General features: G+C 60.2%; 47 protein-coding genes, 1 other RNA gene and 1 riboswitch (2 of these 49 cut by a window edge). Of the genes, 33 read left to right on the top strand and 15 right to left on the bottom strand.

Translation table 11 applies throughout. The annotated features are described in order from the left end of the window. The 3 genes from KVG85_RS24535 to KVG85_RS24545 form a co-directional block, all read right to left on the bottom strand. Positions 1 to 121, bottom strand: the start of a protein-coding gene (locus tag KVG85_RS24535) for a TMEM165/GDT1 family protein (protein ID WP_041479980.1). 464 nt of this gene lie to the left of the window's left edge; the window shows 121 of its 585 coding nt (coding positions 1-121); the start codon lies at positions 119 to 121; its stop codon lies off the left edge, out of view. A gap of 88 nt (positions 122 to 209) precedes the next feature. Next, a riboswitch (yybP-ykoY riboswitch) is annotated at positions 210 to 334 on the bottom strand. 39 nt (positions 335 to 373) lie between these two features. Beyond that, positions 374 to 1,372 carry a methyltransferase gene (locus tag KVG85_RS24540; RefSeq protein WP_217865257.1) on the bottom strand — a complete coding sequence of 333 codons (999 nt, stop codon included), beginning with the start codon at positions 1,370 to 1,372 and terminating at the stop codon, positions 374 to 376. 32 nt (positions 1,373 to 1,404) lie between these two features. Beyond that, positions 1,405 to 2,370 (bottom strand): 2-hydroxyacid dehydrogenase, encoded by a 966-nt coding sequence (locus KVG85_RS24545; RefSeq protein WP_217865258.1) that lies wholly within the window; start codon positions 2,368 to 2,370, stop codon positions 1,405 to 1,407. A 240-nt stretch (positions 2,371 to 2,610) separates the two neighbouring features. Here KVG85_RS24545 and KVG85_RS24550 point away from each other — a divergent pair, with 240 nt between their 5' ends. From KVG85_RS24550 to KVG85_RS24570, 5 genes are all read left to right on the top strand, one after another. Continuing rightward, positions 2,611 to 3,240, top strand: coding sequence for a LysE family translocator (locus KVG85_RS24550; protein ID WP_016773245.1), 630 nt, complete (start codon positions 2,611 to 2,613; stop codon positions 3,238 to 3,240). Between the two features lie 269 nt (positions 3,241 to 3,509). Further along, positions 3,510 to 5,192 carry a fatty acid--CoA ligase gene (locus KVG85_RS24555; RefSeq protein WP_217865259.1) on the top strand — a complete coding sequence of 561 codons (1,683 nt, stop codon included), beginning with the start codon at positions 3,510 to 3,512 and terminating at the stop codon, positions 5,190 to 5,192. Positions 5,193 to 5,529: 337 nt separating this feature from the next. Then, positions 5,530 to 7,419 (top strand): DUF1302 domain-containing protein, encoded by a 1,890-nt coding sequence (locus KVG85_RS24560; RefSeq protein ID WP_217865260.1) that lies wholly within the window; start codon positions 5,530 to 5,532, stop codon positions 7,417 to 7,419. Positions 7,420 to 7,446: 27 nt separating this feature from the next. Continuing rightward, the gene (locus KVG85_RS24565) at positions 7,447 to 8,811 is read left to right on the top strand and encodes a DUF1329 domain-containing protein (protein WP_024014265.1); all 1,365 of its coding nucleotides are present in this window, start codon (positions 7,447 to 7,449) and stop codon (positions 8,809 to 8,811) included. Between the two features lie 344 nt (positions 8,812 to 9,155). Next, positions 9,156 to 11,888, top strand: coding sequence for a winged helix-turn-helix domain-containing protein (locus KVG85_RS24570; RefSeq protein ID WP_217865261.1), 2,733 nt, complete (start codon positions 9,156 to 9,158; stop codon positions 11,886 to 11,888). Positions 11,889 to 11,982: 94 nt separating this feature from the next. On the opposite strand, the gene KVG85_RS24575 is transcribed toward KVG85_RS24570, so the two are convergent. Continuing rightward, positions 11,983 to 18,138: a M10 family metallopeptidase C-terminal domain-containing protein gene (locus tag KVG85_RS24575; protein WP_217865262.1), complete on the bottom strand. Its 6,156-nt coding sequence runs from the start codon at positions 18,136 to 18,138 to the stop codon at positions 11,983 to 11,985. Between the two features lie 566 nt (positions 18,139 to 18,704). Here KVG85_RS24575 and KVG85_RS24580 point away from each other — a divergent pair. Beyond that, positions 18,705 to 19,325, top strand: a complete 621-nt coding sequence (locus tag KVG85_RS24580) for an MBL fold metallo-hydrolase (protein ID WP_217865370.1) — start codon at positions 18,705 to 18,707, stop codon at positions 19,323 to 19,325. Between the two features lie 120 nt (positions 19,326 to 19,445). Further along, entirely contained in the window at positions 19,446 to 20,180 is a 735-nt protein-coding gene (locus KVG85_RS24585; protein WP_076564082.1) for a YiaD family glycine zipper/OmpA-like lipoprotein, read from the top strand. A 227-nt stretch (positions 20,181 to 20,407) separates the two neighbouring features. Here KVG85_RS24585 and KVG85_RS24590 read toward each other — a convergent pair whose 3' ends face one another. Beyond that, positions 20,408 to 20,842, bottom strand: coding sequence for a Z-ring associated ZapG family protein (locus KVG85_RS24590; protein ID WP_016773251.1), 435 nt, complete (start codon positions 20,840 to 20,842; stop codon positions 20,408 to 20,410). A 144-nt stretch (positions 20,843 to 20,986) separates the two neighbouring features. On the opposite strand from KVG85_RS24590, the gene KVG85_RS24595 reads away from it, so the two are divergent. The 3 genes from KVG85_RS24595 (at position 20,987) to zapE (ending at position 24,181) form a co-directional block, all read left to right on the top strand. Further along, entirely contained in the window at positions 20,987 to 21,616 is a 630-nt protein-coding gene (locus KVG85_RS24595; RefSeq protein ID WP_217865371.1) for an alpha/beta hydrolase, read from the top strand. Positions 21,617 to 21,640: 24 nt separating this feature from the next. Next, entirely contained in the window at positions 21,641 to 22,996 is a 1,356-nt protein-coding gene (locus KVG85_RS24600; protein WP_217865263.1) for a tryptophan--tRNA ligase, read from the top strand. Positions 22,997 to 23,086: 90 nt separating this feature from the next. Beyond that, positions 23,087 to 24,181, top strand: coding sequence for a cell division protein ZapE (gene zapE, locus KVG85_RS24605; RefSeq protein WP_016773254.1), 1,095 nt, complete (start codon positions 23,087 to 23,089; stop codon positions 24,179 to 24,181). A gap of 45 nt (positions 24,182 to 24,226) precedes the next feature. Here the strand turns inward: zapE and KVG85_RS24610 are convergent, their stop codons facing one another. The 5 genes from KVG85_RS24610 to KVG85_RS24630 form a co-directional block, all read right to left on the bottom strand. Further along, a complete protein-coding gene (locus tag KVG85_RS24610) occupies positions 24,227 to 25,213 on the bottom strand; it encodes an asparaginase (RefSeq protein WP_217865264.1) in 987 nt (328 codons plus the stop codon). Between the two features lie 66 nt (positions 25,214 to 25,279). Next, the gene (locus KVG85_RS24615; protein WP_225926897.1) at positions 25,280 to 26,437 is read right to left on the bottom strand and encodes a hypothetical protein; all 1,158 of its coding nucleotides are present in this window, start codon (positions 26,435 to 26,437) and stop codon (positions 25,280 to 25,282) included. Between the two features lie 62 nt (positions 26,438 to 26,499). Next, a complete protein-coding gene (locus KVG85_RS24620; protein ID WP_110603053.1) occupies positions 26,500 to 27,387 on the bottom strand; it encodes a nitrilase family protein in 888 nt (295 codons plus the stop codon). 177 nt (positions 27,388 to 27,564) lie between these two features. Then, a complete protein-coding gene (locus tag KVG85_RS24625; protein WP_217865266.1) occupies positions 27,565 to 29,514 on the bottom strand; it encodes a flavin monoamine oxidase family protein in 1,950 nt (649 codons plus the stop codon). A gap of 183 nt (positions 29,515 to 29,697) precedes the next feature. Then, positions 29,698 to 30,594: a GlxA family transcriptional regulator gene (locus KVG85_RS24630; RefSeq protein ID WP_163012735.1), complete on the bottom strand. Its 897-nt coding sequence runs from the start codon at positions 30,592 to 30,594 to the stop codon at positions 29,698 to 29,700. 255 nt (positions 30,595 to 30,849) lie between these two features. Here KVG85_RS24630 and KVG85_RS24635 point away from each other — a divergent pair, with 255 nt between their 5' ends. Further along, positions 30,850 to 31,986, top strand: a complete 1,137-nt coding sequence (locus tag KVG85_RS24635) for an acyl-CoA dehydrogenase family protein (RefSeq protein WP_217865267.1) — start codon at positions 30,850 to 30,852, stop codon at positions 31,984 to 31,986. 156 nt (positions 31,987 to 32,142) lie between these two features. Here the strand turns inward: KVG85_RS24635 and KVG85_RS24640 are convergent, their stop codons facing one another. Then, positions 32,143 to 33,183, bottom strand: coding sequence for an NADP(H)-dependent aldo-keto reductase (locus KVG85_RS24640; protein ID WP_016773260.1), 1,041 nt, complete (start codon positions 33,181 to 33,183; stop codon positions 32,143 to 32,145). Positions 33,184 to 33,427: 244 nt separating this feature from the next. Here KVG85_RS24640 and rplM point away from each other — a divergent pair, with 244 nt between their 5' ends. The 7 genes from rplM to KVG85_RS24675 all read left to right on the top strand — a co-directional run bounded on the left by rplM (position 33,428) and on the right by KVG85_RS24675 (position 38,316). Next, complete coding sequence (rplM, locus tag KVG85_RS24645) at positions 33,428 to 33,856, top strand: 50S ribosomal protein L13 (protein WP_003228062.1); 429 nt, start codon at positions 33,428 to 33,430, stop codon at positions 33,854 to 33,856. A 14-nt stretch (positions 33,857 to 33,870) separates the two neighbouring features. After that, positions 33,871 to 34,263, top strand: coding sequence for a 30S ribosomal protein S9 (gene rpsI / locus KVG85_RS24650; RefSeq protein ID WP_003228056.1), 393 nt, complete (start codon positions 33,871 to 33,873; stop codon positions 34,261 to 34,263). Positions 34,264 to 34,535: 272 nt separating this feature from the next. Beyond that, on the top strand, positions 34,536 to 35,129 hold the full coding sequence (gene petA, locus KVG85_RS24655) for a ubiquinol-cytochrome c reductase iron-sulfur subunit (RefSeq protein WP_007917031.1): 594 nt from the start codon (positions 34,536 to 34,538) through the stop codon (positions 35,127 to 35,129). Next, complete coding sequence (locus KVG85_RS24660) at positions 35,129 to 36,340, top strand: cytochrome b (RefSeq protein WP_016773261.1); 1,212 nt, start codon at positions 35,129 to 35,131, stop codon at positions 36,338 to 36,340. Before petA ends, KVG85_RS24660 begins: the two co-directional genes overlap by 1 nt. Continuing rightward, the gene (locus tag KVG85_RS24665) at positions 36,340 to 37,122 is read left to right on the top strand and encodes a cytochrome c1 (protein WP_016773262.1); all 783 of its coding nucleotides are present in this window, start codon (positions 36,340 to 36,342) and stop codon (positions 37,120 to 37,122) included. Before KVG85_RS24660 ends, KVG85_RS24665 begins: the two co-directional genes overlap by 1 nt. Before the next feature lie 146 nt (positions 37,123 to 37,268). After that, positions 37,269 to 37,886, top strand: a complete 618-nt coding sequence (locus tag KVG85_RS24670) for a glutathione S-transferase N-terminal domain-containing protein (protein WP_007961620.1) — start codon at positions 37,269 to 37,271, stop codon at positions 37,884 to 37,886. Between the two features lie 16 nt (positions 37,887 to 37,902). After that, a complete protein-coding gene (locus KVG85_RS24675; RefSeq protein ID WP_016773263.1) occupies positions 37,903 to 38,316 on the top strand; it encodes a ClpXP protease specificity-enhancing factor in 414 nt (137 codons plus the stop codon). Positions 38,317 to 38,476: 160 nt separating this feature from the next. Here KVG85_RS24675 and KVG85_RS24680 read toward each other — a convergent pair whose 3' ends face one another. The 4 genes from KVG85_RS24680 to KVG85_RS24695 form a co-directional block, all read right to left on the bottom strand. Further along, positions 38,477 to 39,055: a BON domain-containing protein gene (locus KVG85_RS24680; RefSeq protein WP_024014250.1), complete on the bottom strand. Its 579-nt coding sequence runs from the start codon at positions 39,053 to 39,055 to the stop codon at positions 38,477 to 38,479. After that, the gene (locus tag KVG85_RS24685) at positions 39,052 to 39,645 is read right to left on the bottom strand and encodes a phosphoheptose isomerase (RefSeq protein ID WP_008082788.1); all 594 of its coding nucleotides are present in this window, start codon (positions 39,643 to 39,645) and stop codon (positions 39,052 to 39,054) included. Before KVG85_RS24685 ends, KVG85_RS24680 begins: the two co-directional genes overlap by 4 nt. 101 nt (positions 39,646 to 39,746) lie before the next feature. Next, the gene (locus KVG85_RS24690) at positions 39,747 to 40,109 is read right to left on the bottom strand and encodes a YraN family protein (protein WP_122603711.1); all 363 of its coding nucleotides are present in this window, start codon (positions 40,107 to 40,109) and stop codon (positions 39,747 to 39,749) included. Next, the gene (locus KVG85_RS24695) at positions 40,109 to 41,920 is read right to left on the bottom strand and encodes a penicillin-binding protein activator (protein WP_016773266.1); all 1,812 of its coding nucleotides are present in this window, start codon (positions 41,918 to 41,920) and stop codon (positions 40,109 to 40,111) included. The genes KVG85_RS24690 and KVG85_RS24695 overlap by 1 nt, the downstream gene beginning before the upstream one ends. Before the next feature lie 177 nt (positions 41,921 to 42,097). Here KVG85_RS24695 and rsmI point away from each other — a divergent pair, with 177 nt between their 5' ends. From rsmI to KVG85_RS24770, 15 genes are all read left to right on the top strand, one after another. After that, entirely contained in the window at positions 42,098 to 43,003 is a 906-nt protein-coding gene (rsmI, locus tag KVG85_RS24700) for a 16S rRNA (cytidine(1402)-2'-O)-methyltransferase (protein WP_016773267.1), read from the top strand. 73 nt (positions 43,004 to 43,076) lie between these two features. Further along, positions 43,077 to 43,430, top strand: an RNA gene (gene rnpB / locus KVG85_RS24705) — RNase P RNA component class A. A gap of 402 nt (positions 43,431 to 43,832) precedes the next feature. Beyond that, complete coding sequence (gene mraZ, locus KVG85_RS24710; protein ID WP_007917012.1) at positions 43,833 to 44,288, top strand: division/cell wall cluster transcriptional repressor MraZ; 456 nt, start codon at positions 43,833 to 43,835, stop codon at positions 44,286 to 44,288. After that, entirely contained in the window at positions 44,285 to 45,232 is a 948-nt protein-coding gene (gene rsmH, locus KVG85_RS24715; protein ID WP_024014247.1) for a 16S rRNA (cytosine(1402)-N(4))-methyltransferase RsmH, read from the top strand. The genes mraZ and rsmH overlap by 4 nt, the downstream gene beginning before the upstream one ends. Then, positions 45,229 to 45,522: a cell division protein FtsL gene (gene ftsL, locus KVG85_RS24720; protein ID WP_016773269.1), complete on the top strand. Its 294-nt coding sequence runs from the start codon at positions 45,229 to 45,231 to the stop codon at positions 45,520 to 45,522. The genes rsmH and ftsL overlap by 4 nt, the downstream gene beginning before the upstream one ends. Next, on the top strand, positions 45,522 to 47,261 hold the full coding sequence (locus KVG85_RS24725; protein ID WP_174823877.1) for a peptidoglycan D,D-transpeptidase FtsI family protein: 1,740 nt from the start codon (positions 45,522 to 45,524) through the stop codon (positions 47,259 to 47,261). The genes ftsL and KVG85_RS24725 overlap by 1 nt, the downstream gene beginning before the upstream one ends. Continuing rightward, the gene (locus tag KVG85_RS24730) at positions 47,261 to 48,724 is read left to right on the top strand and encodes a UDP-N-acetylmuramoyl-L-alanyl-D-glutamate--2,6-diaminopimelate ligase (protein ID WP_217865268.1); all 1,464 of its coding nucleotides are present in this window, start codon (positions 47,261 to 47,263) and stop codon (positions 48,722 to 48,724) included. The genes KVG85_RS24725 and KVG85_RS24730 overlap by 1 nt, the downstream gene beginning before the upstream one ends. Further along, a complete protein-coding gene (locus KVG85_RS24735) occupies positions 48,717 to 50,084 on the top strand; it encodes a UDP-N-acetylmuramoyl-tripeptide--D-alanyl-D-alanine ligase (protein ID WP_024014246.1) in 1,368 nt (455 codons plus the stop codon). The genes KVG85_RS24730 and KVG85_RS24735 overlap by 8 nt, the downstream gene beginning before the upstream one ends. After that, positions 50,084 to 51,166, top strand: a complete 1,083-nt coding sequence (gene mraY / locus KVG85_RS24740; RefSeq protein ID WP_016773275.1) for a phospho-N-acetylmuramoyl-pentapeptide-transferase — start codon at positions 50,084 to 50,086, stop codon at positions 51,164 to 51,166. The genes KVG85_RS24735 and mraY overlap by 1 nt, the downstream gene beginning before the upstream one ends. A gap of 5 nt (positions 51,167 to 51,171) precedes the next feature. Then, the gene (murD, locus tag KVG85_RS24745; RefSeq protein WP_217865269.1) at positions 51,172 to 52,518 is read left to right on the top strand and encodes a UDP-N-acetylmuramoyl-L-alanine--D-glutamate ligase; all 1,347 of its coding nucleotides are present in this window, start codon (positions 51,172 to 51,174) and stop codon (positions 52,516 to 52,518) included. After that, positions 52,515 to 53,732: a putative lipid II flippase FtsW gene (gene ftsW, locus KVG85_RS24750; RefSeq protein ID WP_016773276.1), complete on the top strand. Its 1,218-nt coding sequence runs from the start codon at positions 52,515 to 52,517 to the stop codon at positions 53,730 to 53,732. The genes murD and ftsW overlap by 4 nt, the downstream gene beginning before the upstream one ends. Beyond that, positions 53,722 to 54,792, top strand: a complete 1,071-nt coding sequence (murG, locus tag KVG85_RS24755) for an undecaprenyldiphospho-muramoylpentapeptide beta-N-acetylglucosaminyltransferase (RefSeq protein WP_151551037.1) — start codon at positions 53,722 to 53,724, stop codon at positions 54,790 to 54,792. The genes ftsW and murG overlap by 11 nt, the downstream gene beginning before the upstream one ends. Further along, entirely contained in the window at positions 54,785 to 56,245 is a 1,461-nt protein-coding gene (gene murC / locus KVG85_RS24760; RefSeq protein WP_039761387.1) for a UDP-N-acetylmuramate--L-alanine ligase, read from the top strand. The genes murG and murC overlap by 8 nt, the downstream gene beginning before the upstream one ends. Continuing rightward, positions 56,242 to 57,216 (top strand): D-alanine--D-alanine ligase, encoded by a 975-nt coding sequence (locus KVG85_RS24765; protein ID WP_016773280.1) that lies wholly within the window; start codon positions 56,242 to 56,244, stop codon positions 57,214 to 57,216. Before murC ends, KVG85_RS24765 begins: the two co-directional genes overlap by 4 nt. 4 nt (positions 57,217 to 57,220) lie before the next feature. Further along, positions 57,221 to 57,671, top strand: the 5' portion of a protein-coding gene (locus tag KVG85_RS24770; protein ID WP_217865270.1) for a cell division protein FtsQ/DivIB. Its footprint extends 416 nt past the window's final position; only the first 451 of its 867 coding nucleotides appear in the window; its start codon is at positions 57,221 to 57,223; the stop codon falls past the right edge of the window.

Below are 57,671 nucleotides of genomic sequence, written 5' to 3' on the forward strand. Positions count from 1 at the left end.
CGGCGATGATCGGCCAGGGTTTGCGAAAGCGAGCGGCGAGAATCAGCGCGAGCAGTTGCGTCTTGTCGCCGATTTCGGCCAAGGCAACGATTGCGGTGGGAACGAGTAACGAGTCCAGCATCAGGGATTTCCTAAGGGGCGGGTCGACACGGCTATGACACGTACAGCCTTCCCGCCCCGGGTAAGGTGTGCGTGTCATAGGTCTTGTCAAACCCTGCGATCCGTCTGGTGCGGACGCTTGGGTCGCATACGCCATGATCTGAGGATCAAGTATGTTGACGTATGCCGGACGAGCATGGCGCTCGTGGGAGACTACTCCCCTAGGACGGAGCGGATTCTGCCTAGGCAAATCCGATTGGGCAAGAACAAATTTTCAGCCGCGCTTGGCCCGGTAGATCCGGAAACCATTGCCTTCAGCCTTGATTGCACACACGCCCAGGTGCTCCTCGATCAACGGCTGATACTTGAGGAAGCTGTTCGCCACAAGGCGCAGTTCGCCACCGTTTTTCAGATGTTTCGCCGCTTTTCGTAGCAGATTCTCCGTAGCGAAATAATCGGTGTGCACGCCGACATGGAACGGCGGATTGCTCAGAATCGCGCTCAAACCCATCGGCGCGGCATCGATGCCATCGCCGGTCAGCACTTCGGCTTCCAGGCCATTGGCAGCCAGGGTCAGACGGCTGCTGGCGGCGGCGAACGCGTCGACATCCAGCAACGTCACCTGATTGTGCGGATAGCGACGTTTCACCGCAGCCCCGAGCACGCCGGCGCCGCAACCGAAGTCGAGCAGATGGCCGCTCGGCAGTTTGTCCAGATGCTCCAGCAGCAGGGCGCTGCCGCGATCCAGTCGACCGTGGCTGAACACGCCCGGCAGGCTGATGACTTTCAACGACCCTTCGGCCAGCGGCAGTTCGTAGGTCTGTGCCAGGCTTTCCAGCGGTTTCGCTTCAGGCGCATTGGCCACGGTGACTTGCCAGAGCTGGCAGTGGCGGGCGCTGTCGAGTTTGCGCGGCTTGCCGAACGGGTTGAGCTGCTTGGATGCGCCTTCGATGCCGCTGCGTTTTTCCCCGACCAGAAACACCTCACGCCCGGCCAGACGCGACGCCACGGCGTTGAGGATGTAATCGGTCAGGTCCTTGGACTTGGGCAGGAACACCACAGCGCTGTCGAACTCGCGCTCCGGGACATTCACGCCGAACTGGCCGCGGCCCTCGAAACGCGCGTCCAGTGCGGCTTGGTCGCCAGCGTGCCAGCACCAGCCGAACGCATTCGGCAGACGCCCGAGCAGATCGTCGGCGGGCAGGCCGGCCAACAGCAGCGAACCCTGGAATAACTCGGCCTGACGAAGCAGTACTTCACTGCGCGGATCCATAACTGCTCCTTGAAAAAAAGTGCCGCAGTTTATCAACTGACGACCCGCAGCGCCTCACCGCTGAAGAACGCCTGGGCGTTTTCGCTCAGTTGGCCGACGATACGCTGGCGCGCCTCGCGACTGCCCCAAGCGTTATGCGGGGTGACGATCAGGCGCGGGATATCGGCGGCGAGCAGCGGATTGCCCTGGGTCGGTGGCTCGACACTCAACACATCGGTCGCCGCACCGCCGAGGTGGCCGCTACGCAAAGCGTCGGCCAGCGCTTGCTCGTCGATCAAGCCGCCACGAGCGGTATTGACCACAAATGCGCCGGGCTTCATCGCGGCCAGTTCGCCGGCGCCGATGAAGTTCCGGGTGTGCTCGTTGAGCGGGCAGTGCAGGGTCAGGGCGTCGATCTGCGGCAGCAGTTCTTCCAGTGGCAGGCGATCCGGCCGGGCCGGGCGCCCCGGAATCTGCCCGAGCAACACACGCATGCCGAACGCTTCGGCCAGTCGCGCCACGGCGCCACCGAGTTCGCCATGGCCGAGCAGGCCGAGGGTTTTGCCTTGCAGTTCGACGATCGGGTAGTCGAGCAGACAGAACTGTTTCGCCTGTTGCCAGCGGCCTTCGCCCACAGCCTTTTGATAGTCAGCCAGGCGCGTGGCGAGGTTGAGCAACAGCATGATCGTGTGTTGCGCCACCGACGGCGTGCCGTAAGCCTGGCAATTGCACACGGTGATGCCGTGAGCGCGGGCGGCAGTGAGGTCGACGTTGTTGGTGCCGGTGGCGCTGATCAGGATCAGTTTCAGTTGCGGGTTGGCAGCCATCGCGGCCGCGTCGATCACGACTTTGTTGGTGATCGCCACACTGGCGCCGTGCAGGCGTTCGCTGACCTGTTCCGGCAGAGTCTGGGCGAACAGCTGCAAGTCGCTGAAACACTCGCGCAACGGACCGAGGTCCAGATCGCCGAGGTCCAGCGAAGGGTGATCAAGGAATACCGCGCGGCGCGTGTTCGTCATCAACTGTACCTTTTGTGCTGTGAGCGGAGGGCGTACTCTGCCGAGCCTACCAGATGAAACAATTGGTTACTCGACACCGAGATGCCTTTAACACCTGTGGGAGCGAGCCTGCTCGCGAAAGCTCTGGCCCATTCAACATCTCTGTTGGCTGACCCACCGCTTTCGCGAGCAGGCTCGCTCCCACAGGGAAGGCATTCGGCAATGAGCCCAGTGTGAACATTCGAATCCTGAGGAGTCCCCATGTACTGGACCGAGTTCTTGACCGTTGCCCTGATCCATCTGCTCGCCGTGGCCAGCCCCGGACCGGACTTTGCCGTGGTCGTGCGCGAGAGCGTGACCCACGGGCGCCGCGCCGGCACCTGGACCGCGCTGGGCGTGGGCTCGGCGATTTTCCTGCATGTCGGCTATTCGTTGCTCGGCATCGGTCTGATCGTGTCGCAGTCGATCGTGCTGTTCAACGCGCTGAAGTGGGCGGCGGCGGCTTACCTGCTGTACATCGGCTTCAAGGCCTTGCGCGCACAACCGGCGAAAACCGTCACCGATGACTTGCACCGGGAAACCGGCGTACGCACCGCGCGGGGCGCGTTTACCTCGGGCTTCGTCACCAACGGCCTGAACCCGAAAGCCACGCTGTTTTTCCTCTCGCTGTTCACCGTGGTGATCAACCCGCACACACCGCTGGCGGTGCAGGCCGGTTACGGCGTTTACCTGGCGGTGGCGACGGCGATCTGGTTCTGCCTGGTGGCGATGCTGTTCAGCCAGCAACGCGTGCGCGCCGGCTTCGCCCGCATGGGCCACTGGTTCGACCGCACCATGGGCGCGGTGCTGATTGCTCTCGGCGTGAAAATCGCGTTCACCGAGATGCACTGACCGGGCCGCGTTGTTCTCTTGTAGGAGCTGACGAGTGCAACGAGGCTGCGATCTTTTGATCTTGTCTTTTCATACGCAAAACCAAAAGATCGCAGCCTTCGGCAGCTCCTACAGGCGCCATATCCAATTTCCCGATACCTGGGGTGCTGGCGCAAAGCTAGCATTTGTACGGCTCTGCAAATCATTCCTTTGGCTGATTTGACTGTCATGCAGGCGCACTAGAGTACGAATCTCTCCGCCAACACCGTGCAGTCAGAAAAGGGATTCTTATGTTGCAGACTCGGGTCATTCCGCCGGCCGATGGGGCCTACCAGTATCCATTGCTGATCAAACGGCTGCTGATGTCCGGCGCCCGTTACGAGAAAACCCGCGAAATCATCTACCGCGACCAGTTGCGCTACAGCTATCCAACCCTGATCGAGCGGGTTGCGAGGCTGGCCAACGTGCTCACGGCTGCTGGCGTGAAGGCCGGTGACACCGTTGCGGTGATGGACTGGGACAGCCACCGTTATCTGGAATGCATGTTCGCCATTCCGATGATCGGCGCGGTGATCCACACCATCAATGTGCGTCTGTCGCCGGAGCAGATCCTCTACACCATGAACCACGCCGAGGACCGCTTCGTGCTGGTCAACAGCGAGTTCGTCGGGCTGTATCAGGCGATTGCGCCGCAACTGACCACGGTCGAGAAAACCCTGCTGCTGAGCGATCTGCCGGAGAAAACCGCAGAGCTGCCCAACCTCGTCGGCGAATATGAGCAACTGCTGGCCGCTGCGAGTGCGCAGTATGATTTTCAGGATTTCGACGAAAATTCGGTGGCCACCACGTTCTACACCACCGGCACCACGGGCAATCCGAAAGGCGTGTATTTCACCCACCGGCAACTGGTGCTGCACACCATCGGCGTGGCGACGATCATGGGTTCGATCGACAGCGTACGGCTGCTCGGTACCAACGATGTGTACATGCCGATCACGCCGATGTTCCACGTCCACGCCTGGGGTTTGCCGTACGTGGCGACCATGCTCGGGCTCAAGCAGGTCTACCCGGGGCGTTACGATCCGGAGTATCTGGTGGAGTTGTGGCGCAAGGAGAAGGTCACCTTTTCCCATTGCGTGCCGACCATCCTGCAGATGCTGCTCAACGCCAAAGCCGCGCAAGGTGCGGATTTTGGCGGCTGGAAAATCGTCATCGGCGGCAGCGCGCTCAATCGCAGCCTTTATGAAAACGCCAAGGCCCGTGGCATTCAGCTGACGGCCGCGTACGGCATGTCGGAAACCGGGCCGCTGGTGTCCTGCGCGCACCTCAACGACGAATTGATGGCCGGCAGCGAAGACGAGCGCACTACTTACCGGATCAAGGCCGGCGTGCCGGGGCCGTTGGTCGATGCGGCGATTGTCGACGGTGAGGGCAACTTTCTTCCGGCCGACGGTGAAACCCAGGGCGAACTGGTGCTGCGCGCGCCGTGGCTGACCGAAGGTTATTTCAACGAACCGCAGAAGGGCGCCGAGCTCTGGGCCGGTGGCTGGTTGCACACCGGTGACGTCGCCACGCTCGACAGTATGGGCGTGATCGATATTCGTGACCGCATCAAGGACGTGATCAAGACCGGCGGCGAGTGGATCTCCTCCCTCGACCTCGAAGACCTTATCAGTCGGCATGCGGCGGTACGCGAAGTAGCAGTGGTGGGCATCGCCGATCCGCAGTGGGGCGAGCGTCCGTTTGCCTTGCTGGTGGTCCGCGAAGGGCAGGTGATCGGTGCACGGGAACTGAAGGAACACCTCAAGCCGTTCGTCGAGCTGGGGCACCTGAGCAAGTGGGCGATTCCCAGTCAGATCGCCCTTGTTACCGAAATTCCCAAGACCAGCGTCGGCAAGCTCGACAAGAAGCGCATCCGCCTCGACATCACCGAATGGCAGGCCAACAACAGCACCTTTCTTTCGACACTTTAAGTGCCTGCTGGCGCGCCGAAACCGGCGCGCCAGACCCACCAAGCAAGCGCTTGGCTTGTGAAATCGAAAAAATCAGCCATCCTTGCCGTGCCGACGTGTGTCGGACTGGCGAAAGGACTGTTCCAGAGTGGTTGGCGGCTGCAAATCACACTTTAGAGGGATCAAGCACTACCACCCGCTGGCTATAGTCCGCTCAAGGACTTTTTGAAAACGGAGCACACGCACTGATCGGGGCGAGCAACTCTGGAACGATTTCGGGCAGCCCTGGCTCCCGGTCCTCCACAGCGTTTTTAAAAGTACTCACTGCCATAACAATAATGCACATGGAGTAGCGTCGATGACCTCAGCAAACCAGTTCTGGCGCCGGGCGAAACTGCCTCTGGCGGTCAGTCTTGCCTCCTCGCTCGCCGGGCCTGCATTCGGCGTCAGTTTCAACGTCGGTGAAATCGAAGGCCAGTTCGACTCGTCCCTGTCGATCGGTGCCAGTTGGTCTACTCAGAGCCCGAACAAGAACCTCATCGGCGTCAACAACGGCGGCCATGGCCTGTCGCAGACTTCCGATGACGGTCACGCCAACTTCAAGAGCGGCGAAACCTTCTCGAAGATCTTCAAGGGCATCCATGACCTTGAACTGAAATACGGCGACACCGGCGTGTTCGTCCGTGGCAAGTACTGGTACGACTTCGAACTGAAGGACGAGAGCCGCGAATTCAAGGACATCAGCGACAGCAACCGCAAAGAGGGCGCCAAGTCCTCCGGCGGGCAAATCCTCGACGCCTTCGTCTACCACAACTACGCGATTGCCGATCAGCCGGGTTCCGTGCGTCTGGGCAAGCAGGTAGTGAGCTGGGGTGAAAGTACCTTCATCGGCGGCGGCATCAACTCGATCAACCCGATCGACGTCTCCGCGTTCCGTCGTCCGGGCGCCGAGATCAAGGAAGGCCTGATTCCGGTCAACATGTTCTATGTGTCGCAGAGCCTCACCGATAACCTCTCGGCCGAAGCGTTCTACCAACTGGAATGGGACCAGACTGTCGTCGATAACTGCGGCACCTTCTTCTCCCAGCCGGACATCGTTGCCGACGGTTGCGACAGCAATCTGCGCGTACTGAACAAGCGTTCGCAGATTCCGGCCGTTGCTTTGGGGCCATTGGCCAACGCTGGCGTTGATGTGAACCAGGAAGGCGTGCTGGTACGCCGTGGGCCGGACCGTGACGCGCGCGACAGCGGTCAGTGGGGCGCGTCCCTCAAATACATGTTCGAGCCACTCGACACCGAGTTCGGCGCCTACTTCATGAACTACCACAGCCGTGCGCCGATCTTCAGTGCCACCGGTGCGCCGCAGTCGGTGTACAACACCGCCGCCGCGCTGCCGGGGCCGTTCGCCGCGCTCGCACCGCTGCTGGTTGCGGGCAACTCGAACTACTTCATCGAATACCCGGAAGACATTCGTCTCTACGGTCTGAGCTTCTCCACCACCCTGCCTACCGGTACGGCGTGGAGTGGTGAAATCAGCTACCGTCCGAACGCACCGGTACAACTGAACTCCACCGACATTCTGTTTGCCGGAGTACGCCCATTGGGCGGCGCGCTGACCAACGCTTCGTTGCTCACGGGCGTACCAGGCCAGGATCTGCACGGTTACGAGCGCAAGGAAATCACCCAGATCCAGACGACCTTCACGCACTTCTTCGATCAGGTCATGGGCGCCAGCCGTCTGACCCTCGTCGGTGAAGTCGGCGCGACCTACGTTGGCGGCCTGGAAAGTCGTTCCGACATGCGTTATGGCCGCGATCCGGTTTACGGTCCGGGCGAACTGCCAGCCACCGGCACCACCAACACCTGCGCCAACATCCTCAACGCCAGCACCATCAACGGTGCCGGACCAGGTTCGCCACAGAACAACCGCAGCCGCAATTGCGATAACGACGGTTTCACCACCTCGATGTCCTGGGGCTACCGTGGTCGCGCAATCTGGGAATACAACGACGTGTTTGCCGGTGTGAACCTGAAGCCGAACGTGGCCTGGTCCCACGACGTCAGCGGTTACTCACCAGGCCCTGGCGGCAACTTCGAGGAAGGTCGCAAAGCGGTCAGCCTGGGCGTCGATGCCGAGTACCAGAACACCTACACCGCGAGCCTGGCTTACACCAATTTCTTCGACGGCAAGTACACCACCGTGGATGACCGCGACTTCGTGGCGCTCAGCTTCGGCGTGAACTTCTAAGCACTGCATTTCAGGACGAACGAATTTATGAAAATAACAAAGAGTCTGTTCCACGCCGGTGTTCTGGGCCTGTCGCTGCTGGCGACCAGTGTCATGGCGGCGGTGCCTGCTGCCGAAGCGGATAAACTGGGCAAGAGCCTGACGCCGATGGGCGCGGAAATGGCCGGTAATGCCGACGGTTCGATCCCGGCCTGGAAACCACTGCCGAAGAATGCCGGCAGCGTCGACAGCAAAGGCTTCCTGTCCAACCCTTACGCCAGTGAGCAGCCGCTGTTCACCATCACCGCCAAGGACGTAGACAAGTACAAGGACAAGCTTGCCCCGGGCCAGTACGCGATGTTCAAGCGCTACCCGGAAACCTTCAAGATGCCGGTCTATCCGTCCCATCGCGGTGCCACCGTGCCGGATGATGTATTCGCCGCGATCAAGAAGAACGCCACCAGCACCAACCTGGTGTCCGGCGGCAACGGTCTGGAAAACTTCGATACCGCCGTGCCGTTCCCGATCCCGAAAACCGGTGTGGAAGTGATCTGGAACCACATCACCCGCTATCGCGGCGGCAGCGTGACCCGTCTGGTGACCCAGGCCACGCCGCAACCGAACGGCTCGTACAGCCTGGTGTACTTCCAGGATCAGTTCGTGTTCCGCGACAAGATGAAGGACTACGATCCGGCGAACCCGGGCAACATCCTGTTCTACTTCAAGCAGAAAGTGACCGCGCCGGCGCGTCTGGCCGGTGGCGTACTGCTGGTGCACGAGACGCTCGATCAGGTCAAGGAGCCGCGTTCGGCGTGGGTCTACAACGCCGGTCAGCGTCGTGTGCGCCGTGCACCGCAAGTGTCGTATGACGGCCCGGGTACTGCCGCCGACGGCCTGCGTACTTCCGACAACCTCGATATGTACAACGGTGCGCCGGATCGTTACGACTGGAAGCTCGAAGGCAAGAAAGAGATGTACATCGCCTCCGACAGCTACAAGCTCGACGATCCGAAACTGAAGTACTCGGACATCATCAAGGCCGGTCACATCAACCAGGACCTGGCTCGCTACGAGCTGCGCCGCGTCTGGCACGTGGTCGCGACCCTGAAGGAAGGCCAGCGCCATATCTACGCCAAGCGTGACTTCTATATCGACGAGGACACTTGGCAGGCAGCTGTCATCGACCACTATGACGGTCGCGGCCAACTGTGGCGTGTAGCCGAGGCGCATGCCGAGAACTACTACGACAAGCAAGTGCCGTGGTACGCCCTCGAAACCCTCTACGACCTGCAGTCCGGCCGTTATCTGGCACTGGGCATGAAGAACGAAGAGAAGCAGGCGTATGACTTCGGCTTCACCGCCACCACCAGCGACTTCACCCCGGCCGCTCTGCGTCAGGATGGTGTTCGCTAAACCAGCGTAAACCCGAGGCCGCATCCTCGTGAAAACGCCCCGACCGGTTCGGGGCGTTTTTTTGCGTGCGGTTTCACGCCGCACCGCTCATGTAGGAGCTGCCGAAGGCTGCGATCTTTTGATCCTGTTTTTGATTCTGGAAAAAGCAAAGTCAAGAGATCGCAGCCTTCGGCAGCTCCTACACGGATTCATCGTGGTCGCGATTGGTCGGTGATGCCGGATTTTGGCGGCGCTGTGTAGGCTTTTTGTAGCCATTTGTAGCAGTGACCTTCATTACCTCTTCGTTTAAGGCTAGGCTGCGGACATCTGCAACGCCGCCAATCGCCTTCGAACAAGAGCCGGCCATGACTGATCTGTCCCCACTTCCGGGTCCCGCAAGCATCACCGTCGCAGCACTGGACGGGCGTTTTTTTCGCCCACCGCTGCCCGACGGCTATGTCTTGCGGCCGCGCCTTTGCCAGCGTCTGCAGGCAGGGCTCGGAGGTCGGTTGCTGCTGGTCAGCGCCCCGGCCGGGTTCGGCAAGAGTTCGCTGGCGGTGGAGTTCTGTCAGAGCCTGCCGGCGCACTGGCAAAGTCTCTGGCTGGGCTTGAGCCCACGAGACAGTGATCCCGGACGTTTTCTCGAGCGCTTGCTCGAAGGTCTGCAGGACTATTTTCCTGCGTTGGGCGCTGGTGCCCTCGGTCTGTTGAAAATGCGTCAGCGCCATCAGCCGTTTGCTTTCGAAGAATGGCTCGACGGTCTGCTCGATGAGCTGGCGCTGCACCTCGATCCTGCTGCACCGCTGCTTCTGGTGCTCGACGACTACCACCTCGCCCAGGGGCCGGTGCTGGATCGTTGCCTGCAATTTTTCCTCAATCATCTGCCCGATGGCTTGCTGGTGATGGTCACCAGCCGTCAGCGCCCGGACTGGCATCTGGCGCGTCTGCGCCTGTCGCGGCAGTTGCTCGAGCTGCACGAACAGGACTTGCGCCTGACCCACGACGAAGCCCTGACCTTGCTCGATCGCCACAGCAGCTCACTGCGCGGCGAAGCACTGGAAAGCCTGATCCAGCGCAGCGAAGGCTGGGTCGCCGGCCTGCGCTTCTGGCTGCTGGCGGTGGCCGAGGCGGGCAACGATGCCGCGCTGCCGCAAGCACTGAACGGCGGCGAAGGGCTGATCCGCGATTATCTGCTCGAAGAAGTCATCGATTGCTTGCCGGCCGAAGTGCAATCGTTTCTCTACGAAACCGCTCCGCAGGAACGCTTTTGCAGCGAGCTCTGCGACGCCGTCCGCGAAGCCCATGACAGCGCCGAGATCCTGCGCTTTCTCCTCGCTCACCAAGTGTTTCTGGTGCCGCTGGACGAGCACGGTCACTGGTACCGCTATCACCATTTGTTCTCCGACTTGTTGCGCAGCCGGCCAATCGCCCAGGCGATGGTGCCCAACGCCACCCTGCATTTGCGCGCCTGCCGCTGGTTCAATGCGCAGGGCTTGCTCGATGAAGCGGTGGAGCAGGCCTTGCGTGCCGGGCATCTCGATGTCGCGGCGAACCTGGTACAGAACCTCTCCGAAGAACAGCTGCTCGCCGAGCAGAACGTCGGCATGCTGCTGCGCTGGAAAATGGACTTGCCCGACAGCCTGCTGATCAGCACGCCTCGGCTGATCGTGCTCTACAGCTGGGCACTGGGGCTGGCCTGTCAGCTCGATGCCGCCGAAGAGCTGGCCAGCCATTTGAGCCGGTTTCTACCAGCACCTTCAGCCACTGCGCAGAAATCCATGCTGGCGCAATGGCTGGCGCTGAGCGGGATCATCGCTCGCGGACGCGGCCATCGCGAACTGACACTGCGTTATTGCAGCGAAGCGCTGGAGAGCCTGCCGGCCAAGCGTTACGGCCAGCGCCTGATGTGTCTGTCGACCCTATCCAATCTGGCGATCGCCGACGGTGATCTATGGCGCGCCCGTGGCCTGAACCGCGAATCCCTCGAGCTGGCACAGCGGGTCGGCAATCCATTATTCGAAGCACTGGCGCATTACGACAGGGCGCGGGTTCTGCAGTCGCGCGGTGAGATTCTGCGCGCGCTGGATGAAGTGCATCAGGGCCTGGAACGCCTTCGTGGTTTGTCGCCGCAACGCCTGTACGCCGTGCGCGCGCGGCTGACGCTTTACGAAGGCTTCCTGCTGGCGATGCGTTTGCAGCCGCAGGCCGCACGCGTGCGTCTGCTGGCCGGCATTGGTGAAGCGCGGACCTGTCGCGACATCAGCGTGCTGATCGGTCACTGCGTGATCGCTCGCCTGGACGGTGCCTGCGGCGAGTTCGCCAAAGCCTTCGCCGAACTCGCCGAAGCCGAACGCCTGATGCATATCTGGGACGTACCGCCGATCTACTACCTGGCGATGATCACCCTGGTCAAATGCGAACTGTGGCTGGCCCAGGGCCGCATCGATCTCGCCGAGGCGTGGCTTGCACGATTGGGCCAGACCTACACCGGCGAAAACGCTGCGGCACCGCCGGAGTTTCATCCACAGCTGCCGCTGCATGTGGAACTGCAACAGGCGCTGCTCGATGTGATTCAGGGGCAGCCGATGCTCGCCGAAGGAAGGTTGAACGTGTTGCATGAGAATGGTCAGCGGACCGGGCGGCAGTTGCTCAGTGTGATGGCGTTGACGCAGAAGGTGGCGCTGTTGCTGGTGAGTGGGCGTGAGCCGGAGGCCAGAAAAACACTGAGCCAGGCGTTGGAAGCCGCGGCTGGTGGCGTATTGCAGCCGTTCGAGGGGTTGATGAAAGGACACGCCGATTGGTTGCGTGGGCAGTTGCAGACTTCACCGACATTGCCTGGGCAACGGTTGCTGGAACATTTTACGCCTGCCGCAACGCGCCCGGTTGCCGAGTCTGGCGCAACTGAACAACTCAGCATTCGGGAGTTGGCGGTGTTAAGCCTGATAGCCCAAGGTTGTTCGAATCAGGAAATCAGCGACCAGTTGTTCATTTCCCTGCATACGGTGAAAACTCATGCCAGCCATATCAATAGCAAGTTGGGAGTTGAACGGCGTACCCAAGCGGTAGCGCGGGCCAAGGCGTTGGGCTTACTGAGTTAGGCGCAAAATGCGCAGGCATAAAAAAACGCCCCAAACCAGTGGGGCGTTTTTCTTTCCGGGCGATGAAACAGGCCAGGAGTCTCTGCTATGGCCTTCAGGCCACCAGATCGTTGGCACTGAATGTATTGACACCTACCAACTGGATTTCGAAATCCGCGCCAGCGTTACCACTGACGTTGCCTGACAGCACGTGGTCCACGAAACGCAGTTGGCCTGCACCGCTGAAATCACCGGCACCGATGAACGTAAAGCCGTTGAAGCCGGCAATCGTCAGATTGGCATCGAACGCTGTCAAGTCGATTTTATCGCCTTGCAAGGCATTGAAGTCGTTGATGACATCACGATTAGTACCCACGCCCATGTCACTGACAAGGCTGAACTTGAAGATGTCGGCACCGGTACCACCGATGAGGGTGTCGACGCCGGCTCCACCGTCCAGAATGTTGTTGCCGGCGTTGCCGGTGAGGGTATTGTTCAGCGTGTTGCCGGTCAGACTCAGCCCAGCGTTGCCCAAAAGCACGCCATCTTCAACGTTGGCCGAGAGGGTATAGCTGACGTTAGAACGGATCAGGTCATGACCTTCATCGGCCGCTTCGATCACGGTATCGCCTACGCCGTTGATGTAGTAGGTGTCATCACCGGCCCCGCCAATCAGGGTGTCGGTACCGCCCAGGCCATCGAGGACGTTGTTGCCGGCGTTGCCGGTCAGGGTATTGCTCAAGGCATTGCCGCCGAAGTTGATGTTGGCGGTGCCCAGCAGCACGCCGTCCTCGACATTGGCCGAGAGGGTGTAGCTGACGGAGGAGCGGATCACGTCGCGGCCTTCGCCGGCTGCTTCGATCACGGTGTCGCTGCGGGTGTCGACAATATAGACATCATCGCCTGCACCACCGATCAGGGTGTCGATGCCGGCGCCACCGTCCAGGGTGTTATTGCCGGCGTTCCCGCTCAACGTGTTGTTTTGCGCGTTACCGGTCAGGCTGATGCCGGCAGTGCCCAGCAGTACGCCGTCTTCGACGTTGGCCGAGAGGGTGTAGCTGACGTTGGAGCGGATCACGTCGCGGCCTTCACCGGCTGCTTCGATGACGATGTCGTTCTGGCCATTGATGTAGTAAATGTCGTCGCCGGCCCCGCCGATCAGGGTGTCGGTGCCACCCAGGCCGTCGAGGACGTTGTTGCCGGCGTTGCCGGTCAGGGTGTTGCTCAAGGCATTGCCGCCGAAGTTGAGGTTGGCGGTGCCCAGCAGCACACCGTCTTCGACGTTGGCCGAGAGGGTGTAGCTGACGTTAGAACGGATCACGTCATGGCCTTCATCGGCCGCTTCGATCACGGTGTCGTCCCGACCGTTGATGTAGTAGGTGTCATCACCGGCCCCGCCAATCAGGGTGTCGGTACCGCCCAGGCCATCGAGGACGTTGTTGCCGGCGTTGCCGGTCAGGGTATTGCTCAAGGCATTGCCGCCGAAGTTGATGTTGGCGGTGCCCAGCAGCACGCCGTCTTCGACATTGGCCGAGAGGGTGTAGCTGACGGAGGAGCGAATCACGTCGCGGCCTTCGCCGGCTGCTTCGATCACGGTGTCGCTGCGGGTGTCGACAATATAGACATCATCGCCTGCACCACCGATCAGGGTGTCGATGCCAGCGCCACCGTCCAGGGTGTTATTGCCGGCGTTCCCGCTCAACGTGTTGTTTTGCGCGTTACCGGTCAGGCTGATGCCGGCAGTGCCCAGCAGTACGCCGTCTTCGACGTTGGCCGAGAGGGTGTAGCTGACGTTGGAGCGGATCACGTCGCGGCCTTCACCGGCTGCTTCGATGACGATGTCGTTCAGGCCATTGATGTAGTAAATGTCGTCGCCGGCCCCGCCGATCAGGGTGTCGGTGCCACCCAGGCCGTCGAGGACGTTGTTGCCGGCGTTGCCGGTCAGGGTGTTGCTCAAGGCATTGCCGCCGAAGTTGATGTTGGCGGTGCCCAGCAGCACACCGTCTTCGACGTTGGCCGAGAGTGTGTAGCTGACGTTAGAACGGATCACGTCATGACCTTCATCGGCCGCTTCGATCACGGTGTCGTCCCGACCGTTGATGTAGTAGGTGTCATCACCGGCCCCGCCAATCAGGGTGTCGGTACCGCCCAGGCCATCGAGGACGTTGTTGCCGGCGTTGCCGGTCAGGGTATTGCTCAAGGCATTGCCGCCGAAGTTGATGTTGGCGGTGCCCAGCAGCACGCCGTCCTCGACATTGGCCGAGAGGGTGTAGCTGACGGAGGAGCGAATCACGTCGCGGCCTTCGCCGGCTGCTTCGATCACGGTGTCGCTGCGGGTGTCGACAATATAGACATCATCGCCTGCACCACCGATCAGGGTGTCGATGCCAGCGCCACCGTCCAGGGTGTTATTGCCGGCGTTCCCGCTCAACGTGTTGTTTTGCGCGTTACCGGTCAGGCTGATGCCGGCAGTGCCCAGCAGTACGCCGTCTTCGACGTTGGCCGAGAGGGTGTAGCTGACGTTGGAGCGGATCACGTCGCGGCCTTCACCGGCCGCTTCGATGACGGTATCGTCCTGGCCATTGATGTAGTAAATGTCGTCGCCGGCCCCGCCGATCAGGGTGTCGGTGCCACCCAGGCCGTCGAGGACGTTGTTGCCGGCGTTGCCGGTCAGGGTGTTGCTCAAGGCATTGCCGCCGAAGTTGAGGTTGGCGGTGCCCAGCAGCACGCCGTCTTCGACGTTGGCCGAGAGGGTGTAGCTGACGCTGGAACGGATCACGTCATGGCCTTCACCGGCCAGTTCGATCACGGTGTCGCTGCGGCTGTCGACGACATAGGCATCATCACCTGTACCACCTATGAGAGTGTCATTTCCGGCACCGCCATCAAGAATGTCGTTGCCTGCGTTTCCGGAGAGAGTGTTGTCGGCAGCGTTGCCAGTCAAGGCGTTGTCCAGGGCGTTGCCGGTCAGACTCAGCCCAGCGTTGCCCAAAAGCACGCCATCTTCAACGTTGGCCGAGAGGGTATAGCTGACGTTAGAACGGATCAGGTCATGACCTTCATCGGCCGCTTCGATCACGGTATCGCCTACGCCGTTGATGTAATAGGTGTCGTCACCGGCCCCGCCAATCAGGGTGTCGGTACCGCCCAGGCCATCGAGGACGTTGTTGCCGGCATTGCCAGTCAGGGTGTTGCTCAAGGCGTTGCCGCCGAAGTTGATGTTGGCGGTGCCCAGCAGCACGCCGTCCTCGACATTGGCCGAGAGGGTGTAGCTGACGGAGGAGCGGATCACGTCGCGGCCTTCGCCGGCTGCTTCGATCACGGTGTCGCTGCGGGTGTCGACAATATAGACATCATCGCCTGCACCACCGATCAGGGTGTCGATGCCGGCGCCACCGTCCAGGGTGTTATTGCCGGCGTTCCCGCTCAACGTGTTGTTTTGCGCGTTACCGGTCAGGCTGATGCCGGCAGTGCCCAGCAGTACGCCGTCTTCGACGTTGGCCGAGAGGGTGTAGCTGACGTTGGAGCGGATCACGTCGCGGCCTTCACCGGCCGCTTCGATGACGGTATCGTCCTGGCCATTGATGTAGTAAATGTCGTCGCCGGCCCCGCCGATCAGGGTGTCGGTGCCACCCAGACCGTCGAGGACGTTGTTGCCGGCGTTGCCGGTCAGGGTGTTGCTCAAGGCATTGCCGCCGAAGTTGAGGTTGGCGGTGCCCAGCAGCACGCCGTCTTCGACGTTGGCCGAGAGTGTGTAGCTGACGCTGGAGCGGATCACGTCATGGCCTTCACCGGCCAGTTCGATCACGGTGTCACCGCGGCTGTCGACGACATAGACATCATCGCCTGCGCCGCCAGTAAGTGTGTCGATGCCAGCCCCGCCGTCGAGGATGTTGTTGCCATCATTACCGGTCAGGGTGTTGTTGAGCGCGTTGCCGGTACCGTTCAGGTTGGCGCTGCCCAAGAGGGTAAGGTTCTCCAGGTTGGCGCTCATCGCCCAACTGACTGTTGACTGGACAGTATCGATTCCGCTGTTGGCGGAGTCGGTTTCGATGACTACGTCTTGGGCATTGTCGACAAGGTACAGGTCATTGCCGTCACCGCCGATCAGCGTGTCCGCCCCGGCGCCACCGTCCAGGGTGTTATTGCCTGCGTTGCCGGTCAGGGTATTGTTCTGCGCGTTACCGGTCAGGCTCAGGCCGGCGGTGCCCAGCAGTACGCCGTCTTCGACGTTGGCCGAGAGGGTGTAGCTGACGTTGGCGCGGATCACGTCGCGGCCTTCACCGGCCGCTTCGATGACGGTATCGTCCTGGCCATTGATGTAGTAAATGTCGTCGCCGGCCCCGCCGATCAGGGTGTCGGTGCCACCCAGACCGTCGAGGACGTTGTTGCCGGCGTTGCCGGTCAGGGTGTTGCTCAAGGCGTTGCCGCCGAAGTTGAGGTTGGCGGTGCCCAGCAGCACACCGTCTTCGACGTTGGCCGAGAGGGTGTAACTGACGCTGGAGCGGATCACGTCATGGCCTTCACCGGCCAGCTCGATCACGGTGTCGCTGCGGCTGTCGACGACATAGACATCATCGCCTGCGCCGCCACTGAGTGTGTCGATGCCAGCCCCGCCGTCGAGGATGTTGTTGCCGGCATTACCGGTCAGGGTATTGTTCTGCGCGTTACCGGTACCGTTCAGGTTGGCGCTGCCCAAGAGGGTAAGGTTCTCCAGATTGGCGCTCATCGCCCAACTGACGGTCGACTGGACAGTATCGATTCCGCTGTTGGCGGAGTTGGCTTCGATGACTACGTCTTGGGCATTGTCGACAAGGTACAGGTCATTGCCGTCACCGCCGATCAGCGTGTCCGCCCCGGCGCCACCGTCCAGGGTGTTATTGCCTGCGTTGCCGGTCAGGGTATTGTTCTGCGCGTTACCGGTCAGGCTCAGGCCGGAGGTGCCCAGCAGCACACCGTCTTCGATGTTGTCCGCAAGGGTGTAGCTGACGAATGTACGGACCGCATCGCGACCTTCACCGGCAGATTCGATGATGGTGTCAGTCAGGCTGTCGATGATGTATGTATCATCGCCGGCGCCGCCGATGAGTGTGTCGGTCCCGGCACCCCCGTCTAGCGTGTCGTTGCCGGCACCGCCGTTGAGCGTGTTGTTGCCGGTGTTGCCCGTCAGTATGTTATTGAGGGCGTTGCCGGTGCCGTTCAGGTCATCCTCACCGCGCAAAACAAGATTTTCCAGGTTATTGCCCAGCGTCCAGTCCAGCGAGGCAAAGACCGTATCAATCTCGTTGACCGAGGTGCCGTTTTCCACAATGACGTCGCCGGCATTGTCTACATAATAGGTGTCATTCCCGGCGCCACCAGCCATGGTGTCCGCACCGGTCATGCCATCGAGGATATTGTTGCCTGTGTTGCCGGTCAGAGTGTTGTCAAGGGCGTTACCACCAAAATTGATGTTGGCATCGCCCAGCAGAACGCCGTCTTCGATGTTGGCTGACAGGGTATAGCTGACCGATGAACGGATTACGTCACGGCCTTCATCGGCCGCTTCGATGACGGTGTCGGCGCGGCTGTCGACGATGTAGATGTCATCGCCGGTGCCACCGATCAGCGTGTCGCTACCTGCGCCTCCATCGAGCGTGTCAGAGCCGGCTCCTCCGGTTAATACGTTATTCAGTGCGTTCCCCGTCAGAACATCGTCGAACGCCGAGCCGATGGCGTTTTCGATCTTGGCCCCGTACGCAATTGCTAGCCCGTCATTGATCGCGGTGTTGCTGTTCAGGTCCGTGAAGGCCTTGCCGATCTGGCTATAGCTGCCTTCATTCAAGTTGATATTGACGGCCGCCAACTGATTGCTGCCATCAATAGTGTCGTTACCACCTGCGTCCCAGATGGTTTCGAAGATTGACTGATTGGCATCCCACTTATAAACAGTGTCACCGGTCTGCCAGAGCATGTTGGCGCCATACAAACTCTGAATCGCAATAATATCCAGCACCATCGGTGTGGTTGGCTGGTAGGAATAGTTGTTGTTGTAGCTCATTACTGTGAAATGAACATCGTCCAGTAATGGACTCAGCAGGGTCTTGTTGGTGGGGCTGGTATCGAAGGGATGCTTGAGTCCTAGTGCATGACCGATTTCATGAATGAACGTCATGTAATCGTATGTGCCCTTCACCGGATTCGGATTGTTGGTTGCCGGGCCGATCCATACGTCGCCGGAAGAAGGGAGATTGTCAGGAAAGTAAGCCCAGGCCGCGGTTTGGAGATCCATCTCATCGAAACCTCCAAAACGTAAGTCGCCCACGTTGGTAGAGGTATCGCTGGTCAGCGTGAAGTTGAAAGGTGCGACTGCACTCCATGCAACCAGGGTACTGACGACTGCAGTTTTCTGCGCTTCGGTCAGTTCATACAGCCCGTTGTACTCGCGGTCCGGGCTATAGAAAGGGGCAAACTTCGAAGTCCCCGGTGCCATGAAACTAAAGCTGAGATCGGTCGAACCCCCGAACGGCCAGTTGGACCCAAGCCAGTAATTTCCGGAAATCAGGCTGTCAACAGTAGCGTTTCCGGTCAGCGAAGCAGGTAATGCGAAGGTAAATGTCTTGGGCGTCGGCATGGGATTTCCTGAGTACTATGCGGCCCTTCCTGAATGCGACCGCTACAAAAAATGCGATTTTGCACCAGAAGCAATACATTTGACATCATTGAGCCATCATTTTCTGATTGATGGCGTCAAATAACTGACCGGGCGATCTGTATCGGCACGTACAGTAGAATCCTGAAACCAACCACTGCGCCGTTCGTCCAGGATTTTTCCATGTCAGTTCCCACCCAGTACTCATCCGCGAAACATTCGCCGTCGGCCCGCTCCAGTGCAACTGCACCATCATCGGCGACCCCCTCAGCAAAAAAGCCATCGTCGTCGATCCCGGAGGCAACCCTGACCTGATCATGGCGCGCCTCGACGCCCATGGTCTGAAAGTCGTTAGCATCATCCACACCCACGCCCATCTCGATCACTTCCTGGCTTCCGGCCAAATGAAGGAGAAGACCGGCGCCACTTTGCATCTGCACAAGGAAGACCAGTTCCTCTGGGACAATCTGGAGATGCAATGCCAGATGTTCGGCGTGCCTTACACCCCGGTGCCATCGCCGGATCGCTGGTTGAGTGATGATGAAGAACTGGCTTGCGGCTGTGGTGTGGCATTACACACGCCAGGACATACACCCGGTTCCATGAGCTTTTGGTTTTCCGAGGCTAAGCTGTTGATAGCCGGCGACACGCTGTTTCGTCGCGGGGTAGGGCGCACGGATTTGTGGGGTGGCGATCAGGCGACCATCGTGCGTTCGATCAAGCAGCGGCTGTATACGCTGGACGAGGACGCAACGGTTGTCACCGGGCACGGTCCGGATACGCGTCTGGGTGATGAGATGCGCGAGAACCCGTTTGTGCGTGCCTGAATTTTTTGTCACGGGTGTGCGGCGGAATTTTTGCGCATTGTCATGATCCAACGCCCGCGCACGTCCATTGATTGATCAGTGGCCGCTGCACCACAGAATGCAAAAAACCAGGAGCTCTCCATGTTCACCACGCGTCGTTTGATTATTGTCGCTACTGCCGTGGCCGTGCTGTCCGGCTGCGCCTCGCCTAATCCGTATGACAATCAGGGTCAGGCCGACGGTGGCTCGCAAGGCATGAGCAAAACCGCCAAATACGGTGGCCTCGGTGCACTGGCCGGCGCACTCGCCGGTGCCGCCATCGGTCACGACAACCGTGGCAAGGGCGCCTTGATCGGCGCTGCTGTCGTCGGTGCTTCCGCAGCAGGCTACGGCTACTACGCCGACCAGCAGGAAAAGAAACTGCGCGCGAGCATGGCCAACACTGGCGTTGAAGTGCAGCGGCAGGGCGATCAGATCAAGCTGATCATGCCGGGCAACATCACCTTCGCCACCGATTCGGCGAACATTGCCCCGAGTTTCTACCAGCCGCTGAACAACCTGGCCAACTCGTTGAAAGAGTTCAGCCAGAACCAGATCGAAATCGTCGGCTACACCGACAGCACCGGCAGCCGCCAGCACAACATGGACCTGTCCCAGCGTCGTGCGCAGAGCGTGGCGACCTACCTGACCTCGCAAGGCGTCAGCGGTGCCAACCTGTCGGCCCGTGGCGCCGGCCCGGATAATCCGATTGCCAGTAACGGTGACGTCAACGGCCGCGCGCAGAATCGCCGGGTTGAAGTCAACCTGAAGGCGATTCCGGGCCAGCAGTATGGTGGTCAGCAGCAACAGCCGGGTACGGTGCAGCAGTATCCATAAGCGATTGCCTGGATGAAGAAATGCCCGGTCTTGTGATCGGGCATTTTTTTGTGTCGCCTGTAGCGGCCCTTTCGCGAGCAGGCTCGCTCCCACATTTGAAATGCATTCCCCTTGTGGGAGCGAGCCTGCTCGCGAAAAGGCCGGCGAGGGCAGCGAAGATTGCAGATACAAAAAAGCCCCCGGACAACAGCATTGTCCGGGGGCTTTTTGTTGGGCGCGAAACCCGATTACTTCTTCAGACCATAATGCTCATCGAGCATGCCCGGCGAGTTTGGCGATTTCGGTGCGTAATCACGCGGCGGCTCTTGATCGCGCGGTGGCGTCAGGCGTTCGCGCGGTGCCTGCGCGGCATCCGCATGCAGGGCGGCGATCAGGCGCTGGCGGGTCTGTTCGTCGAGGGCCAGACGATTGGCGCCCTCGGCAAGATGATCCTGCACTTCCTGATAGCTCTGAGTGAGCTTCTTGACCAGCATCGCGGTGCTGTTGAAGTGAGTGACCACTTCGTTTTGATAACTGTCGAAACGCTCCTGGATATCATCCAGTTGACGCTGCGTACGGCTCGGTGCGGCGTTCGGCGCAACGCGCGCGATCAGGAATCCAATGGCGACACCCACAACCAGGGCAAGAGTCGGTAACAACCAAACTAAGAGCGAGTGTTCCACGAGTCCTTCCTCTATAAACGGCTTTGCTTTACGTTAACGGCTCGAACCTGCGCTGTATACCGCGATTCACTCGCAATAGATCGGCACAGACAATTTGCTAGACGAGTCGACCCGATTCGAGGTCACGGAGTTCCTCCCTTGCTGATGCGTGAAACCCCTGTAGTGATTGCCGGCCCGGTGGGTCAACTGGAAAGTCTTTACCTGGACAACGAGCAGCCGCGCGGCATCGCGCTGATTTGCCATCCGAACCCGGTGCAGGGCGGCACCATGCTCAACAAGGTCGTCTCGACGTTGCAGCGTACCGCGCGCGACGCGGGTCTGATCACCTTGCGCTTCAACTATCGCGGCGTTGGCGCCAGCGAAGGCACGCACGACATGGGCACCGGTGAAGTCGATGATACCCGTGCCGCCGCTGCCTGGCTGCGGGACAAACACCCGGACTTGCCGCTGACCCTGTTCGGTTTTTCCTTTGGCGGATTTGTTGCAGCAAGTCTCGGTGGCCGTCTCGAAGCCGAGGGCGTGCAGCTCAAGCACCTGTTCATGGTCGCGCCGGCGGTGATGCGCCTTGGCGAGCAGGATCAACTGCCGCAGCGCGGCGAACTGACCGTGATCCAGCCCGAAACCGACGAGGTCATCGATCCGCAACTGGTTTACGACTGGTCGGAACAACTCCAGCGCCCCCATGAGCTGCTGAAAGTGGCAGAATGCGGACACTTTTTTCACGGCAAGCTGACCGATCTCAAGGATCTGATCCTGCCGCGTCTCTCGAATTGATTGCAGTCTGACAAGCGATTACCCATGACCAACCGTACCCGCATCCTCACCGGCATCACCACCACCGGCACGCCGCACCTGGGCAACTACGCCGGCGCGATCCGCCCGGCGATCCTCGCCAGCCGCGACAGCAATGCCGATTCGTTCTACTTTCTGGCTGACTACCACGCCCTGATCAAATGCGATGACCCGCTGCGCATCCAGCGCTCGCGTCTGGAAATCGCCGCGACCTGGCTGGCCGGTGGTCTGGATGTCGACCGCGTGACCTTTTACCGTCAGTCCGACATTCCGGAAATCCCCGAGCTGACCTGGCTGCTGACCTGCGTCGCCGCCAAGGGCCTGCTCAACCGCGCGCACGCCTACAAGGCTTCGGTGGACAAGAACCTCGAAACCGGTGAAGACCCGGACGCCGGCATCACCATGGGACTCTACAGCTATCCGGTGCTAATGGCGGCGGACATCCTGATGTTCAACGCGCACAAGGTGCCGGTCGGTCGCGATCAGATCCAGCACGTAGAAATGGCCCGAGATATCGGCCAGCGCTTCAACCATCTGTTCGGCCAGGGCAAAGAGTTCTTCACCATGCCCGAAGCGCTGATCGAAGAAAGCGTGGCCACCTTGCCGGGCCTCGACGGTCGCAAGATGTCGAAGAGCTACGACAACACCATTCCGCTGTTCTCCGGCGCCAAGGAAATGAAGGACGCGATCTCGCGGATCGTCACCGACTCCAAGGCCCCGGGCGAAGCGAAAGATCCCGATAACTCGCACCTGTTCACTCTGTTCCAGGCTTTCGCCACCCCGGTACAGGCCGATGAATTCCGCAGCGAGCTGCTCGGTGGTCTGGGCTGGGGTGAGGCGAAGAATCGCCTGTTCCAGTTGCTCGACAGCGAGTTGGGCGAGGCGCGCGAGAAGTATCACCAGTTGATCGAGCGTCCGGCGGACCTGGAAGACATCCTGCAGATCGGTGCGAAGAAGGCCCGCGCCGTGGCCACGCCGTTCCTCAACGAATTGCGTGAAGCCGTTGGCCTGCGCTCTTTCGTCAATCAGGTTCAGGTCGCTGCGACCGCGAAGAAGAAAGCCGCAAAAGCCGCGCGTTTCGTCAGCTTCCGTGAGGACGACGGCAGCTTCCGTTTCCGTCTGCTGGCGGCCGATGGCGAGCAATTGCTGCTGTCGCGCAACTTCGCCGACGGCAAAACTGCCGGCCAGGTGACCAAACAGTTGCAGTCCGGCGAGCCGCTGGACGTGCGTACTGAAGAATTGAGCTTCAGCGTCTGGCTGGCCGGTGAGTGCGTGGGCGACAGCCCTGCCTTCGCCGACGCTGCCGCGCGAGACGCCGCCATCGAGGCGTTGCGCGTCGCACTGACTCCAGCTCAAGACTGATCGGCGGCACGACCCGACCAAGGGCCGATTGCCATTCCCACAGGCCGTCGCTACAGTGACGGCCCGTTTTTGTTGCCTTGCTAACGAATTATGACGCCCCTAGAACGATATCAAGCTGATCTGAAACGCCCGGATTTCTTCCATGACGCCGCGCAGGAAACTGCTGTACGTCACTTGCAGCGTCTGTACGACGACTTGATCGCCGCCGACCAGAACAAGCCGGGCTTGCTCGGCAAGCTGTTTGGCAAAAAGGATCAGGCACCGGTCAAGGGCCTGTATTTCTGGGGCGGCGTCGGTCGCGGCAAGACATACCTGGTCGACACCTTCTTCGAAGCGTTGCCGTTCAAGGAAAAGACCCGCACGCACTTCCACCGCTTCATGAAGCGCGTGCACGAAGAAATGAAAACCCTGGGCGGCGAGAAGAACCCGCTGACCATCATCGCCAAGCGCTTCGCGGCCGAGTCGCGGGTGATCTGCTTCGATGAATTCTTCGTCTCCGACATCACCGACGCGATGATCCTCGGCACGCTGATGGAAGAGCTGTTCAAGAACGGCGTGACCCTGGTCGCGACGTCGAACATCGTTCCGGACGGCCTGTACAAGGATGGCCTGCAACGTGCGCGTTTCCTCCCGGCCATCGCCCTGATCAAGCAGAACACCGAGATCGTCAACGTCGATAGCGGCGTCGATTATCGTCTGCGTCACCTCGAGCAAGCCGAGCTGTTCCACTATCCGCTCGACGAAGCCGCGCACGAAAGCCTGCGCAAGAGCTTCAAGGCGCTGACGCCGGAGTGCACGGCGGCGGTGGAAAACGATGTGCTGATCATCGAGAACCGCGAAATCCGTGCCCTGCGCACCTGCGACGACGTGGCCTGGTTCGACTTCCGCGAACTGTGCGACGGCCCACGCAGCCAGAACGACTATATCGAGCTGGGCAAGATTTTCCACGCCGTGCTGCTCAGCGGCGTCGAGCAGATGAGCGTCACCACCGACGACATCGCCCGTCGCTTCATCAACATGGTCGACGAGTTCTACGACCGCAACGTCAAACTGATCATTTCTGCCGAAGTCGAGCTGAAGGATCTGTACACCGGCGGACGCCTGACCTTCGAGTTCCAGCGCACACTGAGCCGACTGCTGGAGATGCAATCTCACGAATTCCTGTCGCGGGCGCACAAGCCTTAAGCGGAGTCTCGGCATAAAAAAGGGCCTGCGATTGCAGGCCTTTTTTCATGGCGTGGATTCAGCGAGGCATTTGACCAACTGTGCTTGCTGTCGGCAGGCAACCAGAAGCCATAACAGGATTCTCGCTTTGCGCGGGCAGAGAAATCCTGCCATGACGGCGCCTTTGCGCGTGAGATCGATTTCACTGCCGGCGAAGCCATACGTCGCTTGCGCAGTCGCGCCGCAACCGGTGCGGGTGGCAATGATCACCGGGATGTGCCGGGCGATGCCTTCGATGACCTCGGCCCAGTGCGCGGAAACATGGCCCGCGCCAAAGCCGGCGATCACCAGGCCGTCGTAACCCGACTCGACTATCTTGTCCAACAGCATACTGTCCGCACCAAGTGATGCTTCCAGTAACGCAATCTTCGGGAGCGTGTCTTGCGGCATCGGCAATACATGGCGCGCAACGGGCGGCTGAAAGTAGCGCGGTGCGCTTTCGACCAACAAGCCGGCAGGGCCGGTCAAGGGCGAGGCGAAGGCGTGCATGGCCATTGAATCGACCTTGCGCACGCTATTGGCGCGGTGAATCTCGCCGTTGATAACCACCTGTGCTCCGCGCCCACGACTGCATGCCGCTAATGCAACGCGACCGGCATCCAGCAGGTTTGCCGGGCCGTCAGCCCCCGCTTGCATGGCAGAGCGCATGGCGCCAGTCAGCACCAGTGGCTCGTCGTGCGCCCACAGGTAGTCGAAGAAAGTGGCGGATTCCTCCAGAGTGTCTGTCCCCTGGATGATGATGACTGCGGCCACGCCTCGGCTGATCTGCGCGTTGGCCCAGTCCAATACGTTCAAAAGGTATTCGAAATCCAGCGAAGCGCTGGGTAACAGACCGAAAGTCTCGACGGTTGCTCGTGCGAGCACATTCAACTCCGGCACGGTGTTCAGCAACGCTTCGCCGGACACCGCCGGAACGACGCCTTGGCCGTCTTGCGTCGATTGCATGCTGACAGTGCCGCCGAGAGCGGCAATCGCCAGTTTTGGCAGTTCCATGTGATACCTCGCGAATAACCGGCTGTTCTGGAGACGATCCAGAAGCCAGCCGGGGCAGGGATAAAGTCAGTGGCTGGCGAGCCATCCAACGATTGGCAGGATCAACAGCGTACTGAGAGCCATCGACAAAACGTTACCGATGAAACCGTGCATGTAGCCCGGCAGTCGCTGCGCGAGCGCGCAGGCCAATGGCGGAGCGATCAGGGCGCCGAGCAGCGCACTGGAAATGATCACTTGCCATTCGCCGCCGTAGGTAAAGATCGCAGCCGGTACAACGGACACCAGCGGCACATAAGTCGGATACCAACCGCGCGCCATCCACTGCCTGCGCCAGATCACCACGCCCAGTGCCGACGTCAGTGCCTGACCGGCCAGCAGTTGCGGCAGCAGACCGGTGCCGTAGACCGGGCTCATTGGGTTGAGTGTAAATGCGAGCAACGCGCCGACAATCAGTCCCAGGCTCGCCCACTCATTGCCGAAGAAAGGTGCTTCGGAGAAATCCGCCAAGACCCGGCGCATGCTCCATACCACGCCATAATCCGGCGCCCTGCCGGACACGGTGACGCTGAATTCCTCGGCAGACGGGTCGGGCTGCGCTGATTTCACCAGGCTTGGCACGTAGCGACAAAGCACGAAGGCGCCGATGCTGGCGATGGCCATGCCCGAAACATTGCCAATCACCACGGGCAGACCGAGTGGGTTACATACGTAATTGACCATCAGCAGGCACAGCGGTGTCACGCACAGTGCGCCCATGATTGCGCCGTTAATGGCAACTTTCCAGCCGGCACCGAACATGAGCACCATGGCCGCAGGCAACGACACGAATGCCGCAAAGGTTGGCTGCCAACTGGTGGCGGTGACAGTCCAGCCCCATAGCAGATTGCTCAGCACCAGGCCCAGCAATGAGCTTGTGACCAGCCACGGCCAGAGCCCGCTGCCGTAACAGATGGTGAAGCCTTGCCAGGCTTTTCCCGTTCGATTCGCCCAATAGCCCAGATATGCACCAGCCAGCAGGCCGATCGAGGCAAACTCATGTTTATAGAATGCTACCTCGCTGATATCCCCGAGCACCCAGCGCAGCCAGGCAGCAGCGTCGGGAAAGTTCGAGACCATATGGCCGTAATCCGGCCAGCGTGCCGACCACAACGAATGATGGGTGAGCGATAGCCAGGCAATCAATGCGGTCGCACCCAGAATCAGGCCGATGATGGTGCTATCCATCGCGGTTCTGGCCACGATTGTTTTGCGTTGCTTTGCGTGAATGTCCATAGCCCGGCCTCCGGTCAACGCGGCAGGCACGGATGCTGGGTGTAACCGAGCATCCGATCGTAGACATCACAACGCCGATCACGGTGCAGGTCGTTCAGGTCATTCCAGATCGGCGCACTGCGCGAGCTGGTCAAATCGATATCGGCGTAGAGAATCTCCTGCTGATCGGCGGATGCGACCCGGCCGATCGGCCAGCCGTTGGTGCCGGCAATCAAAGAGCATCCCAGGTAGCGAGCACCGCGCTCTTCGCCGATTCTGCTCGCTGCCGCGATAAACACATTGTTGACGTGCGCTGCGGTCATGGTCAGGTACGAGGCCATGCATTTGCCGGCGTCATCGAATAGTGGCGGTGGCGTCCAGACCCAATTGTTCAGACTGCAGATAATGTCCGCGCCCTGCTGGCTGAGGATTCTCGGGACTTCGGGAAACCAGATGTCCCAGCAGATCAGCATGCCGATACGGCCGATCGGCGTTTCGAATACCGGGAAACCACAATCCCCCGCAGTGAACCAGAGCTTCTCGAGATTCCACAGGTGCGCCTTGCGGTATTTGCCAATGAAACCGTCAGGCCCCACCAGCACGGCTGTGTTGTAAAGGCGCGCTCCGTAGCGCTCGGTCAGCCCGGCCACCAGATACACCTGATGTTGGCGAGCAAAATCCTCCCATCGGCTCACGCTCGGCCCATCCGGAACCGATTCGGCGTGATCGAACGCATCCTGTCGAGTGCGAAAGAAATAACCGGTGTTTGTCAGCTCGGGCAAAACGATGAGGTTGGCACCACCATTGACCGCCTGAAGTGACAACTCCAGGCTGTTGCTCAGATTCGCTGCACGATTTTGCGTACCGACCTGCGGATCACATTGCACGACCGCGACACGAACGGGGCTGGTTGACTCACTCATTTTTCATGATCCCTTATTGTTGTTTTCACGCCATTGGGTGGCGGAGGAACATAAGAGTCGAGTCAGCAGTGGAAGGTAAGTCGGCGCTTTCCGGTTAGCTTGTAGTACACCTCCTAGGATGATTAAACACATATCGACGGTGCACGCTCAGGACGCCGAATTGCATGACTGAAAGCTTCATGGTCCGGCCTGGTAGTGTGGATAGTCGGTTATCTGGAAGCCGCCATTGAACTGCGCCGAGGTTTTTTCGCAAATATGAATTACAGCATCGATGGCACCGCGAAAGCAGGGCTCGGTCCAGCCGGCATCCACCGAAAACGATTCGCCAGACAAATACAGCCCCGAAACACGGGAATACTCGCGGTTGTATTTCATCAGGCTTAAAGCGTCGTAGTAGGCGCCGGGGCGGTAAAGTTTGGCGCACCCCAGTGAGTTCTTATCGGTGATCCAGCGCTGTACGACGGCCTGATTGAGGCCAATGAAAGGCGAGATGCGTTGCCCGATATTGCTGCAGTTCATCAGGATTCGATCAAGTTCTTCGGCACATTTGGCGACCAGTTCCTTGTCGCTGAAACAGCAGAGTTTGGTAGCGTCATCTTCCCAGGTATAACTGAGAAGAATGCAGTCGTAGCTGTAGTGATCGTTATAGCGGTAGGTATAAACATCGTGGATGAAGCTGTCCGTGACGATGGCTTGGGGGATAGCGGTGTTGCCGGACAGAAAGGATTTCTTCAGCGGAGCGAACACCTTGCAGCTGGTTTCCCAATGCGCAGTCTTGTAGGCATTAATCGCTTCGAACGGCAACATTTGTACCGTGAAGTTTTCAAGCCTGATTCGTGTTTCGATCAACCACGAAGGCAGCGTCATTATCACGGAGTCATAATCGCTGAAATTTTCCTGGGCCTGATGGGGGCGACTTTGCTTCCAGTTGTAGTAGACACGGGTTTTACCGCTGTCGAGCTTTTTCAGCCGAGTGACGGAGCTATCAGTCAGCAAACCTTCGCGGTATTGCAGGCTGTGTTCGTGGAAAGACATCGCTGTTTCATCAGGTTTGATGAACATAAGGCTTTCACTCAGCGCCGCCAGACCTAGGTAGCGCGGGCCTTCGAACTGCAGCCCGGTTGAATCGAAAACCGCATTGCTGCGGATATGCGGTGAGTCAGGCAGAGGATCGCCTTTTTCATCTACCCGACCCAGCACCAGTTGCAAGTGACTGCTGAACCCGAAGATGGCAGTGCGCAGAGGGTAGAGTGCACAGACGTCATAGAATGCGCCCCAGCTGCCGTCACCGATGCCGATGGCATAAAAAATGGCCGATTCCTCTGGCGACATTCCCATCCCGCCAAAATCGCCCGGCGCGTCTTTTTCCCAGCGTTGCAGCACCGGCATGCTCACCAGATCACGGAAGGAAATGGCGTGATACCTGGCGACAATAGCTGCCCACACGGACTCCCATTCCTCGCTCGCATAACTGTCGCAAACGTGCCGGGTCATGCGGTAGGCGAACGCTCTCCATTTTGCATACACCGCTTGTAGCTCCTCGCCGGGAGGGCGGGTCTGACCGTCGGCGTTTTTCCAGATAAGCATTTGCGGCGTAGCCTGCTCTGACAGGCTGCCCTCGCGCAGATAGATGCCGGTTGATTTGACCCATTGGCTGCCGGGATTGGCAAAATCTGAAAGGGCCAGGTCGAATATCGTCGTGTAGTAGGCCATCAGCGAACGACCTTCCTTCGGCGATTCTCCTTCGCGATTGAACAAAGGCATACGCATCGCACCCATTTCGAACGGGGTATGGCTGGCCTTGGATTGAGGACTGCCGGGAACGGTCAGGTGCCTGCCGCCGATTCGCGAGGACTGTTCGATCAGCGTGATCTGGGTGAAGCCGCAGCGCAGCAATTCTCTCGCTGCCGTCAGGCCTGTGATGCCTGCGCCGATGATGCAGATTCGATGGCTCGAATCAGTCGCTCGGGCGATTCCGCCTGGCTGCTCCAGTAACGCGCGATAGTCAAAACACAGGTCCGGCGGATTGGGGAAACGGGCTTTCCATTTTTCCTGTGGCGAACGTTTTTTGCGTTTTTCAAGGCCAGGAGCCTGTGAGGGATAGTTGTAGCTGGAGCCGATGGTCACTGTTGATCTTCCCTGATGCGATGTGCTTGGGAAGTAGTCTGGTCGGCGCAGGCACGTCCGAACAGTCGTAAAACACAGCCAGACGCTGTTCTGTTTTCGTTCATTTGTGTCGGACGAATCACAACTTACAAGCCGGTCCCCGTGGAAGGACTACACCCACAGGGACGTCAGTCTGGCGGAAGTTTACGCAGCCTGCTGAAACTGTTGCCGATACTGGTTAGGCGACAGTTCGGTGTGCTGGCGGAACAATCGCGCAAAAAAGCTCGCATCGTCGTAACCGACCTCATAACTGATGGTCTTGATGCTCTTGCGCGTGCCCGAAAGCAAGCCCTTGGCCGTCTCGATGCGCAGGCGTTGCAAGTAGTGCAGCGGTTTGTCGCCGGTGGCGGTCTGGAAGCGGCGCATGAAGTTGCGGATGCTCATGCCGTGCTCGCGGGCGACGTCTTCGAAGCGGAATTTGTCGGCGAAATGTTCTTCGAGCCATTGCTGGATCTGCAGGATGATCACGTCCTGATGCAGCTTCTGCCCACCAAAACCGATACGTCCCGGCGAATAGCTGCGCTGCACTTCGTAGAGGATGTCGCGGGCCACGGCTTGCGCCACGTTCGCGCCGCAGAAGCGTTCGATCAGATAGATATAGAGATCGCAGGCCGAGGTCGTACCGCCGGCGCAGTACAGATTGTCAGCATCGGTCAGGTGCTTGTCCTGATTCAGATAGACCTTGGGGAAACGTTCGGCGAAGGCATTGAAGAAGCGCCAGTAGGTGGTTGCTTCCTTGCCGTTGAGCAGCCCGGCTTCGGCGAGCCAGAACACCCCGGTGGCTTCGCCGCATAACACCGCGCCGCGCGCATGCTGTTCGCGCAGCCACGGCAGGATTTGCGGGTAACGGCCACACAGCGTATCGAAGTCGTCCCAGAACGCCGGGAGGATGATCACATCGGCGTTTTCCAGGCCACCGTCGACCGGCATGACCACGTCGCTGAAGCTTTTTACCGGTTTGCCATCCGGGCTGACCAGGCGCGTTTCGAACGCCGGTGTCAGGCCGTGGCCCAGTTGTTTGCCGTAACGCAGGCTGGCCACATGGAAAAAATCCTTGGCCTGCATGAGGGTGTAAGCGAAAACCCGGTCGATGGCCAGGATGCTGACGCGCCGCAAGGGCGGGGAGACGTGCTTAGACATAATTCAACTTTTGTTTTGTTTTGTTTTTATAAGGGAAAGTGGTCACCAGACGGCTGGATCGTCTTATTTTTTGTCGGATGTGTCCAGTGTCCCGTAGCAGGAGTCGGGCTTAGTCTCTGAGAGCCGTATCCCTCCAACAATAAAGAAAGGTGCCGCATGATCCCCAGAACCCTGTTCAGCTCCGAGCACGAATTGTTCCGCGACAGCGTGCGAACTTTCCTCGAGAAAGAGGCCGTGCCGTATCACGCGCAGTGGGAGAAGCAGGGACACATTGACCGCGCGCTGTGGAACAAGGCGGGGGAGGCGGGGATGCTCTGTTCGCATCTGCCGGAAGAGTACGGCGGACTCGGCGCGGATTTCCTCTACAGCACCGTGGTGATTGAAGAAGTCGGGCGTCTGGGACTGACCGGCATCGGCTTTTCGCTGCACTCGGACATCGTCGCACCGTACATCCTGCATTACGGCAGCGAGGCGCTGAAACACAAATACCTGCCGAAACTGGTCTCAGGGGAAATGGTCACGGCGATCGCCATGACCGAGCCTGGCGCCGGTTCCGACCTGCAAGGGGTGAAAACCACGGCGGTGCTCGACGGTGACGAATATGTGATCAACGGTTCAAAAACCTTTATCACCAACGGCTTTCTGGCTGACCTGGTGATCGTGGTGGCCAAGACCGATCCCAAGGCTGGCGCCAAGGGCACCAGTCTGTTTCTGGTGGAGGCTAATACGCCGGGCTTCGAGAAGGGCAAGCGCTTGGAGAAGGTCGGCATGAAGGCGCAGGACACCTCGGAACTGTTCTTCCAGGACGTGCGCGTGCCGAAGGAAAACCTTCTCGGCCAAACGGGTGCCGGGTTTGCCTATCTGATGCAGGAGTTACCGCAGGAACGTCTGACCGTGGCTATCGGCGGCCTGGCCTCGGCCGAGGCAGCGCTGCAATGGACGCTGGATTACACCCGCGATCGCAAGGCGTTCGGCAAGGCGATTGCCGATTTTCAGAACACCCGCTTCAAACTGGCCGAAATAGCCACCGAGATCCAGATCGGCCGGGTCTTCGTTGACCGCTGCCTGGAGCTGCACCTGCAAGGCAAACTCGATGTGCCGACGGCGGCAATGGCCAAATACTGGGTCACCGACTTGCAATGCAAAGTGCTCGACGAATGCGTGCAACTGCATGGCGGCTACGGCTTCATGTGGGAATACCCGGTGGCCCGGGCGTGGGCGGATGCGCGGGTGCAGCGGATTTATGCCGGCACCAATGAAATCATGAAGGAGATTATTGCGCGGTCGCTCTGATGATCGTTCCCACGCTCTGCGTGGGAACGCCGCCGGGGACGCTCCGCGTTCCGCTGTTGAGGTAATCCGACTGGCCCCTTCGCGAGCAGGCTCGCTCCCACAGGTACAGTGTTCCACTGTGGGAGCGAGCCTGCTCGCGAAGCTTTTGGCGGTCAGTTACGGCGCCGGATTCGGATGATCCTTGTGAATCGCCTCGATCCCGGCCAGCACTTCATCGGACAGTTTCAGATCAAAACTGGCAATGTTGCTGTCCAGTTGCTCAAGCGTCGTCGCGCCAATGATGTTGCTGGTGACGAAGGGCTGCTGGGTCACGAAGGCCAGGGCCATTTGTGCCGGGTCCAGACCGTGTTCACGGGCCAGGGCTACGTAACGGCTGCACGCTGCCTCCGATTGCGGGTTGAAATAGCGGCTGAAGCGGCTGTAGAGGCTCAGACGGCCTTTCGGTGGACGGGCGCCGCCTTCGTACTTGCCGGAGAGGAAGCCGAACGCCAGTGGCGAGTAGGCGAGCAGGCCGCACTGTTCGCGAATGGCGATCTCGGCCAGGCCGACTTCGAAGCTGCGGTTGAGCAGGTTGTACGGGTTCTGGATCGACACCGCACGCGGCCAGCCACGGGCTTCGGCCAGAGCCAGAAAGCGCATGGTGCCCCACGGCGTCTCGTTGGACAGACCGATGTGGCGGATCTTGCCGGCCTTCACCTGTTCGTCGAGGGCTTCGAGGGTGTCTTCCAGCGGCGTCAGGTTGGCTTCGATCTTGTGCTTGTAGCCCAGCTGTCCGAAAAAGTTGGTGCTGCGTTCCGGCCAGTGCAGTTGGTACAGGTCGATGTAATCGGTCTGCAGGCGCTTGAGACTGCCGTCCAGTGCTTCGGTGATGTGCTGGCGGTTGTGGCGCAGGTTCTTGTCGCGGATGTAGTCGATGGTGTTGCCGGGGCCGGCGATCTTGCTGGCGAGGATCCAGTCGGCACGGTCACCGCGATTCTTGAAGTAATTGCCGATGTAGCGCTCGGTGGTGGCGTAGGTTTCGGCTTTGGGCGGCACCGGATACATTTCGGCGGTGTCGAGGAAATTGATCCCGGCCTCTTTGGCCCGTTCAATCTGGGCGAAGGCTTCAGCCTCAGTGTTTTGCTCGCCCCAGGTCATGGTGCCGAGGCAGATTGCACTCACGTTCAGGTCGGTACGGCCTAGCTGGCGATAGTCCATCGGGTGCTCCTTGGGCAAAACAATCATAAAAGCAGGTTGAAAAATTTTTCGCAATCTGCATAATTGCCGACCTCTTTCTGCAGTGGAAGTGATGCGCCGCCGCCGAAGAATCTTGCCGTTGAACGGACGCGCCGACCCGAGCCCCCGAAAGCGTCTGTATCCGGCTGCCTTTGACTTGTCAAAGTACGCACTATTCAGTAAGATCCGCCGTCTTATTTACAGGCGGCCCCTGAGGCTATAAAGAATGAAAACTTTTACTGCTAAACCGGAAACAGTAAAGCGCGACTGGTTTGTCGTCGACGCTGCTGGTCAGACCCTGGGTCGTCTGGCCACCGAAATCGCGAGCCGTCTGCGTGGCAAGCACAAGCCTGAGTACACTCCTCACGTTGACACCGGCGACTACATCGTCGTCATCAACGCCGAGCAGATCCGTGTTACCGGCGCTAAAACCACTGACAAAATGTACTACTCCCACTCCGGTTTCCCGGGCGGCATCAAGTCGATCAACTTTGAAAAGCTGATCGCCAAAGCCCCTGAGCGCGTGATCGAGACCGCGGTTAAAGGCATGCTGCCTAAAAACCCACTGGGTCGCGACATGTACCGTAAGCTGAAAGTCTATGCGGGCGCTGCACACCCTCATACTGCTCAGCAGCCCCAAGAACTGAAGATTTAACGGAATAGTTCATTATGTCGGCGACTCAAAATTACGGCACTGGCCGTCGCAAGACCGCAACCGCACGCGTTTTCCTGCGTCCGGGTACTGGTAACATCTCCATCAACAACCGTTCGCTGGATAACTTCTTCGGCCGCGAAACTGCCCGCATGGTAGTTCGTCAGCCGCTGGAGCTGACCGAGACTGTCGAGAAGTTCGACATCTACGTCACCGTGATCGGCGGTGGTGTAAGTGGTCAGGCTGGCGCAATCCGCCACGGCATCACTCGCGCTCTGATGGACTACGACGAAACCCTGCGTAGCGCTCTGCGCAAAGCTGGCTTCGTTACCCGCGACGCCCGTGAAGTTGAACGTAAGAAAGTTGGTCTGCGTAAAGCGCGTAAGCGTCCGCAGTACTCGAAGCGTTAATTCCGCTTCCGCGTTCAAAAAGAACGCCCGCCTCCTCACGGAAGCGGGCGTTTTTTTATGTCTGCGATTTATCAAAGAATTGCGTTGTGACAACTTGCCACAGCCGTAGACCCCCTATACTCCAAGGCTTAAGGGGCTGAGCCCCGGGGAATTAACCTTGTCAGAATTGGGGGTTTTCATTACCATTCGGGCAAAATTTTTATAAGTAACATTTGATTTATTTAGTAGACGCCTGATTTAACAGGCCAAAAAAGCTGATGGGAGAGGACTGAATGAGCAATGACGGCGTGAATGCAGGCCGGCGTCGCTTCCTGGTGGCAGCCACATCCGTGGTGGGTGCTGCAGGAGCGGTGGGGGCTGCGGTCCCGTTCGTGGGGTCATGGTTTCCCAGTGCCAAGGCGAAAGCTGCCGGTGCACCGGTGAAAGTGAATGTCAGCAAAATCGAGCCAGGCCAGCAGATGATTGCTGAATGGCGCGGCCAGCCGGTGTTCATTGTCCGCCGTACCGAGGAAATCCTGGGGAATCTCAAGAAGATCGAGGGTCAGCTCTCCGATCCGACCTCCAAAAACTCCACGCAACCCACTTATGTCGACCCTGAAGTACGCTCGATCAAGCCGGAAATTCTCCTGCTGATCGGGATCTGTACGCACCTGGGTTGCTCACCGACCTTCCGTCCCGAAGTGGCACCTGCGGATCTGGGCAAGGACTGGGTAGGCGGCTATTTCTGCCCGTGCCACGGTTCCCACTACGATCTGGCTGGCCGCGTCTACAAGTCGCAACCTGCGCCTTTGAACCTGCCAGTTCCCCCGCATTCCTATGAGACCGATGACCTGATTGTCATTGGCGTCGATACGGAGAAAGCGTGATGAGCAAGTTCATGGATTGGGTTGATGCGCGCTTTCCCGCGACCAAGATGTGGGAAGACCATCTCAGCAAGTACTACGCACCAAAAAACTTCAACTTCTTCTATTTCTTCGGCTCGCTGGCGCTGCTGGTGCTGGTCAACCAGATCGTCACCGGCGTCTGGCTGACGATGAGCTATACGCCGTCGGCAGAAGAGGCGTTTGCTTCCGTTGAATACATCATGCGCGACGTTGAGTACGGTTCGATCCTGCGTCTGCTGCACTCGACCGGCGCCTCGGCGTTTTTCATCGTCGTCTATCTGCACATGTTCCGCGGTCTGCTCTACGGTTCGTACCAAAAACCGCGCGAGCTGGTCTGGGTGTTCGGCATGCTGATCTACTTGGCGCTGATGGCCGAAGCGTTCATGGGTTACCTACTGCCGTGGGGCCAGATGTCGTACTGGGGCGCCCAGGTGATCATCTCGCTGTTCGGCGCGATTCCGCTGATCGGCGATGACCTGACCCAGTGGATTCGTGGTGACTACCTGATCTCCGGAATCACCCTGAACCGCTTCTTCGCCTTGCACGTTGTCGCGCTGCCGATCGTGATTCTCGGTCTGGTGGTGTTGCACATTCTGGCGCTGCACGAAGTCGGTTCGAACAACCCTGACGGCGTCGATATCAAGAAGCACAAAGACGAAAACGGCATCCCGCTGGACGGCATTGCGTTCCACCCGTACTACACGGTGAAGGACATTGTCGGCGTTGTGGTGTTCCTGTTCATCTTCTGCTTCATCGTGTTCTTCTTCCCGGAAATGGGCGGCTACTTCCTCGAAAAACCAAACTTCGAGCCGGCTAACCCGTTCAAGACGCCTGAGCACATTGCCCCGGTCTGGTACTTCACTCCGTTCTACGCAATCCTGCGTGCGGTCCCGGACAAGCTCATGGGTGTTATCGCCATGGGCGCGGCGATTGCGGTGCTTTTCGTGCTGCCATGGCTGGATCGCAGTCCGGTGAGATCGATGCGCTACAAGGGCTGGATGAGCAAAATCTGGCTGGTGGTGTTCTGCATTTCTTTCGTGATTCTTGGCATCCTCGGCGTTCTTGCGCCGACGCCGGGGCGCACGTTGCTGTCGCAGGTCTGCACCTTCCTGTATTTCGCCTACTTCATTCTGATGCCGTTCTACACCCGGCTCGAGAAGACCAAACCGGTTCCGGAAAGGGTGACTGGCTGATGAAAAAGTTATTTCTTGCTCTGATTTTTACTGCGCTGCCTTCCCTGGCTTTTGCTGCCGGGGGCCATGGTCCGGAACTGGAAAGTGTCGATATCGACGTCTCCGACAAAGCCGCCCTGCAGGATGGTGCGCGGACCTTTGCCAACTATTGCATGGGTTGTCACAGTGCCAAGTTCCAGCGTTACGAGCGCGTCGCCGATGACCTTGGCATCCCGCACGAGCTGATGCTGGAGAAGCTGGTGTTCACCGGTGCCAAGATTGGCGACCACATGAACATCGGCATGCAGCCGGCCGACGCCAAGACCTGGTTCGGTGCAGCGCCGCCGGACCTGACTCTGGTAGCGCGGGTACGTGGCACCGACTGGCTCTACGGTTACCTGAAGTCGTTCTACGAAGATCCGGCGCGTCCATGGGGCGTAAACAACAAGGTCTTCCCGAACGTCGGCATGCCTAACGTGCTGGTCGGCCTGCAAGGTCGTCAGGTCGTCGGCTGCAAACAGGTGCAGATCGTCGAAGACGGCAAGAAGCAATACGATCCGCTGACCGGCACGCCGCTGACCCATGAAGCGTGCGATCAGTTGACCATCGTGCCGAAGTCCGGTGCTCTGAACGAAGAGCAGTTCGATGAGAAGGTCAAGAATCTGGTAACCTTCCTGGCTTACTCGGCTAACCCGGTTAAGCTGCAACATCAGCGCATCGGTACTTATGTCTTGCTGTACCTGGCGTTCTTCTTTGTGTTCGCCTACCTGCTCAAGCGTGAATACTGGAAAGACGTGCACTGATACGCTTCAAGCATTGCTGTTAATCGCGCGCGCCCAAGGGCGCCTCCGCTAAAGCAGGATCTGCTCAGTCAGACCCTGCGGGAGGTGCCCTCTGGGCGCGCGCGTTTTTCCGGTTCCGACAAATTCAACAAGCGAGGAGGATCGCCATGGGCGTGACCAATCGGTTGGCCTGTTACTCCGACCCCGCCGACCACTATTCCCACCGAGTGCGCATCGTGCTTGCAGAGAAGGGTGTCAGCGCCGAAATCATTTACGTGGAAGCGGGCCGCCAGCCGCCTAAACTGATTGAGGTGAACCCTTACGGCAGTCTGCCGACGCTGGTCGATCGTGACCTGGCGTTGTGGGAGTCGACCGTGGTGATGGAGTATCTGGATGAGCGTTACCCGCACCCGCCGCTGATGCCGGTTTATCCGGTGGCGCGGGCCAACAGCCGTCTGCTGATCCACAGGATTCAGCGTGACTGGTGCGGGCTGGTGGATCTGATTCTGGATCCCAAGAGCAAAGAGGCTGCACGGGTCGTGGCGCGCAAGGAACTGCGCGAAAGCCTGACCGGCGTTTCGCCGCTGTTCGCCGACAAGCCGTTCTTCCTCAGTGAGGAACAAAGTCTGGTGGATTGCTGCCTATTACCCATACTCTGGCGTTTGCCGATTCTGGGTATTGAACTGCCGCGGCCGGCCAAGCCGCTGCTTGATTATATGGAGCGCCAGTTTGCGCGTGAGGCTTTCCAGGCGAGTCTGTCTGGTGTCGAACGCGATATGCGCTAAGGCTTAAGGAGCCGCTATGAACTCCAGTCGACCTTATCTGGTCCGCGCGCTCTACGAGTGGATTGTGGATAACGATTGCACCCCGCACATGCTAGTCAACTCCGAGTACCCGGCGGTGCAGGTGCCACAGGGTTTTGCCAGTGACGGCCAGATCGTCCTGAACATCTCGCCGAGTGCCGTGCGTCATCTGCACATGGATAACGACGTGGTGACGTTCGAAGGCCGCTTCGGCGGTGTTCCGCACAGTCTCTACGTGCCGATCAGCGCGATCCTGGGTATTTACGCCCGGGAGAACGGCCAGGGCATGGTGTTTGACCTCGAGTTGCCGATGGACGACGAGGAAGACATCGATCCGGATGACGACTCGCCGCCACCGGGCAGCGAGCCGCCACGCCCGAGTGGCCGGCCAAGTTTGAAGGTTGTGAAATAAAAAAAGGCGATCCGGATGGATCGCCTTTTTTGTGTCTGCGTTGGTCGTGTAGGAGCTGCCGAAGGCTGCGATCTTTTGATCTTTAAAAGCAAGATCAAGAGATCGCAGCCTCATTGCACTCGTCAGCTCCTACACGCTCCATAGTTTCTGTGTAATCAGGTCAGTCGATGTATTCGAACAGCTTCACAATCTTCTGCACACCAGACACACCCTGAACCAGATTGGTTGCCTGAGTGGCTTCCTGTTTGGTCAGCAGGCCCAGCAGGTAGACGATGCCGTTCTCGGTCACGACTTTGATGCGCGAGCCAGGAATGCTGGCGTCGGTGAGCATCTGGGTCTTGATCTTGGTGGTCAGCCACGCATCGTTCTGGCGCGCGAGCAGGGAGGACGGTTGCAGCACTTGCAGTTCGTTGTGCACCTTCTTCACGCGCTGGACGTTGGCGGCGGCCTGTTCGGCTTTGGCCTTGAGGTCTTCGCGCGGAGTCTGGCCGGCGAGCAGGACGACGCCGTTGAAGCTGGTGATGACGATGTGCGAGTCGTTGTCCAGTGCCGGATCGGCCTTGGCGATGTTCACGCCTGCTTTGGTTTCGATCAGCGAGTCGTCGATCTTGCTGCCGAAGGTGCGCGTGCCACGGTCGTCTTCGATCGGCGCTTCACGGCTGGCGTTCACCACCGAGGTGCAGCCGCTGATGCCGAGGCACAGGGTCAAGGCCAGAAGGCCAAGGCGATTAGGGGTCATTCTTCACTCCCGAACAGTTGGCTGTCGATCAGATCGCAAAGGCAATGGATCGCCAGCAAGTGGACTTCCTGAATACGTGCAGTGACGTTGGCCGGTACGCGAATCTCGACGTCCTCGGGCAACAGCAGCGACGCCATGCCGCCGCCATCGCGTCCGGTCAAAGCTACGACAATCATTTCGCGATCATGTGCGGCCTGGATCGCTTGAATAATGTTCGCCGAGTTGCCGCTGGTCGAAATCGCCAGCAACACATCGCCCGGCTGGCCGAGCGCGCGGATCTGCTTGGAGAACACTTCGTTGTAGCTGTAATCGTTGGCGATCGAGGTGATCGTCGAAGTGTCGGTGGTCAGCGCAATCGCCGGCAGGCTCGGACGCTCGCGCTCGAAGCGGTTGAGCAGCTCCGAAGAAAAATGCTGGGCATCGCCGGCCGAACCACCGTTGCCGCACGAGAGCATTTTGCCTTCGTTGAGCAGGGCGTTGACCATGATCTGGCTGGCTTGCTCGATGTGCGGTGCAAGTACGTCCATCGCCTGTTGCTTGGTGTCGATACTGGCCTGGAAAAGCTGGCGAATTCGGGATTGCATGTCCATCTGTGTGACCTTAAGTGGCGCGGCTGTTCGGCACGTGAATGTGCAGCCGGCAAAGCAAAGAGCAAAATGTGTCGGACGAAAACAGGGCAGGGTGCAGGCGATCAACTGTCGAAAGCATTCTGCAACCAGTTCAGCTGATTCGGGTGGCTGTCGATCGCCACCACATCGAAGCGGCAGGGGGAATTGGCCCAACGCGACTCGCGCTGAAGAAAATACTGTGCTGCAAAGATCAGTTTCTGCTGCTTGCGCTCGTCGATACTGGCGAGCGCGCCACCCCATTGAGTGTTTTTTCTGTAGCGAACTTCAACGAATACTACTGTATCGCCATCAAGCATGACCAGATCAAGCTCGCCGCGTTTGCATAACCAGTTCTGCGCCAACAGGTGCAGACCTTGTTGTTGCAGATGTTCGAGCGCTTGGCGCTCGGCATCCTTGCCGCTTTGCGAGCGTGACCTGTCGGGCATCAGCGCGGTGTGTCCGGCAGGCGCTGCACCTGACCGCTGACGAACTGTGCCCATGGCAGCTGGCGCACTACGCGTTGGGTCTGGGTCATGCCGAGGCTGCCCGACTGACCTTCGATGCGGCTGTCCGGCAGGGCCTTGAGTTGGCCGAGGCGCGGTGCCAGGCGATAGGCGTCGGCGCCCATGGCGTACAGGCGACCGAGGCTGCCATTGGCTTGCGGCCATTGCGCAGCCACCTGCTGGCGCAGCGGATCGCTGGTTTCCAGCAGCCATGGGGTTTCGCAGAAGCGAATGCCGTTCATGTCGTTGTACTGATTGACGTCGCCGCTTGCGCTGTACACGTGGGAAGTCGCGTAGACCGGCACGTCACCGGCGTACTGGAAGTTCAGGGTCGGCTTGATCTGCTGGGCCTGTTGCGGCGTGGCGGCCAAGAAGATGAATTCGATGTCCTGGCGACGCGAAGGCTGCGCGGCGACATTGGTGCCGGCAACATTCTGCAGGCTCTTGGCGCGAGCTTCGCTCTGACGCAGCTGGAACATGTCGGCGATCTGCTGGGCCAGTTGCACCGGCTGATCGACACGCTCGGTGGCAACGATACTGCCGCCATTGGCTTGCCAGTCCTGGCTGAAGGCACGCAGGACGCGATCGCCCCATTCGCCCTTCGGCACCATGATCGCGGCGCGATGCAGGCCGTCGGCACGAGCGCGACGGGAAACTTCGCGAGCTTCGTCTTCAGCAGCGAGACCGAACTGGAACAGTTGCGCCGGGCCTTGCTCGCCTTCGCTGTAGTTCAGCGCCAGGGTGGTGATCGGCAGTTGCGGGCGAGTGCTCAGTTGCTTGACCAGTGGTTTTTCCAGTGGGCCGACTACCAGTTGCACGCCGTCAGCCTGGGCCTTGCGATAGAACTCGTCCATCGAGGTCAGCTTCGAGCTGTCGTAGAACTCGATGGCAGGTGGGTTCTGGCCGGCCTGTTGCGCCTGATAATGCGCGGCCATGAAGCCTTCACGCAGCGCTTTGCCGACCGACGCCAATTGGCCGTCCTGTGGCAGCAGCAGGGCGATTTTGCTCAGTGGCTGGCTGGCCAGTTCCTTGAGTTTGGTCAATGGCAGCGGCAGGTTGACAGCCGCCGGGTGCTTTGGATTCTGCGCACGCCAGTTGTCGATTGCGGCTTGTTGCTGTTCCAGCGTGCCTGCGGTTTTCACCGCTTGCGCCAGAGCCATCCAACCGCCGAGATCGTCGGTGTTGTTCGGTTGCAATTGATCGGTTGGCAGCGACGCGATCAGGGTCCAGATCGCTTCGTGGTTCTTGCTCGCCGCTTCGCCTTCCAGCATCGGTGCAATGAACACACGCTCACGGGCAGCGGCCAGCGTCTGGCCATCGGCTTCAAGGGCGCGGGCGTGAACAGTGCCAGTGCGCACTTGCTGCTCTTCCGGCATTTCGCTGAGCTTCTGGAAGCTCGGATGGCTCAGGGCGGTCAGCGCAGCTTTAGGCTGATTGCGCGTCATGGCCAGTTCGGCGGACAGCGTATTGGCGAAAATCTGCTGGCCTGGCTTGAGTTGCTCCACCGGCACTTGTTGCAGGATTTGCGCGGACTGGCCGGCATTGCCTTGGCGATAAGCCTGGTCTGCTGCGCTCAGGCGCAGCAGGGCGGCTTGTTCCGGGGTTTTAGCCTGGGCAGCCTGTTCGAGCAGTTGCTCGATGCTGGCGTCCGGAGTCCGTGGAAGTTCGCCAAGGCTGGAGGAAGGGGAGCTGGCACACGCGGCCAACAAGGCAGCGAGGCAGAGGGCAGTGAACAGCCGCAGGCAAGCGATCATGTAAGTGTTCCTGATACTCGATCAAATTAGCGTGGAATTGTACCCAAGCACTGGCCGGGGCGCGATGTTACTGGCGTGAATCGGTCAATTTAGCTGGAGTAAATGTTGCGGCAGCGCACAACCGGGCGAAAAACCGCACTCGGCCGGAGCGCATCGCAAGCCTCATGACGCGCTACAATGGCCGCTTTTACCGATCACGAGGTGTGCGCTTTGACTGCTCCAGGTCCTTTGAATTCCGCTGCTGGCTCGCTTTATGTGGTGGCGACGCCCATCGGCAACCTGGACGACATCAGCGCCCGGGCCTTGAAAATCCTCCGTGAAGTGGCGCTGATTGCAGCGGAAGACACCCGGCATTCGGCGCGCCTGATGCAGCACTTCGGCATTGGTACGCCGCTGGCCGCATGTCACGAACACAACGAACGGGATGAGGGTAGCCGCTTTATTACCCGGTTGCTGGCGGGCGACAACGTCGCGCTGATCTCCGATGCCGGCACGCCGCTTATCTCCGATCCGGGTTATCACCTGGTGCGTCAGGCCCGTGCGGCCGGCATCAACGTGGTGCCGGTGCCGGGTGCCTGCGCTTTGATCGCGGCGCTGTCGGCGGCGGGATTGCCGTCCGACCGTTTTATCTTCGAAGGTTTCCTGCCGGCCAAGTCGGTCGGGCGCAAGGCGCGTCTGGAAGCGGTTAAAGAAGAGCCGCGCACGCTGATTTTCTATGAAGCGCCGCATCGCATTCTCGAATGCCTGCAGGATATGGAAGCGGTGTTTGGCGGCGAGCGTCAGGCTCTGCTGGCGCGGGAAATCACCAAAACCTTCGAAACCCTCAAAGGCCTGCCGCTCAGCGAACTGCGTGCGTTCGTCGAGTCCGACAGCAATCAGCAGCGCGGCGAGTGCGTGGTTCTGGTGGCCGGCTGGACGGCGCCGGAGTCGGAGGACGCGGTCAGCAGCGAAGCCATGCGCATCCTCGATTTGCTGCTTGAGGAAATGCCGCTCAAGCGCGCCGCCGCACTGGCAGCGCAAATCACTGGCGAGCGCAAAAACGTGTTGTATCAGGTCGCGCTGGATAAACAGAAAGGCGTGTAAGCCGTCGCCCATGGCGTTCCTGAGGGTTTTAGCGCTTGTTCTTCCGGCGCTCTGCCGTTAACCTTCGCGGCGGAGAGTCGATCGGACAGTCGCTGCCCTCTATGAAAATTAGGGGGGGGAGGAAAGTCCGGGCTCCATAGGGCGAAGTGCCAGGTAATGCCTGGGAGGCGTGAGCCTACGGAAAGTGCCACAGAAAATAACCGCCTAAGCGCGCAAGCGCCGGTAAGGGTGAAAAGGTGCGGTAAGAGCGCACCGCACGTCTGGCAACAGTTCGTGGCTAGGTAAACCCCACTTGGAGCAAGACCAAATAGGGTCCCAAGGCGTGGCCCGCGCTGGGACCGGGTAGGTTGCTAAAGATGTCCAGTGATGGCCATCGTAGACGAATGACTGTTCAAGACAGAACCCGGCTTACAGATCGACTCTCCACCTTTTTCTTTCCCTGCTTGAAACAAAAAAGACGCGGCTGTGTAATATCAGCCGGCCTGGTCTGAAATTCCGGCAGCGGCAAACGCGGTAATAGCCTTTTCCCACCCTGCTTCAATCAACAGCCGAAGCGCCTTTGTAATACCGAAAAAATCTTACTCTTAACAAACTACTTTAACTTTCGAGCGCAGCTTTCAGTGCTGCATCAAGTTATTGGTCGAAACTTCACGTCAGATTCTCGTTGAGCCTCCTTTTACGTCGCTAAATCTCCGTTCTGTAAGGCTTTTCCTTTAATCCGCGCCTTGACGGTGTGGTGGGCGCATTCCTATAGTGTGCGCAAGTGGCGGAAAGTGGCATGAAGTGGGTTTTTTGAGCTCAAAACGATAAAAATTGGAGAAACGCTGACGTGTTTCGCGGAGCTAACGCTATCAGTCTCGATGCAAAGGGCCGTCTCGCCATGCCGAGCCGGTACCGTGACGAGCTCGATTCGCGCAGTTCCGGCCAATTGATCGTGACCATTGATGCCGTTGATCCGTGCCTGTGTGTCTATCCGCTCGATGAGTGGGAAATTATTGAAACCAAGTTGCGCGCACTCCCTTCGCTTCGCGAAGAGAACCGTCGCCTGCAACGTTTATTGATTGGTAATGCCGTCGACCTCGAACTCGATGGCAGTGGTCGTTTCCTGGTTCCGCCGCGTTTGCGCGAATACGCCAAGCTCGATAAGCGCGCGATGCTGGTCGGCCAACTGAACAAGTTCCAATTGTGGGACGAGGATGCATGGAATGCGGTATCTGCCGCTGACCTTGCTGCTATTCAACAACCGGGCGCGATGCCTGATGAACTGCGTGATTTGATCCTGTGACTATTGATAGCGGCTTTAACCACATCACCGTACTGCTTGACGAGGCCGTCGAGGCTCTCGCCGTACGTCCTGATGGCTGCTATCTGGACGGCACGTTCGGGCGCGGCGGGCACAGTCGGTTGATCCTCAGCCAGCTCGGGCCGGACGGTCGACTCATCGGATTCGACAAGGATCCTCAAGCGATTGCCACCGGGCAAACGCTAGCGGCCGAAGACGGCCGCTTTGTCGTTGTGCAGCGCAGCTTTGCCGAGCTCGGTTCGGTGGTTGCCGAGCAAGGCCTGACCGGCAAGGTCAGCGGCATTCTGCTCGACCTCGGCGTGTCGTCGCCGCAGCTCGATGATGCCGAGCGCGGCTTCAGTTTCCTCAATGACGGTCCACTGGACATGCGTATGGACCCGTCCCGTGGCATCAGCGCTGCCGAATTCGTCAACACCGCGCCGGTGGAAGAAATCGCCCGGGTGTTCAAGGAATACGGCGAAGAACGTTTCTCCGGGCGCATGGCCCGTGCCGTCGCCGAGCGTCGTGACATCAAGCCGTTCGAGCGCACCGCCGATCTGGCCGAAGTGCTGAAAGTCGCCAACCCGGCGTGGGAAAAGGGCAAGAACCCAGCCACCCGCGCGTTCCAGGGTTTGCGCATTCACGTCAATAACGAACTCGGCGATCTGGAAGCCGGCCTCGACGCCGCGCTGGAAGCGCTGGAAGTTGGCGGTCGTCTGGTGGTCATCAGCTTCCACTCGCTGGAAGACCGCATCGTCAAACTGTTCATGCGCAAGCTGGTGAAAGGCGAGGCTGACAATCTGCCGCGCAACCTGCCGGTTCGCCACGTCGCCTTCGAACCGAAAATCAAAATCCACGGCAAAGCGCAGACGGCCTCCGACGCCGAACTCAAAGCCAACCCACGTTCCCGTAGCGCCGTCATGCGTGTCGCGGAGAAGTTGCGGTGAGCAAGCTTTTCGCCAAACCACTGCCCGGCGGCAGCTTTCTGATGCTGCTGCTGTTTATCGGCGTGCTGTTTTCGGCCATTGCCGTGTCGTACAGCGCGCACTGGAACCGGCAGTTGCTCAACACCCTTTATAACGAACTCAGCGTGCGCGACAAGGCGCAGGCCGAGTGGGGTCGCTTGATTCTCGAGCAGAGCACCTGGACCGCGCACAGCCGCATCGAAGTGCTAGCCACCGAACAACTGAAAATGCACATCCCTGGCGCGGCTGACGTGAAGATGGTGGCGCCATGATGAAACTCGAAGGCGCACTGTTCCCATGGCGCTTCCGCCTGATGGTGGCGCTACTCGGTCTGATGGTCGCGGCGATCTGCTGGCGGATCATCGACCTGCAAGTGGTCGACCGTGACTTCCTCAAGGGCCAGGGCGACGCGCGCAGCCTGCGGCACATTCCGATTCCGGCGCACCGTGGCCTGATCACCGACCGTAACGGCGAGCCTCTGGCCGTCAGTACGCCAGTGACCACGCTGTGGGCCAACGCCAAGGAAATGCAGTCGGCCAAAGAGAAGTGGCCGGCACTCGCCGCCGCGCTGGGCCAGAACCCGAAAGCGCTAAGCGAACGCCTCGAAGCCCAGGCCAACAAAGAATTCATTTATCTGGTGCGCGGGTTGACTCCCGAGCAGGGCCAGGCTGTGCTCGATCTGAAAGTGCCGGGCGTCTATGGCATCGAAGAATTTCGTCGTTTCTATCCGGCCGGTGAAGTCACCGCGCACATGGTCGGCTTTACCGACATCGACGATCACGGTCGCGAAGGCGTCGAGCTGGCCTATGACGAATGGCTGGCCGGGGTGCCGGGCAAACGACAAGTCATCAAGGATCGCCGTGGCCGGCTGATCAAGGATGTTCAGGTCACCAAAAACGCCAAGGCCGGCAAGCCCTTGGCGTTGTCGATTGATCTGCGTCTGCAATACCTGGCCAACCGCGAACTGCGCAACGCGATCATCGAGAACGGCGCCAAGGCCGGCAGTCTGGTGATCATGGACGTGAAGACCGGCGAGATCCTGGCCATGGTCAACCAGCCGACCTACAACCCGAACAACCGTCGCAACCTGCAACCGGCGATGATGCGCAACCGCGCCATGATCGACGTGTTCGAGCCGGGTTCGACCATGAAAGCCATTTCCATGAGCGCGGCGATCGAAACCGGCCGCTGGAAACCGAGCGACACCGTCGAGGTGTATCCAGGCTCGTTGCAGATCGGCAAATACACCATCAAAGACGTGTCGAAGACCGAAGGGCCGGTGCTCGATCTGACCGGCATCCTGATCAATTCCAGTAACGTCGGCATGAGTAAAGTCGCCTTCGATATCGGCGGCGAAACCATTTTCCGTCTCGCGCAGAAAGTCGGCCTTGGTCAGGACACCGGCCTGGGCTTCCCCGGCGAACGTGTCGGCAATCTGCCCAACTACCGCGAATGGCGCAAGGCTGAAACTGCAACCTTGTCTTACGGCTACGGTATTTCCGTGACCGCGATTCAATTGGTGCATGCGTTCTCGGCACTGGCAAACAACGGTCGCCTCGCGCCGCTGACCCTGATCAAAACCGACAAGATGCCGCAGACCACGCAAGTGCTGCCCGAAGCCGTGGCGAAAACCATGCAGGGCATGTTGCAGCAAGTGATCGAGGCGCCGCGCGGCGTGTTCCGTGCGCAGGTGCCGGCTTATCACGTCGGCGGCAAGTCGGGTACCGCGCGCAAGACCTCGGTCGGCACCAAGGGCTACGCAGAAAATTCCTACCGCTCGCTGTTCGCCGGCTTCGGTCCGATGAGTGATCCGCGTTACGCCATCGTGGTGGTGATCGATGAACCGACCAAGGCCGGTTACTTCGGTGGTCTGGTGTCGGCGCCGGTGTTCAGCCGTGTGATGTCCGGCACGCTGCGCCTGATGAACGTGACCCCGGACAACCTGCCGACCACCCAACAGGCCAATGCCACCCCGGTCGTTCCGCTGAAAGCCAATGGAGGGCGCGGCTGATGTCATTAAGTCTGAACAAGATATTTCCCCACGCCGGCCACGATCTGTTGATCCGTGAACTGGCGCTGGACAGCCGCAACGTGCGCGCCGGCGATCTGTTTCTCGCTGTGCCCGGCGGCCGCTTCGATGGCCGTGCGCACATCGCCGATGCCTTGCAGCGCGGCGCCGCTGCCGTGGCTTATGAAGTCGAAGGCGCCACTGTGCTGCCGATCACTGACGTACCGCTGATTCCGGTCAAGGGGCTGGCGGCGCAGCTGTCGGACATCGCCGGGCGTTTTTACGGTGAGCCGAGTCATCACCTGAACCTGATCGGCGTCACCGGCACCAATGGCAAGACCAGCGTGACCCAACTGGTCGCGCAGGCGCTGGATCTGCTCGGCCAGCATTGCGGCATCGTCGGCACCCTCGGTTCCGGTTTCTACGGCGCGCTGGAAAGCGGCCTGCACACCACGCCGAATCCGATTGCGGTGCAAGCGACACTGGGTGACCTGAAAAAGGCCGGTGCCAAAGCCGTGGCCATGGAAGTATCGTCCCACGGTCTGGATCAGGGCCGGGTCACCGCGCTGGCGTTCGACGTGGCGGTGATGACCAATCTGTCACGTGACCATCTGGATTATCACGGCACCATGCAGGCGTACGCCGAGGCCAAGGCCAAGCTGTTCGCCTGGAATGACCTGAAGTGCCGCGTGGTCAACCTCGACGACGATTTCGGCCGGCAACTGGCGGCGGAAAAACGCGAGTCGCGTTTGATCACCTACAGCCTGCTCGACAGCAACGCCTACCTGTTCTGCCGCGAAGCGCAATTCGACGACCACGGCGTGCGCGCCACACTGGTCACGCCGCAGGGCGAACACCATCTGCGCAGTACGCTGCTCGGCCGTTTCAACCTGAGCAACGTTCTGGCGGCAGTCGGTGCCTTGCTCGGTCTGGATTACGCCCTCGACGAAATTCTCAAAGTGCTGCCGAAGCTCGAAGGCCCGGCCGGGCGCATGCAGCGTCTGGGTGGCGGCACGCAACCGCTGGTGGTGGTCGATTACGCCCACACCCCGGATGCGCTGGAAAAAGTTCTCACCGCATTGCGCCCACACGTCAAAGGTCAACTGCTGTGCCTGTTCGGCTGCGGCGGTGATCGTGATCGCGGCAAACGTCCGTTGATGGCCGAAGTGGTCGGGCGTCTCGCCGACCAGGTGCTGGTCACCGACGACAACCCGCGCACCGAAGATCCCGGTGTGATTTTCGACGACATCCGCGCCGGTTTCACCGCTGTGGATAAAGTTACCTTCGTCGCCGGTCGCGGCCAGGCCATCGCGCAATTGATCGCCGGCGCAACCGCTGACGACGTGATTGTGCTCGCCGGCAAGGGTCACGAGGACTATCAGGAAATCAACGGCGTGCGCCATGCGTTTTCCGATCTGGTCGAGGCTGATCATGCCCTGACCGCGTGGGAGGTGGCCCATGCTTAAGGCCCTGACACTCAGCGAATTGACCAACGCACTCGAAGCCCGTTTGATCGGCGCTGACGCGAGTTTCGACGGCGTCAGTATCGACAGTCGTGCGATCCAGCCCGGCCAGTTGTTCATCGCCCTGACCGGCCCACGTTTCGACGGTCATGACTACCTGAACGACGTCGCCGGCAAAGGCGCCGTGGCGGCACTGGTCGAGCGCGAAGTCGCCGACAGCGCGCTGCCGCAATTGCTGGTCAAGGACACCCGTCAGGCCCTCGGCCAACTCGGCGCGTTGAACCGTGCTGCGTTCACCCAGCCAGTAGCGGCGGTAACCGGTTCCAGCGGCAAGACCACGGTCAAGGAAATGCTCGCGAGCATCCTGCGCACGCGCGGTCCGGTGCTGGCGACCCGTGGCAACCTGAACAACGACCTCGGCGTCCCGCTGACCCTGATCGAACTGGCGCCGGAACACACCTCGGCCGTGATCGAACTGGGCGCTTCGCGTCTCGGTGAAATCGCCTACACCGTCGGCCTGACCAAGCCGCACGTAGCGATCCTGAACAACGCCGGCACCGCTCACGTCGGTGAGTTCGGCGGTCCGGAAAAAATCGTCGAAGCCAAAGGCGAAATCATCGAGGGTCTGGCCGCCGATGGCATCGCCGTGCTCAACCTCGATGACAAGGCCTTCGGTATCTGGAAGACCCGCGCTGCCGGTCGTCAGGTGTTGACCTTCGCCCTGAGCAACAGCGAGGCGAATTTCCACGCCAGCGATCTGGCCACTGATGCCCGCGGTTGCCCGGCGTTCAACCTGCACACCCCTGAAGGTAGCGAGCGCGTGCAACTGAACCTGCTCGGTACCCATAACGTCGCCAATGCCCTGGCTGCCGCGGCTGCTGCCCACGCCTTGGGCGTGTCGCTGTTCGGCATCGCCACTGGGCTGGGCGCGGTGCAACCGGTCAAGGGGCGCACCGTCGCGCAACTGGCGAAAAACGGCATGCGCGTGATCGATGACACCTACAACGCAAACCCCACCTCGATGTGCGCGGCCGTTGATATACTCGCCGGCTTTTCCGGCCGCACCGTCCTGGTGCTCGGGGATATCGGCGAGTTGGGCGACTGGGCGGAGCAGGGGCACCGCGATGTGGGCGAGTACGCCCGAGGCAAGGTTTCCGCGCTTTACGCGGTCGGGCCGAACATGGTCCACGCGGTAAACGCTTTCGGTGAGCAGGCGCAGCACTTCGGCACCCAGGCCGAGCTGATCCAGGCCCTCGCCGCCGAGCAGGACACAAACACCACCATTTTGATCAAGGGTTCGCGCAGCGCAGCGATGGAAAACATCGTTGCGGCTCTGTGCGGGTCCAGTCTGGAGAAACATTAATGCTGCTGCTGCTAGCGGAGTATCTGCAACAGTTCTACAAAGGCTTCGCGGTCTTCCAGTACCTGACCCTGCGCGGGATTCTCGGTGTGCTGACCGCGCTGGTCTTGTCGCTGTGCTATGGCCCGTGGATGATCCGTACTCTGCAGAACCGTCAGATCGGCCAGTCGGTACGTAACGACGGCCCGCAATCGCACCTGTCCAAATCCGGTACGCCGACCATGGGTGGCGCGCTGATTCTGTCTTCGATCGGCGTCAGCACCTTGCTCTGGGCTGACCTGAGCAACCGCTACGTCTGGGTGGTGCTGCTGGTGACCCTGCTGTTCGGCGCCATCGGCTGGGTCGACGATTACCGCAAAGTCATCGAGAAAAACTCCCGTGGCCTGCCGAGCCGCTGGAAATACTTCTGGCAGTCGGTGTTCGGCCTCGGCGCAGCGATCTTCCTTTATATGACTGCCGCCACGCCGGTGGAAACCACGCTGATCCTGCCGATGCTCAAGGACTACAGCATTCCGCTGGGCGCCGGTTTCATCGTGCTGACCTACTTCGTCATTGTCGGCTCGAGCAACGCGGTCAACCTGACTGACGGCCTCGACGGCCTCGCGATCATGCCGACGGTGATGGTCGGCGGCGGTCTGGGGATTTTCTGCTACCTGTCGGGTAACGTGAAATTCGCCGAGTATCTGCTGATTCCTTACGTACCAGGTGCGGGCGAGCTGATTGTGTTCTGCGGCGCGCTGATCGGTGCCGGCCTCGGTTTCCTCTGGTTCAACACTTATCCAGCGCAAGTGTTCATGGGCGACGTCGGTGCCCTGGCACTCGGCGCGGCACTGGGCACCATTGCGGTGATCGTCCGTCAGGAAATCGTCCTGTTCATCATGGGCGGTGTGTTCGTGATGGAAACCCTGTCAGTGGTCATTCAGGTTGCCTCCTTTAAGCTGACCGGTCGCCGTGTGTTCCGCATGGCGCCGATTCACCACCACTTTGAACTCAAGGGCTGGCCCGAGCCGCGCGTGATCGTCCGTTTCTGGATCATCACCGTGATTCTTGTCCTGGTCGGCCTTGCCACCCTGAAGCTGAGGTAGAACGAGTGTCTCTGATCGCTTCTGACCACTTCCGCATCGTTGTCGGCCTCGGCAAGAGCGGCATGTCCCTGGTTCGCTTCCTGGCGAACCGGGGCACGTCGTTTGCTGTGGCCGACACGCGGGACAATCCACCGGAACTGGCCACGCTCAAGCGTGACTATCCGCACGTGGAAGTGCGTTGTGGCGAGCTGGACGTCGAATTCCTCTGCCGTGCCGACGAGCTCTACGTGAGCCCCGGCCTGGCGCTGGCGACCCCGGCCCTGCAAGCCGCCGCTGCCCGTGGCGTGAAAATGTCCGGCGACATCGAGTTGTTCGCGCGTAACGCGCGGGCGCCGATCGTCGCGATCACCGGTTCCAACGCGAAAAGCACCGTCACTACTCTGGTCGGCGAGATGGCAGCTGCGGCCGGCAAGCGCGTCGCTGTCGGTGGCAACCTAGGCACGCCGGCGCTGGATCTGCTCAGCGACGATGTCGAGTTGTACGTCATGGAGCTGTCGAGTTTCCAGCTGGAAACCACCGACCAGCTCAACGCCGAAGTCGCCACCGTGCTGAACATCAGCGAAGACCACATGGATCGCTACAGCGGTCTGCCGGCGTATCACCTGGCCAAGCACCGGATCTTCCGGGGCGCGAAGCAGTTTGTGGTCAACCGTCAGGATGCCCTGAGCCGCCCATTGATCGGCGAAGGCCAGCCATGCTGGACCTTTGGCCTGAGCAAACCGGATTTCAAAGCGTTCGGCATTCGCGAAGAAGATGGCGAGAAGTACCTGGCCTTCGAATTCCAGAATCTGATGCCGGTGCGTGAGTTGAAAATTCGCGGCGCGCACAACCAGTCCAACGCGCTCGCCGCATTGGCGCTGGGTCACGCTGTGGGCCTGCCGTTCGACGCCATGCTCGCGGCGCTGCGTACGTTTGCCGGCCTCGAGCATCGCTGCCAATGGGTGCGCGATCTCGACGGCGTGGCCTATTACAACGATTCCAAAGCCACCAACGTTGGCGCCGCTCTGGCCGCCATCGAAGGTTTGGGCGCAGACATCGACGGCAAGGTCATTCTGATCGCCGGCGGTGACGGCAAAGGCGCCGAATTCAACGATCTGCGTGATCCGGTGGCGGCCAACTGCCGCGCTGTGGTGCTGATGGGCCGCGACTCCGACAAGATCGGCGCAGCCATCGGTGATGCCGTGCCGCTGATTCGCGCGACCTCGCTGGTCGACGCCGTTGAGCAATGCCGCGCCGCTGCCCAGCCGGGTGACGTGGTGCTGCTGTCGCCGGCCTGCGCCAGTTTCGACATGTTCAAGAATTACGAAGACCGTGGTCACCAGTTCGTCCGCGCTGTGGAGGAACTGGCATGAACCTGAGAAACATCATCAAGCCGTACCCGTCGCCGCTGATCACCGGGCGTGGCATCGACCTCGACTTCCCGATGCTCGCCGGTTGCCTGGCGCTGCTGGGTCTGGGCCTGATCATGATCGCTTCGGCGTCCACCGAAGTGGCGGCGGCGCAGTCGGGCAGTCCGCTGTATTACATGATTCGCCACCTTATCTATGTAGTGCTGGGCCTGGGCGCGTGCATCGTCACCATGATGATTCCGATCGCCACCTGGCAGCGCCTCGGCTGGATGATGCTGATCGGTGCGTTCGGCCTGCTGGTGATGGTGATCATCCCCGGCATCGGTCGCGAAGTGAACGGTTCGATGCGCTGGATCGGTTTCAGCTTCTTCAACGTGCAGCCGTCGGAAATCGCCAAGGTGTTCGTGGTGATCTACCTCGCCGGTTATCTGGTGCGCCGGCAGAAAGAAGTACGCGAGAGCTGGATGGGCTTCTTCAAGCCGTTCATCGTCCTGCTGCCGATGGCCGGTCTGTTGCTGATGGAACCGGACTTCGGTGCCACCGTAGTCATGATGGGCGCGGCGGCGGCGATGCTGTTTCTTGGCGGGGTCGGGCTGTTCCGTTTCTCGCTGATGGTGGTGCTGGCGGTTGGCGCGGTGGTTCTGCTGATCCAGATGCAGCCCTATCGAATGGCGCGTCTGACCAACTTCGCCGACCCATGGGCCGACCAGTTCGGCGCCGGTTATCAGTTGTCGCAGGCCTTGATCGCGTTTGGTCGCGGCGAGTGGCTGGGCGTCGGCCTGGGCAACAGCGTGCAGAAGCAGTTCTACCTGCCGGAAGCGCACACCGACTTCGTGTTCTCGGTACTCGCCGAAGAACTCGGTGCGGTCGGTTCGCTGTGCACCGTCGCGCTGTTCGTGTTCGTGTGTATTCGCGGCATGTACATCGGCCTGTGGGCGGAGAAGGCCAAGCAGTTCTTTGCCGCTTACGTGGCTTACGGCTTGTCGTTCCTGTGGATTGGTCAGTTCCTGATCAACATCGGTGTGAACGTCGGCCTGCTGCCAACCAAGGGTCTGACCTTGCCGTTCCTCAGTTACGGCGGCAGCTCGCTGGTGATCTGCTGCGCCTGTCTGGGCCTGTTGCTGCGCATCGAGTGGGAGAGTCGAACCCACCTGGGCAGCGAAGAGATGGAATTCCAGGAGAGCGACTTCGCCGAGGAGCCGACTCATGGGCGCTAACGTATTGATCATGGCCGGCGGTACCGGCGGCCACGTGTTCCCGGCGCTGGCCTGTGCCCGCGAGTTTCAGGCGCGCGGCTACACCGTGCACTGGCTCGGCACGCCACGCGGGATCGAAAACGAACTGGTTCCGGCGGCAGGGCTTGAACTGCACCGGATCGACGCCAGCGGTCTGCGCGGCAAGGGCAAGCTGTCGCTGCTCAAGGCGCCGCTGATGCTGCTGAAATCGGTGTGGCAGGCGCGGGCGATCATGCGCCGTCTGAAGCCGGTGTGTGTGGTTGGCTTCGGCGGTTATGTGACCGGCCCTGGTGGCCTTGCTGCGAAACTGGCTGGCGTGCCAGTGATCGTTCACGAGCAGAACGCTGTCGCCGGCACCGCCAATCGGTTGCTGGTGCCGTTCGCCGCCCGAGTGTGTGAAGCGTTCCCCGACACCTTTACTCTGTCGGACAGCCGCCGTACCACCGGTAATCCGGTGCGCAGCGAGCTGTTCCTCGACACATCGCGACCTGCGCTGGCCGGGCGCAAAGCGCGTTTGCTGATCCTTGGCGGCAGCCTGGGCGCAGAACCGTTGAACAAATTGCTGCCTGAAGCCCTGGCCCAAGTCGCTGCCGACCTGCGCCCGGAAGTGTTTCATCAGGCCGGCAAAAATCACGATGAAGTGACTGCCGAGCGTTACCGCGCCGTGGGTGTGGAAGCGCAGGTGCAGCCGTTCATCAAAGACATGGCCCAGGCCTATGGCTGGGCTGACCTGGTGGTGTGCCGCGCTGGCGCGTTGACCATCAGTGAGCTGGCGGCCGCCGGTCTGCCCTCGATGCTGGTGCCTTTGCCCCACGCGATCGACGATCACCAGACCCGCAACGCCGATTATTTGGCCCGCGAAGGCGCTGCCTTCCTGATGCCGCAAAGAACGACTGGTGCCGCGGATCTTGCCGCGCGCCTGACAGAGGTCTTGATGCAACCGCAACGACTCGAAGCAATGGCCCAAGCGGCCCGCCGACTGGCCAAACCCGATGCCACCCGTAGCGTGGTCGATACCTGTCTGGAGGTGGCCCATGGTTGAGAATCAGAAAGCCATGCCACAACCGGAAATGCGCCGCATCCGTCGCATCCACTTCGTCGGCATCGGCGGCGTGGGCATGTGCGGTATCGCTGAAGTGTTGCTGAACCTGGGCTACCAAGTCTCCGGTTCCGACCTGAAAGCGTCGCCGGTCACCGAGCGCCTTGAATCGTTTGGCGCGCAGATCTTCATTGGTCACCGTGCCGAGAACGCCGCTACCGCCGACGTGCTGGTGGTGTCGAGCGCAGTGAACACGTCCAACCCGGAAGTGGCGACTGCCCTTGAGCGCCGGATTCCAGTGGTGCCGCGTGCAGAAATGCTCGCCGAGCTGATGCGCTATCGCCACGGTATCGCCGTCGCCGGTACCCATGGCAAAACCACTACCACCAGCCTGATCGCTTCGGTGTTCGCGGCCGGTGGTCTGGACCCGACATTCGTCATTGGTGGTCGCCTGAATGCAGCGGGCACCAATGCCCAGCTCGGCACCAGCCGTTACCTGATCGCCGAAGCGGACGAAAGCGATGCGAGCTTCCTGCATCTGCAGCCGCTGGTGGCCGTGGTCACCAACATCGACGCCGACCACATGGCGACCTACGACGGTGACTTCAACAAACTGAAGAAAACCTTCGTCGAATTCCTGCACAACCTGCCGTTCTACGGTCTGGCGGTGATGTGCCTGGACGATCCGGTGGTGCGTGAAATCCTGCCGCTGGTGAAACGTCCGACCGTGACCTACGGCTTCAGCGAAGACGCCGACGTACGCGCAATCAATGTGCGCCAGCAGGGCATGCAGACCTTCTTTACCGTGCTGCGCCCGGATCGCGAGCCGCTGGACGTGTCGGTGAACATGCCGGGCAATCACAACGTGCTCAACTCGCTGGCGACCATCTGCATCGCTACCGACGAAGGCGTCAGCGATGAAGCCATCGTTCAGGGCCTGTCGGGCTTCCAGGGTGTCGGTCGACGCTTCCAGGTCTACGGTGAACTGCCGGTCGACGGTGGCAATGTGATGCTGGTCGACGACTACGGCCATCACCCGACCGAAGTCGCTGCGGTGATCAAAGCCGTACGTGGTGGCTGGCCGGAGCGTCGTCTGGTGATGGTCTACCAGCCGCACCGCTACAGCCGCACTCGCGACCTGTACGACGATTTCGTCAATGTCTTGGCCGACGCCAACGTGCTGCTGCTGATGGAAGTCTATCCGGCCGGCGAAGAGCCGATCCCGGGCGCCGACAGCCGCAAGCTGTGCAACAGCATCCGCCAGCGCGGTCAGCTCGACCCGATCTACATCGAGCGGGGCGTTGACCTGGCGCCGTTGGTCAAGCCGCTGCTGCGCGCCGGCGACATTCTGCTGTGCCAGGGCGCTGGAGATATCGGCGGTCTCGCGCCGAAGCTGTTGAAAAGTGAATTGTTCGCCGGCGCCGTGGCGGCGCCGGTCGAGGGGAAGTTGAAATGACTGCTGCCTACGCCAAGCTGTTCTCCACCATCGCGCCGAAAGACTTCGGCCGCGTCGCCGTGCTCTTCGGCGGCCTGAGTGCCGAGCGTGAGGTTTCGCTGAAATCCGGTAACGCCGTGCTCGAAGCGCTGCAAAGCGCTGGCGTCGACGCGTTCGGCATCGATGTGGGCGAAGACTTCCTGCAGCGTCTGCTCAGCGAAAAGATCGACCGCGCCTTCATCATTCTCCACGGTCGCGGCGGCGAAGACGGCAGCATGCAGGGCCTGCTCGAGTGCGCCGGTATCCCTTACACCGGCAGCGGCATTCTTGCTTCCGCACTGGCCATGGACAAGCTGCGCACCAAGCAGGTCTGGCACAGCCTCGGGATTCCGACGCCGCGTCACGCCGTGCTGTGTAGCGAAGCCGATTGTATTTCGGCGGCGACGGAACTGGGCTTGCCTTTGATCGTCAAACCGGCGCATGAAGGTTCAAGTATCGGGATGGCCAAAGTGAATTCTGCGTCCGAGTTGATCGACGCATGGAAAGCGGCCAGTACCTACGATTCGCAAGTGTTGGTCGAGCAATGGATTCAAGGTCCGGAGTTCACCATCGCCACCCTGCGTGACCAGGTGTTGCCTCCAATCGCCCTGGGTACACCGCACACGTTCTACGACTACGACGCCAAGTACATCGCCAACGATACCCAGTACCGCATTCCGTGCGGGCTCGACGCGGCCAAGGAACAGGAACTCATGGAACTCACGGCCAAGGCCTGTGAGGCGCTGGGTATCGCCGGTTGGGGCCGGGCGGACGTTATGCAGGACGCCGACGGGCAGTTCTGGTTCCTCGAAGTCAATACCGCACCGGGCATGACCGATCACAGCCTGGTACCGATGGCGGCGCGGGCTGCCGGTCTGGATTTCCAGCAACTGGTTCTGGCCATTCTGGCCGCCAGCGTTGAAGACGCAGGCGCAACAGAGGCGCGAGGTTAAGACCATGCAAGGCGCTCATCTCAGACATCAGCCACCCGCACCCGGCCGCAAGCCGGTGCCGCGGGGTGCCAGCCGAATGGTGGCGAAAGAGCCGATGTCCGCGCGCCTGCCGAAAGCCAATTTCAGCTTTCTGAAAAGCCTGTTCTGGCCAGTGCTGCTGGTAGCACTGGGCTTTGGTACGTACGAAGGCGCGCAGCGTTTGCTGCCGTACGCCGACCGGCCGATCAGCAAGATCGCGGTGCAGGGCGACCTCAGCTACATCAGCCAGCAGGCGGTGCAGCAGCGGATCGCGCCGTTCGTGGCGTCGAGCTTCTTCACCATCGACCTCGCCGGCATGCGCAAAGAGCTGGAACAGATGCCATGGATCGCTCATGCCGAAGTGCGCCGGGTGTGGCCGGACCAGGTGGTGATCAGCCTCGAAGAGCAATTGCCGGTGGCCCGATGGGGCGACGAGT

The sequence above is a fragment of the Pseudomonas triticicola genome (assembly GCF_019145375.1).
GTDB classification, from domain to species: Bacteria; Pseudomonadota; Gammaproteobacteria; order Pseudomonadales; family Pseudomonadaceae; genus Aquipseudomonas; species Aquipseudomonas triticicola.

Bases quoted from the DNA above. Each gene is read 5' to 3' on its own strand.
- KVG85_RS24540 (WP_217865257.1), bottom strand. From the start codon at position 1,372: ATGGATCCGCGCAGTGAAGTACTGCTTCGTCAGGCCGAGTTATTCCAG.
- KVG85_RS24765 (WP_016773280.1), top strand. From the start codon at position 56,242: ATGACTGCTGCCTACGCCAAGCTGTTCTCCACCATCGCGCCGAAAGAC.
- KVG85_RS24690 (WP_122603711.1), bottom strand. From the start codon at position 40,109: ATGCCCGACAGGTCACGCTCGCAAAGCGGCAAGGATGCCGAGCGCCAA.
- KVG85_RS24620 (WP_110603053.1), bottom strand. From the start codon at position 27,387: ATGAGTGAGTCAACCAGCCCCGTTCGTGTCGCGGTCGTGCAATGTGAT.
- KVG85_RS24550 (WP_016773245.1), top strand. From the start codon at position 2,611: ATGTACTGGACCGAGTTCTTGACCGTTGCCCTGATCCATCTGCTCGCC.
- KVG85_RS24730 (WP_217865268.1), top strand. From the start codon at position 47,261: ATGTCATTAAGTCTGAACAAGATATTTCCCCACGCCGGCCACGATCTG.
- petA (WP_007917031.1), top strand. From the start codon at position 34,536: ATGAGCAATGACGGCGTGAATGCAGGCCGGCGTCGCTTCCTGGTGGCA.
- KVG85_RS24725 (WP_174823877.1), top strand. From the start codon at position 45,522: ATGAAACTCGAAGGCGCACTGTTCCCATGGCGCTTCCGCCTGATGGTG.
- KVG85_RS24595 (WP_217865371.1), top strand. From the start codon at position 20,987: ATGCGTGAAACCCCTGTAGTGATTGCCGGCCCGGTGGGTCAACTGGAA.
- ftsW (WP_016773276.1), top strand. From the start codon at position 52,515: ATGAACCTGAGAAACATCATCAAGCCGTACCCGTCGCCGCTGATCACC.
- KVG85_RS24665 (WP_016773262.1), top strand. From the start codon at position 36,340: ATGAAAAAGTTATTTCTTGCTCTGATTTTTACTGCGCTGCCTTCCCTG.
- KVG85_RS24675 (WP_016773263.1), top strand. From the start codon at position 37,903: ATGAACTCCAGTCGACCTTATCTGGTCCGCGCGCTCTACGAGTGGATT.
- KVG85_RS24585 (WP_076564082.1), top strand. From the start codon at position 19,446: ATGTTCACCACGCGTCGTTTGATTATTGTCGCTACTGCCGTGGCCGTG.
- mraY (WP_016773275.1), top strand. From the start codon at position 50,084: ATGCTGCTGCTGCTAGCGGAGTATCTGCAACAGTTCTACAAAGGCTTC.
- KVG85_RS24615 (WP_225926897.1), bottom strand. From the start codon at position 26,437: ATGGATAGCACCATCATCGGCCTGATTCTGGGTGCGACCGCATTGATT.
- KVG85_RS24610 (WP_217865264.1), bottom strand. From the start codon at position 25,213: ATGGAACTGCCAAAACTGGCGATTGCCGCTCTCGGCGGCACTGTCAGC.
- rpsI (WP_003228056.1), top strand. From the start codon at position 33,871: ATGTCGGCGACTCAAAATTACGGCACTGGCCGTCGCAAGACCGCAACC.
- rsmI (WP_016773267.1), top strand. From the start codon at position 42,098: ATGGCCGCTTTTACCGATCACGAGGTGTGCGCTTTGACTGCTCCAGGT.
- KVG85_RS24640 (WP_016773260.1), bottom strand. From the start codon at position 33,183: ATGGACTATCGCCAGCTAGGCCGTACCGACCTGAACGTGAGTGCAATC.
- rplM (WP_003228062.1), top strand. From the start codon at position 33,428: ATGAAAACTTTTACTGCTAAACCGGAAACAGTAAAGCGCGACTGGTTT.
- KVG85_RS24600 (WP_217865263.1), top strand. From the start codon at position 21,641: ATGACCAACCGTACCCGCATCCTCACCGGCATCACCACCACCGGCACG.
- KVG85_RS24680 (WP_024014250.1), bottom strand. From the start codon at position 39,055: ATGACCCCTAATCGCCTTGGCCTTCTGGCCTTGACCCTGTGCCTCGGC.
- KVG85_RS24670 (WP_007961620.1), top strand. From the start codon at position 37,269: ATGGGCGTGACCAATCGGTTGGCCTGTTACTCCGACCCCGCCGACCAC.
- KVG85_RS24560 (WP_217865260.1), top strand. From the start codon at position 5,530: ATGACCTCAGCAAACCAGTTCTGGCGCCGGGCGAAACTGCCTCTGGCG.
- KVG85_RS24695 (WP_016773266.1), bottom strand. From the start codon at position 41,920: ATGATCGCTTGCCTGCGGCTGTTCACTGCCCTCTGCCTCGCTGCCTTG.
- KVG85_RS24545 (WP_217865258.1), bottom strand. From the start codon at position 2,370: ATGACGAACACGCGCCGCGCGGTATTCCTTGATCACCCTTCGCTGGAC.
- murC (WP_039761387.1), top strand. From the start codon at position 54,785: ATGGTTGAGAATCAGAAAGCCATGCCACAACCGGAAATGCGCCGCATC.
- KVG85_RS24555 (WP_217865259.1), top strand. From the start codon at position 3,510: ATGTTGCAGACTCGGGTCATTCCGCCGGCCGATGGGGCCTACCAGTAT.
- KVG85_RS24635 (WP_217865267.1), top strand. From the start codon at position 30,850: ATGATCCCCAGAACCCTGTTCAGCTCCGAGCACGAATTGTTCCGCGAC.
- KVG85_RS24575 (WP_217865262.1), bottom strand. From the start codon at position 18,138: ATGGATCTCCAAACCGCGGCCTGGGCTTACTTTCCTGACAATCTCCCT.
- KVG85_RS24570 (WP_217865261.1), top strand. From the start codon at position 9,156: ATGACTGATCTGTCCCCACTTCCGGGTCCCGCAAGCATCACCGTCGCA.
- KVG85_RS24565 (WP_024014265.1), top strand. From the start codon at position 7,447: ATGAAAATAACAAAGAGTCTGTTCCACGCCGGTGTTCTGGGCCTGTCG.
- zapE (WP_016773254.1), top strand. From the start codon at position 23,087: ATGACGCCCCTAGAACGATATCAAGCTGATCTGAAACGCCCGGATTTC.
- KVG85_RS24660 (WP_016773261.1), top strand. From the start codon at position 35,129: ATGAGCAAGTTCATGGATTGGGTTGATGCGCGCTTTCCCGCGACCAAG.
- KVG85_RS24685 (WP_008082788.1), bottom strand. From the start codon at position 39,645: ATGGACATGCAATCCCGAATTCGCCAGCTTTTCCAGGCCAGTATCGAC.
- KVG85_RS24735 (WP_024014246.1), top strand. From the start codon at position 48,717: ATGCTTAAGGCCCTGACACTCAGCGAATTGACCAACGCACTCGAAGCC.
- murG (WP_151551037.1), top strand. From the start codon at position 53,722: ATGGGCGCTAACGTATTGATCATGGCCGGCGGTACCGGCGGCCACGTG.